A 56,754-nucleotide genomic window follows, 5' to 3' on the forward strand; every position below is an offset into this window, starting at 1 on the left:
AGGTGCTCGCGGCGGGCGGTGCCCCCGAGACGCTGGCCGAGCAGACCGCGGAGGTCCTGGGTGAGCGGGCCGCCGAGGCGCTGAGCGAGGACCCCTGGCTGCTGCTCCAGGTGCCCGGGGTCCGCCCCGAGCAGGCCGACGGTTTCGCGCGGGCGCTGCTCGGCCCCGCCTGTGGGCCGGGCGACGAACGGCGCGCACAGGCGCTGGTCGGCTGGCTGCTGGAACAGGCCGCGCTCGCGGGCCACTCCGCCCTGGAGGCCGCCGCCCTGCGCGCGGCCCTCGCCCAGCGCTCGGTGCCCGACCCTGATGACGCCCTTCAGGCGGCCATCGCGGACGGAGCGGTGCTGGTCTTCCAGGACGCGATCGGCGAGCCGGGCGGCCGGGCACGTCCGGCCACAGGTGACGAGGAGGAGGAACAGCCGGTCCGGATCCTGCTCGGCCTGGACCGGTTCGCGATGGCCGAGGAGAGCGTCGCCGACGGTCTGGCACGGCTGCTCAACACCTTTGAAGCGGTGGCGGAGCCGACCCGGGACACGGCGCCGGAGGAGGCCGACGGTGCCACGGCCGACGGGCCCACGGCGGACGAGACCACGGCCGACGGAGACGCGCAGGTCACCGACGGGGACACACTCGGAGAGAGCGCCCCCACCACGGCCCCCGCCACCGATACCCCCACCGACCACGACACGGCCCCCCACCCCGCCCGGCCCTCCGCCGCCGCCTGGGAGGCGGTGGCGGCTGCCGCGCCCTCGCCGTCGGCCGCCGAGCTCATCCGTGCCGCCGCGCACAGCGGCCTGGTGGCCCACACGGGTGCGGAGGCGGCCCGTGCCGAGCCGGCCGCACTGATCGCCGCGGCCCGCTCGCTGGGTCTGCGGGCCTTCGGCGCCACCCACACCGAGAACGGCCGCCGCCGCCTGGCCGCGCACCTCACCGGGAGCGCGCCCGACGCCACGGCCACCGGCTCCCCGGACCCCGCCACGGCAGCGGTGACCGTCTCCGGCCTGCTGTCCGGCCGAGAGGGGCCGGGACGGGACGCGGACGGCGCCCTCGCGCTCGATCTGCTGGTCGTGCTGGACGCCCCGCAGCTGGATCTGGAGACCGCCGCACTGCTCGTCGAGTCGCTGACCGACGGGACCCGGCTGGTGCTCAGCGGCGATCCGGGCGTGCTGTGGTCCGCCGGTCCCGGCCGGCTGTTCGCCGATCTGCTCGCGGCCCGTTTCTGTCCGCAGGTCGCCTCCCGTACCCCGGACTTCGGCCCGATCGGCGAGCTGGTGTCGGGCATCGGCATCGGCGAGCTGAGCCAGGTCGAGGCGCCCGGCAAGGAGGTGGTGATCGTCCCGGTGCGGGATGCCGGCGAGGCGGTGCACCGCACGGTCCAGCTGGTCGCCGACTCCGTGCCCCGGGCCTTCGGTGTCCCCGCGGACCACACCCAGGTCATCACGGTCGGCCACGGCGGCGCGGCCGGCACCCGCGCGCTCAACGCCGCCCTCAAGGAGCGGCTCAACCCCGGCCCCGGCCGGTTCGGCGGCTTCGACCCCGGCGACCGCGTGGCCTACGCCCCGGCTCCCGGCCGTACGGTGCCCGGCACGGTCACCGGTGCGGACGCGGCCGGGCTGCATCTCGACTGCGACGGCTCCGCGGTCGTGGTGGCGCGCGAGCAGGTCGGCACGGGGGCCGTACGGCACGGCTGGGCACTCACCGCCCATCAGGCGGCCGGCGCGCGCTGGCCCGCCGCGGTGGTCGTACTTCCCGGGGACGCGACCGGGGGGCTGACCCGCTCCTGGGTCTACACCGCCTTCAGCCGCGGTGAGCGGCATCTGTCGGTCGTCCAGGGCGCGGACCAGGCGCTGGCCCGCGCGGTCGCCGAGGTGCCCGTGAAGGAGCGCACGACCCGGCTGCGCAGCCTGCTCCAGCAGAGCGCGCAGAGCGGCGAGGAGCCGACGGCAGCCGACTGAGCCCGGGGGCTTCGGAGCCCTTCACTCAGCCCCTGTACGCCGCTGCCCCGGCCCGTCGCAGAACAAGCGGACGGGCCGGGGCAGCGGCGTCTACGGACCAGCGGGCGGCGCCGGTGCGGCACAAGGCCGCCCGGCGCCTCCCTCACCGTTCGCTGTCGAGCGGCTCCACCAGGTCGTCATCGCCCAGTTCCTCGTCGAAGACGGCGCTGACGTCGAAGCGGCACACCACCCGCTGGGGATCCGCCTGGTCGAACGGGGCGGACAGCCACTCCCCCGGCTCGGCCGGGTCGTCGGCGGCCGCCACCCACAGGGTGGAGTCGCCCTCCTCCAGGCCGAACTCCTTGTGCCGGGAGGCGATCTCATCCGGTTCGAACTCCCCGAAGAGCACACCGAGCGCCGCATGCACGCTGGTGCCGACGACCGCGGCGGCATCGGCGGCGCTGCCGGCCGCCTCGTCGGCGGCGTCCGGATCAAGATCGGCGATGCGCTGTGCCTGATGCAGCAGTCGCTGCGGGGCGGCGACGGTGTAGTCCCGGCGGATCAGCACGCTCAGCGCGCTCGGCTCTTCCGGGCCCGCGTATGCGGGCAGCGCCTCGTTTCCGGGGATCTCGAAGGGGGTGACCTCGTCGTAGGTGTCGTAGAGCAGCTCGTCATAGACCTCAGCAGCCGCGGCGAGCTCGTCGAACGCGGCATACACGGCCGGATCGTCCTGCCCCGAGCGGCGTTCGACCGCGTCGAGGTGACGGTCCAGTGCGGCTTTGACCGCCTCGGCGGCGGCACGTACCTCGGCGGCGGAAGGCTGCGCAGCATCAGACATAGTGCAGACGCTATCCGTACCGGGGCCGGTCCCGCACAATAGATGCGATGCCGGAATACGAATTCTGCGATGTGTATGTGCCCCGGGGAGTCTCCCGGAAGGCCACCACACGCCTGCTGACGGACCATGCCGAGTACGGACACTGGGAGTTGGACCGACTGCGTCTGAACCCCGACGGGAGCCGTAAGGTACGGCTGCGCCGCCGGATCATCCGCCAGCTCCGCGCGACGTGGTGAGCGCCACCGGGGGCTGAGCACAGCAGAGCGGGCCCCGTCGAGACGGGGCCCGCTCAGTGAGCTGCCGGTGGGCTAGCTGCTGCTGGTCACCGGCGGGCGGCGCGCGTCTTGCGGTAGAGCAGGACGCCACCGAGCAGCATTCCGGCGCTGGCCGGAACCGCGTAGCCGATCGACCCCGCACCGGTCTGGGCGAGGTGCCCGACGGGCTTGGCGGGCGTCGCCTGCTGGCTGTGCCCCCCGGTCTGCGGCTTCGTCCCCGGCTTGTGCGGGGTCTGCTGGCTCGGGTTACCCGGCTGGTGGGGCTTGCCCGGGTGGTGCGGCGTGCTCGGGTGGTGCGGCTTACCCGGCTCGTGCGGCTTACCCGGCTCATGCGGCTTGCCCGGGTGATGGGGCTTGCCGGGGTGGTGCGGGTTACCGGGGTGGTGCGGCCTGTCCGGGGTCGTCGAGGACCCATTGGCGCAGTGGTTGCCGAAGGCGGGGTTCAGCAGCCCGCCTCCCGAGACATGGTTGCCACAGGCGTTGACCGGTACGTCGACCGGAGCCTGGACATTGTTGCCCGACACGACCCCCGGCGAGTTCGCGGTGGTACCGGCGGCGCCGGCCCCCGTGTGCCCGCCCTGGTGGTGGTTCCCACCGTGGTGCCTGCCACCGCCGTCGTTGGCGCAGCGGTTGCCGAACGCGGGGTTCAGCAGCCCGACCACATTGACGGTGTTACCGCAGGCGTTCACCGGCACATGGACCGGTACCTGAACGTTGTTGCCGGATCCCACGCCCGGCGAATTCGCCGCCCCTCCGGCGGCTCCCGCGTCGGCCTGTGCGTAGCCGGCGGCCATGGCGAGTACGCCACTGGCGGCGGCCGCGGTGATCAGGCCCTTTCGTGCGACCTGTCTCATAGGTTGTTCCCCTGCCTAGTGCCTTACAGGAATACGGACGAGTGGCGGTCTTCGGAAAAGACCGCCCCGCCCGCCGAAATACTCAGCGGCTCCGGATTGCGCGGCACGCCTCCGAAGACCCGAGTCAGCCCCTTACGGGTGTAAATACAACGCCAAAGGACGTCAGAAGGTCACTTGTTGACGCAGCCGGCGCCAAAGTCGGAGTTCAACAGCCCGACCACGGAGATCGTGTTGTCGCAGACGTTCACCGGGACCTGGACCGGCACCTGAATGGTGTTGCCGGACACCACACCCGGAGAGTTCAGGGCCGCACCCTGGGCACCCGAGTCGGCAACGGCCAGGCCGGCACCGGCGATTACGACACCACCGGCGACTGCCGCAGCTGCGACGACCTTCTTGATCATTAGTCCTCCTTGTAGGCAATACGATCCCAGCCGCGGACCGCACTGACTGCAACGAGGAAAAGCCGTTGAAGCTACGAACACATCGGTGCGTTCACTCTTTCCAGCGACGCCGGCGCGAAAGGCAGGAAAATCGCGCCGAATTCAGCTCTGTTCGATGAACCGGTCGAGCACCCGCACTCCGAACTTCAGCCCGTCCACCGGCACTCGCTCGTCCACACCGTGGAACATCCCCGCGAAGTCCAGTTCCGGCGGCAGCTTCAGCGGGGCGAAGCCGAACCCGCGGATCCCGAGATCGTCGAAGGACTTGGCGTCCGTCCCCGCGGAGAGCATGTACGGCACCGCACGCGCGATCGGGTCCTCGGCCTGGAGCGCCGACTGCATCGCCTGTACCAGCGCACCGTCGAAGGTGGTCTCCAGCGCCTTGTCCGCGTGCACGTCCTCGCGCCTGACGCGCGGGCCCAGGAGCCGGTCCACGTCGGCCAGGAACTCCTCCTCGTAGCCCGGCAGGAACCGGCCGTCGACATGCGCGGTGGCCTGTCCCGGGATGACATTGACCTTGTAACCGGCGCCCAGCTGCGTGGGGTTGGCGGTGTTCTTGAGCGAGGCGCCGATCAGCTTGGCGATGCCGCCGAGCTTCGCCAGCGTGGCGTCCATGTCTTCCGGGTCGAGCTCGGTGCCCAGCGCGTCGCCGAGCTGATCGAGGAAGGACCGCAGGGTCTTCGTCACCCGCACCGGGAACTCGTGCCGGCCCAACCGTCCTACGGCTTCGGACAGTTCGGTGATGGCATTGTCCTTGTGGATCATCGAACCGTGTCCGGCGCTGCCGTCCACGGTCAGCTTCATCCAGTGCATGCCCTTCTGGGCCGTCTCGATGAGGTACAGCCGCACCTGCTCGTTGACGGTGAAGGAGAAGCCGCCGACCTCGCTGATCGCCTCCGTGACGCCCTCGAAGAGGTGCGGATGGTGGTCGACGAGGTAGCGCGCGCCGTAGGTGCCGCCCGCTTCCTCGTCCGCGAGGAAGGCCAGCACGATGTCGCGCGGCGGCTTGCGGCCGGTGCGCAGCCGGTCCCGGACGACGGCCAGCGTCATCGCGTCCATGTCCTTCATGTCGACCGCGCCACGGCCCCAGACGCATCCGTCGGCGATCTCGCCGGAGAAGGGGTGGTGGGTCCAGTCGTCGGCGTTGGCCGGGACGACGTCGGTGTGGCCGTGGATCAGCAGTGCGGGCCGCGAGCGGTCCTCGCCCTCGATCCGGGCGACGGTCGAGGCGCGGCCCTTGTGGGACTCGAAGATCTGTGGCTCCAGGCCGACCTCGGCGAGCTTCTCCGCGACGTACTCGGCGGCGGCCCGCTCGCCCGGCCCCGAGTGGTCGCCGTAGTTGCTGGTGTCGATCCTGATCAGATCCCGGCACAGGTCGACGACCTCGTCCTCACCGGTGACCCCACGGGCCGGCTGCGACGCACTCATGCCGAAACCTCGCTTCGCCCGGCCCCGCACTCGCGCGGCGCGCACCTCTCCATGGATCGCTCGCGCAGCTCGCTGAGCTCCCTCACAGTGCCTCCTCTGGCTTCACGGCCGCATCGCGCGCCCTGAGGAGCGCGGCCCGCGGCGGGTCCACTGCCATCCTCCACCCGTCGCCCGCTGGGCCCAAGGCCGCAATACTCCCGACATGCCCTGGTCACAGGCCCACATCCGGCCACCTGTGCGGGTGATCGACCACCCTCGAAGGTTTGCTATTGTTTTCCACGTCGGAACGGCCCAGGGCCGCAACGGCAGACACCTTGTCCGGGTGGCGGAATGGCAGACGCGCTAGCTTGAGGTGCTAGTGCCCTTTATCGGGCGTGGGGGTTCAAGTCCCCCCTCGGACACTCGCAGGATCAATGCCCGCACCGGCTTCGGCCGGGGCGGGCATTGATCGTTTCCACCTCCTGGGCGCGCGTGCGCCGCTCACACCGGGTCGGTGGCCGGTCGCCGCCCGTACCGACTTGAGACACCGGCCGGGCCGGTGTTCTCTTGCCGGGTGAGACGCAGATCCCCGGTTCCTCCGGCCCCTCTCCCCCAGCGTGACGGGATCGACCCCGTACGGGTGCGGCTGCCCGCCGACCCGGACGGGGTGTGGGGCACCGTCCGGGACCATCTCGTCGACCGGTTCCAGGGGGCGATCGGGGCCGGGCGGGTGGACGCCATGCTGGGTACGGGGCGGTTCGTCGGGGTGGACGGGGTGCTGAGCGGGGGCGAGGCGTATACGGCCGGACGGTATGTGTGGTTCCACCGGGACTTCGCGCCGGAGGTGCCGGTGCCGTTCGAGGTGGGGATCGTCCACCGGGACGAGCGGATCGTGATCGCCGACAAACCGCACTTTCTGGCCACCACGCCGCGCGGGCGGCACATCACCGAGACCGCGCTGGCGCGGCTGCGGCGGGATCTCGGGCTGCCCGCGCTTCAGCCCGCGCACCGGCTGGACCGGCTGACGGCGGGGCTGGCGCTGTTCGTCGTGCGGCCCGAGGACCGGGGCGCGTACCAGAACCTGTTCGGCGAGCGGCGGGTGCGCAAGGAGTACGAGGCGGTGGCGCCGTACGACGGGGCGGTGGCTCTGCCTGTGACCGTGCGCAGCCGGATCGTGAAGGAACGCGGGGTGATGGCCGCGCGCGAGGAGGCCGGTGCGCCGAACGCGGAGAGCCGGATCGAGCTGGTGGAGCGGCGGGACGGGCTCGGGCGGTACCGGCTGCTGCCCGCGACCGGCCGTACCCATCAGCTGCGGGTCCACATGAACGGCCTCGGGCTGCCGATCCGCCATGACCCGGTCTATCCGGTCGTCACGGACCCGGCCCCGGACGACTTCGGCGCGCCGCTCCAACTGCTCGCCAAGGTCCTGGAGTTCACCGATCCGGTGGACGGCCGGGTACGGCGGTACGAGAGCCGGCTGCGGCTGGCGGAGTGGGCGGACGGCCCGATCGCCTGATCCCGGGACCTGGGTGCGGGGCGCCGCTTATGCTGACCGCTCTGACGGGGTTCACGGACGGCGGCGGGGGCGGCGGTGCGCGTACGGATCGAGGCCGGGCGGGGCTCGGAGGCCGGGGGCGGCGGTAGTCGCGTGGCGCCGGTGGGCCGGGCCGGGCGGCGGGAGTAGTGCGGTGGCGGGGGCGCTGTCCGATCCGTCCCGCTCATGCGCCGTCCTGATCGGCACCCATGCCTATACGGAGCTGGACGATATTCCGGCGGTGGCGCGCAACGTCAGCCGGCTGCGGGAACTGTGCCGTGATCCGGCGGTCTGGGGGCTGGCCGACGAGCGGTGCCGGGTGCTGCGGCAGGCGTCGCGGAAGGCGATCCTGAGGACGGTGGAGAACGCCACCGCCGAGGCGACCGACACCGTGGTGGTGTATTACGCGGGGCACGGTCTGGTCGATCCGCGTTCGGGCGAGCTCCATCTCGCGCTGCCCCGGTCGCAGCCGGGCCCGTCGTACACGGCGCTGCGTTACGAGGATCTGCGGTCGGTCCTGCTCCACCCGTCGGGCGGACGGCCCACCGCCCCGCGGAAAGTGGTGATCCTGGACTGCTGCTGGAGCGGGCTGGCGCTGGACGGCCTGATGCAGGCCCCGGATGTCGCGCCCGCGGTGGCCGTCGAGGGGGCGTGTGTGCTCACCGCCACCGCCGCGACACGGCAGGCGCTGGCCCCGCCGGGAGAGACGTACACCGCGTTCACCGGGGAGCTGATCCGGCTCGTGGCGGGCGGGGTGCCGGGGCGGCCCGCCCTGCTGAGCATGGCGACGCTGTTCACGGAGCTGACGGCGGCGCTCACCGCGAAGTCCCGGCCGCTGCCCCAGCAGAGCACCCGCCAGACCGCCGGGGAGATCTGCCTGTTCCGCAACCGCGCCGGGGAGACGGTCGCACGGCCCGCGGCCGAGGAGGCGCCGCCGCGGGTTCCGGCGGGTGCGACGGCCGGGGGGACCGCTCCGTCGGGCGGTCGTGCGGTGTCCCCGGCGCGGGTGCGGGTGCCGTTCGACGGGCCGGAGCCCGACCTGCCACAGCTGGTCCCGGTGGCGCTCACGGAGACGCGGACGGTGTGGCTGGGCCGGTACCCGGTGACCCATGCGCAGTTCGGCGCCTTCCTCCGCGATCCGGCGAACGCGCGCTGGCACCCGGCGGCCGCGCGGGCGGCGGGCACGGACGTGGACGACAACTACCTGGCGGGCTGGAGCGGTGCGGACTTTCCGGCCGGGCGCGCGGATCACCCGGTGGTCGCGGTGAGCGCCCCCGCGGCCCGTGCGTATCTGGCCTGGGCGGGCCGCCTGCTGGGCGTACCGCTGCGGCTGCCGACCGCGGCGGAGTGGGAGCGGGCGGCGCGGGCCGGACGGAGCGGCGAGTGGTGGCGTGCGGAGATCGCGGCGGGCCGGGTGAACTTCCTGCGCAGCCATGGCGCGTTGACCCCGGTCGGGGAATTCCCACCGAACCCGTACAACATCGGCGATCTGCTCGGTAACGTCTGGGACATCTGCGTGGACGACACGGGGGCGCCGGTGTTGCGCGGCGGGGCCTATGACACCCCCGCGGCTCGGCTGCGGGAGCACATGTCGCCACGGTCACCGGCCGAGTGCCGCGGGAACGTCGGATTCCGGTGTGCCGGCGACATGTGACGACGAGAGGAGATCCATGCGGGGGGACGCCGTCGACGAGGTGCTGAGCCGGTTGCCGCACACCTGGACAGCCGACGAGGCCGAGCGGATCGTGCAGCGCTTCCGGGACAGCCGGCCGGCCGTGCCGAAGCGCCTGGTGAGCAGGTTGTGGCAGTACTGGCTCCAGCAGTGCCCGGACCAGCCGCTGTTCGGTGACACCGAGGACGATCTCGCGCTGGTGCTGCACGCCAGGGCGCTGGGGCTGCGGGTGCCCGCCGGTGATCCCGGGACCGGCGACGGGCCGGTCGCCCGGTGGGCCCGGCGGGCCCGGGAGGCCGCGGAGTGCGGCCCGCTGTTTCCCGCGCCGCTCGCCTGGGGCCCGAAGGCCGCGCTCGCACCGCAGGTGCGGGCCGCGCTCCCGTCGTCGCTGGTGCGGGCGTGGGTGGCGGGGGACGAACAGGGCCCGGTGGAAGTGCTGGTGGCCGGTGCGGGCCTTCCCGAGATCCGCCAGCAGGTGGTGCAGTCGGCGCTGACCACCTGTCTGCGGGTCAACGGTCTGGGCGACCCGGAGAGCGGCGACTTCGTCGGCGACCACATCGGCGTCGGGCTGATCCGTGTCACCGCCGGACTGTCCGGCGCCCAGGCCTCGCTGGACATCCCGTCGGTGTTCCACGCCCGGTCGGTGACGGTGGCGGATGCGGTGTCGTCGACGGCCCGGGGTGCGCTGCGCGACTTCGTCAGCCTGCTCCGGTCGCTGGCCCACGAGACCGGCCTGGTGGAGGTCGCGGACATCGCGTACGCGGACCTGGTGACGTACACCCAGGGGATGCGGGCGCTGGCGGACCGGGCGGCGGGTGAGAGGGAACGGGCCTTCCTGCGTGCGCCCCGCGCCGCGGAGGACGACGGTCTGGTGTCCCTTCAGCCGTATCTCCGTACGGTCAGGGGGCAAGGGGCGTCCGTGGGGCTGGAATTCAGCCCGGATCTGTTCACCACGGACGCCTATATGAGCGTCGAGCAGGCCCATCAGCGGGTGCTGTCGCAGCGGCTGACGATGGACGCCCGGCTGCGCCTGGACCAGCTGGAGACGGAGATCGAGCAGCTGACGGCCGATAAGCGGGCCTATGAGCAGGCGAGCGAGGAGGAGCGGCGGACGCTGTGGCCGGCGACGGTGCTGCTGGTGGTGCGGTTCGACGAGGCGACCGGGCGGACCATCCGGCTCACCGAGCCCGAGGAGGTGCCCACCGAGAAGTACTACGAGGTCAATGTTCCGCATCTGATCAAGATCCGGAAGGCCTGGGCCCGGCGTATGCGGGAGCTGGTCGAGCAGCTGGAGACGGCGGTGCACCGGCCGCACGCCCCCGCCCGGCAGGTGGCCGCGGGGCGGTTCCTCGATGCCGCCTTACGGGGCGTCGTCCCGGACGAGAGTCCCGCCACCGAACGGGCCTTTCGCGCCTGGTGCACGGAGGCCGCGCCGATGCTGTGGTTCGAGTGGCGGTGTGCGCTGCGCCGGGACGGCATCGCACCGGAGGATGTGTTCACCCCGCACACCGTGCTGATCAGCCGCTATCTGCCGCCGACCGCCGAGGACGCGGCGGTGCTCTTCAGCCACCCGTACACGCTGGTGGACACCGCCCGGTCCGCGGTCCTCGCCGATGCCGGGCGCGCCGTGCTGGTGGTGCGGGACGCCACGGACCACGCCGAGCCGGCCCCGGCCGACGCCAACGGCCCGTCCGCGCAGGAGCTCTGGGACGAGCTGGCCGCACTGGCCGAACAGCCGCAGGTCGAGGAGGAGTTCAGCCGCCGGTTCCTCGAAGCGCTGCGGGCGCGGCCGGACGGTATCGCCCGGCGGATGATCGAGGCGCTCCAGCCGTCCGGGCCGAGCGCCGCCGAGGAGGACCGGATCGAGGCGGCGCTGCGGACCGCGGAACGGCACACCTCGCTCGGTGAGGGGCTGGACCGGGCGCTGATGGCGATGCGCAACGAGGCGTTCCTCACCGCGCGGGAGTGCCTGGACGACATCCGTACGGAGACGCAGTGGCAGGCCCGGGTCTGGCTGCTGCGGGCGATCGTGGAGTGCCGGGCCGCCCGGCTGGAGTCCCGGGAGATCCCCGGTCTGCTCGGGCATCAGATGCCCGGACTTCCCGATGTAGCGCTGCGGGCCCTGGACGAAGCGGGCAGCGCGGACGAGGAGTTCACCCGGGACTGGCTGGAGAGCCTGCCGGAGGCCGGCCTGGACAAGGGCATCCGGCGACTGTTCCAGGGGCTGCCGCGGGCACGGGCGAGCTGCAAGGGCGATGCGCTGAACAAGGTGAGCCCCGAGCGGGAGTACGCGGTGTGGCTCTTCAGGAACGCGGTGGAGTACGCCCGGCTGGCCCGGCAGCTGGACGAGGCCGGTGAGGAGCTCGCCGAGCATCAGGAGGCCGTCGACGCGGCACTGGCGAAGCTCGGCCGGGCGCTGGAGGAGATTCTGGTGGGGCCGTATGCCGGGGGGTCGCGGGGTGCGGCCGAGGAGCTCTTCGAGGTCCTCACCGGGCAGGAACCCCCGCGCTACGGCCGGGTGGCGGGGAGGTAGGACATGGACAACGAGCTGTATGTCGTATGGATGGTGCGGAGCTCGGACCGTGCCAGGGCGGCGGCCGAGAAGGCGCTGGGCAACTTCGCCGCGCATGATCTCCTGCACCGGATCGGCCGGTTCAGCGAGGCCGAGGGCAAGCTGGCGGAGCTGGCGGCCCGGGTCCGGGCCGCCTTCACCCCGCCCGACCTGCCGGCCGTGTTCACCGGACGGCATCTGCATCTGCTGGTCGGCCCGGCCGCGCAGCCGCTGCTCGCGGAGCTTCTGGGGTGCCCGGAGTCCGAGGTGTTCGCGACCCTCTTCGACGGGCATCAGCTGGCCCAGGCGCTGCGGGAGACGGGGCACCACCAGGACGGCATCGATGACGCCGAGTTGCTGCTGCTGGCGTTGCTGGCCCGGCTGCCGAGGCTCGCCGCCCGGCACGGTCTGGAGTCCCGTGACTGGGGCGGCTTCGTCGAGGGCCGGGGCTGGCTGACCCCGTACGCACAGGACCGGCTCACCGACCTGGCCCGGCGGCGCGGGTGGCCCGCCGAGGCCGCCCCGACCCAGGTCCTGGCGGGGGTGCTCGAAGGCGTCGGCGGGCAGCAGACCGGCGACGAGGCGGCGCAGTTCGACGCGCTGGCGCTGATCGAGCTGCGCCGCCGGATCGGTCTGCTCACCGAGCAGATGCGCGACGACGCGCTGGAGCACGCGGAGACGGCCCGGCTGCTGGCGCCCGATCTCACCAGCGTCAGCCGGCTGCCCGCCTGGCTGGAGCTGTACGAGCGCAACGCCGTGGCCGTGGGGCTGCGGCGGCTGTTCACCGGCTGCGTGACGATCGGCGAACAGCTCCACGGGCTGTACAGCCAGCCACCCGGGGAGACGGGCCGGCCGAAGCCGGACGCGAATCTGGAGGTGATCAACGAGGTCCGTTACGGCTTCCTGAAGCGGCGGATGTCGTTCGACATCACCTGTGAGGTGGAGGTCGACGGGAAAACGCTCAGTCCGGTCGTGCTGCGCTGCCGCGGGGTGCTGCCGGAGCAGTACCCGGCCATCCGTGACACCGTCCGTCAGCTGCACGGTGCCGAGCTCGCCGGGCAGGGCGAGAGCGTGGGCGAGCGGCTGCTCAACACCGCGGTGCCACAACGTCTGGGGCTGCCGGGCCGGTTGCGGACCGCGCTGCGTGACCACAGTGCCGAGGCGGTCCAGTGTGTGGTGCTGACCGGTATCCGCCAGCCGATCGCCGTGCCCGCGCCCTGGCGCGATCATCTGGGGACGGCGTTGCCGTATGCCTCCCCGTCCGCCGGGGACACCGTGTTTCCCGCGGTGCCGGAGGTGACGCGGGCGTTGCGGGCGAGCGTGCCGGAGTCGCGGCAGGTCGTCGAGGTGGACTGAGGCATTCCCCGTTTTCGCCAACTATGCTGTGACAACACGGAGTTGTTCACTTCTCTCGATCCTCCGGGAGGGCCGGTGCCCACGACGAGCAACCCTGCGATCCGCAATCTGCTGACGCTGGACGGTGCGGTGTCACCGGCCGGTCCGGTCAGGTCGGGCGAGGCGTCGCCGGCGGTCGCCGCGGACCGTCCGATCACGCTCGACGACATCACCGTCAAGACCCTGGCGGTGTTCGCCGTCCTGGTGGCGAGCGCCTTCCTCACCGTCTTCCTGGAACTCGGGTACCTCGCCCTGCCCGCCCTGTTCGCCGGGATGGGCCTCGGGATCTTCCTCGCCCTCCGGCCCCGGCCCGGTGCCGCACCGGCCCTGCTGTTCGCGGCGTTCGAGGGGGTCGTGCTCGGTGAGGCGACGCAGTTCTTCGACGCGCTGCATCCGGGGGCCGGGACCCAGGCCGTCCTCGGCACCGGCTGCGTCTTCGCCGGCATGCTGGCGGCGTATCGCACCCGGAAGGTGCGGATCAGTGCGAAGGTGACGCGCTGGGCGGTCGGGGCGGCGCTCGGGCTGCTGGTGCTGCTCCTGGCGGAGCTGGTCGCATGGTGGGGGTTCGGCGCGGACCTGGGGCTGCGGGACGGCGGTGTCCTGGCCTTCGGGGTGAGTGTGCTGATGGTCGCCGCCGCGTCCTTCTTCCTGCTGCTGGACTTCGAGGCCGCCAACCGCCTGCTGCGGTCCGGTGCCTCCCACCGGTGGGCCTGGTATGTCGCGTTCGGGCTGACGATGACCCTGGTCTGGCTCTACTTGGAGCTGCTGCGGCTGCTGTCGTACCTCCGGTGGTGGTGAGTCACCGGGCCGGCACCTCCCTCCCCACCGAATATCCGGTGCGGTCGGCCGCCGGGCCTGCGTAGGGTGCGCAGGCCGGTGAAGTGGGAGAAGGGCTGACGGACGAATGCTGATCTTCGATGCGGATGACACGTTGTGGGAGAACAACGTGATCTTCGAGCGGGTCATCGACGAGTTCCTGGAGTGGATGACCCACCCCGAGCTCGACCGGGCCGGGGTGCGGGCCGTGCTCGACGGGATCGAGGCGGCGAACGCGCTGACGCTCGGATACGGCAGCAAGGTCTTTCTGCACAGCCTCGGGGAGTGTGTGGCGCGGCTGCGCGGACGGGCCGCCACGGCCGAGGAGTCGGCGCGGATCGCCGGGTGGGCGACGGCCTTCGCCGGGGACCGGGTGGAGCTGATGCCCGGGGTGGCCGAGACCCTGGCCGAGCTGGCCCGGCGGCACGAGTTGCTGCTGCTGACCAAGGGCGACACCGAGGAGCAGCAGCGGAAGGTGACGGCTTCGGGGCTGACCCGGCACTTCCGGGAGGTGCACATCGTGGCGGAGAAGAACGTCGCCACGTACGAGGAGCTGGTGCGGGCCTACGACCTGGTGCCCGACTCGACCTGGATGATCGGGAACTCCCCGAAGTCGGACATCCTGCCGGCGCGTTCGGCAGGCCTCAACGCGGTGTTCATCCCCCATGACCACACCTGGGTCCTGGAGCACGATGAGCTCGACCCGGCCGACGAGAAGGTGCTGCGGCTGCCCGCGTTCGGCGAGCTGCTGCACCACTTCTGAGCGGACCGAGGGGAGTGGAAGGGGAGATGACAACGGTGGAACCCAAGGTGTCCTGTGTCTTCGTGTGCCATGACGGCGCCGGGCGGGTGCTGCTGGCGCGGCGCGGCGCCGGGGCCCGGGACGAGCCGGGGACCTGGGACTGCGGCGCGGGGGCGCTGGAGTTCGGGGAGTCCTTCGAGACGGCCGTGGCCCGGGAGGTGCAGGAGGAGTACGGGGTGCGGCCGCTCGGCATCGAGCAGATCGGGGTGCGCAATGTGCTGCGCGGCGATCCGGTCGACTCGCACTGGGTCGCGGTGGTCTTCGCCGTACGGGTGGCCCCGGACGGGGTGAAGATCGGCGAACCGCACAAGTTCGACGCGCTCGACTGGTTCGCCCCGGACGCGCTGCCAAGGCCGCTGCACTCGCAATGCGGGGAGACGCTGCGGCTGTTCGCGGCGGGCGCCCGGGGGCACGGGGGCCGGTAAGCCCTTCGCGGCGGCGGGCTGTCCGGCGGATCGTGGCAGGTCCGCCGGACACCACACCTAGGGCGTGTCGTTGAGGGCGCTGACCGTCCGCCGGGCGGCTTCGAGGAGTTGTTCGTCGGCGTTCATATCGGCGTCCTCGGAACCGGCGTGCAGCGGGAGCCGGGTGCGTCGGCCGATGAGTGCGCGCAGGGGCGGCAGGGCCGGGCGGGCGTGCTCCCCCATGGCTGCGAGGGTGGCCATGGCGGCGGGGCCGAAGAGATCGTCGTCGAGGTACTGCGGGAGGACGGCGAGCAGGTCAGCGGCGACCGCCGGGCCCTCGTGGCGCCACAGGGCCCGCGATCCGAAGACCTGCATACCGCCGGGCCGGCTGAGGACGAGGTCCCGCAGCTGACGGGACTGGTCCGGTGTCAGGCCGCCGTGGTCGAGCAGCCAGTCGAAGAGCGCGGAGCGGTCGGACACATACCGCCGCAGCCGGGACGGGGCGCGCAGCGCGGCCTCGGCGTAGCGGCGCTCCCCGGTGATCCGGGAGAGGGCGAGCTCCCGGTGGCCGGCCCGCTGCCGGGAGTCGCGGCTGAGTCCTTCGAGCAGCGGCACCGCGGCCCCGGCGGCGGGGCCGATCCGGCCGAGCGCGGTGACCAGGCGCGATTCGCGCCGGCCGGCCCACTCGGCGCCCCTGGTATCGCCCACGGCGCACTCGGCGCGGAGCGCCTCGATGAGGTCGGGGACGCAGGCCGCCGCCGCGGGGCCGAGGTCCTCGCTCAACGCGATGGCGGTCGGCACCGCGAGCGGATCGTCGGAGCGGAGCAACCTCCGTATGACGGGGACGAGATGTTCCGGGTCGGCGGTCCCGGAGCGCAGCAGACCGCGGACGGCGGCGACCGCACCGGCCGGTGGCGCCCCCGATGCCAGACGGGCGTATACGTACGGGGCGGCGCGCGGGTCGTCGACCGTGGCGAGGGCGTAGGCGATCTTCCAGGCCGTGGCGGAGCGGGGGTTGCGGGTGGCGGGCAGCAGGGCCGTCAGGTCGTCGGCGGCCAGGCGGGTGGCGGTGCGGGAGGCGCAAAGCGCGTCCACGGCGAGGTCGCGCAGGGCGTCCGGTGCGGTGCGGAGCAGACCGGTGAGGTGCGGGGTCAGGGTGGCGGGGGCGGCCCGCCACGACTGGAGGGCCCGCCGGGCGAGGTCCACCCCGACGCGTTGGCCGTAGGGGCCCGCGGCGCCGGTCAGCAGCCGGGCGGCGGCGGTGTAGCAGTGCTGCTCCCGGTCCTGCCGGAACAGGGCGTCGCCCCAGCGGAGGCCGAGGGGCCAACTGCCGTCCGCGTCATGGGCGGACAGTGCGCCGACCTCCGCCATCGTCTGGGCGTCCAGGGCGGGCCACTCCTCCTCCGGCGCCGTGCGCAGCTCCTCGATACAGGCGAGCAGGCGGATGTCGGGGAGCGGGTCGGTGCGCAGCGGTCCGGGCGGGCACGGGGTGTGGCGCGCGTGCAGCAGCAGTGCGTCGGCCAGCGCGATACGGGTGGCGGGGTCGGGGTGGCTGTCGAGGGCCGTGCGGGCGCGGTCGGTGCCGCCGGCGCGCACGAGGAGGCGGGCGGCGGTCCGGCGGGCTTCGGGGTCGGGGTCGTGGAGCCGGGCCGCCGCCGCCTCGATGGGGCCCTGCCAGGGCTGGGGACCACTGAAGGCCAGCTCGGTGAGCAGGGTGAGCGCGGTGCGGCGTACGGCGGGGCGCCGGTGGTGGGTGAGTCCGGCCAGCTCTTGGGCGACCGGGCCGTCCGGGTCGGCGCGTACCGCGTCGAAGACGGCGGTACGGACGGTGGCGCCGGGGGTGAGGGCGGATCCGTCGAGGACCGCCGCGGTCACGTCGGCGGGGCGGTCGGGATCGGTGGCTGACGGGGCGGGGACCGGGTCCTGGCCCGGGGTCCGCGCGGTCATCGGGTGGGGCGGTGGCCGCCCTTCCTGTAGGTCATGAGGAGGATCGTGGCCCACGGGAAGGGGTGCGGCAACCGGTTTTCGGGGGCGGGCGGGGCAGTGGGCCCGCCCCGCCCGCCCCGCCCCTTCTACAGCGGTGCGATGTCGGTCAGTTCACCGCCTTCCGTCGACAGCCAGCGGGTGATGCCGAGGTCGCGGAGGAACGTCAGGTCGTGGCTGACGACGAGGAGCGCGCCCTCGTAGGACTCCAGGGCGGTGACCAGCCGGCGGACCGAGGCGAGGTCGAGGTTGTTCGTCGGCTCGTCGAGCAGCAGCAGCTGCGGGGCCGGTTCGGCCAGCATCAGCGCGGCGAGCGAGGCGCGGAAGCGTTCGCCGCCGGAGAGCGTGCCGGCCGGCTGGTCGGCGCGGGCTCCCTTGAACAGGAAGCGGGCGAGCCGGGCCCGGATGCGGTTGTTGGTGGCGTCCGGGGCGTAGCGGGCGACGTTCTCGGCGACGGTCAGCGTCGGGTCGAGCACCTCCAGCCGCTGGGGCAGGAAGCGGTAGGGGACATGGGTCTCGGCCGTACCGGACTCCGGCGGGATCAGACCGGCGACGGTCCGCAGCAGCGTGGTCTTGCCGGAGCCGTTGTGGCCGGTCAGCGCGATCCGTTCGGGGCCGCGCACCTCCAGATTCGCGTGGACGCCGTAACGGGCTTGCAGCGCGCGCAGGGTGAGCACGGTGCGGCCCGGCGGCACGGCGGTGTGCGGCAGATCGATGCGGATCTCGTCATCGTCCCGGACCGCTTCGGTGGCCTCGTCGAGCCGGTCCCTGGCCTCCTTGAGGCGTTCGGTGTGCATGATGCGGTGCTTGCCCGCGGATACCTGGGCCTCCCTCTTGCGTTCGTTCATGACGATCTTCGGCTCACGCTTCTGGGCGCTCATCTTGTTGCCGTAGCGGACCCGGCGGGCCAACTTGACGTGGGCGTCGGCCAGTTCGCGCTTCTGGCGCTGCACATCGGCCTCGGCGACCCGCAGCATCCGCTCGGCCGCCTCCTGTTCGACGGCCAGGGCCCGTTCGTAGGCGCTGAAGTTGCCGCCGTACCAGTGGACCTCGCCGTCGCGGAGGTCGGCGATCCGGTCGACGCGTTCGAGGAGTTCGCGGTCGTGGCTGACCACGACGAGCACGCCGGACCAGCCGGCGACCGCGGTGTACAGCCGCTCCCGGGCAGCCCGGTCGAGGTTGTTGGTGGGTTCGTCGAGCAGCAGGACATCCGGCCGGCGCAGCAGCAGGGCCGCCAGCCGCAGCAGGACGGACTCGCCGCCGGACACCTCGCCGATGGTGCGGTCGAGGTCGATACCGGGCAGCCCGAGCTGGTCGAGGGTGGCGCGGGCGCGCTCCTCGACGTCCCAGTCGTCACCGATGGCGGTGAAGTGCTCCTCGCTCGCGTCGCCGCCCTCGATGGCGTGCAGCGCAGCGCGCGCGGTGGCGATACCGAGTGCCTGATCGACCCGCAGGGCGGTGTCGAGCGGGGCGTGCTGCGGGAGGTAGCCGACCTCGCCGGCGACCTTGACGCTGCCCGCCGTCGGGATGAGTTCGCCCGCGATCAGCTTCAACAGAGTTGATTTTCCGGCCCCGTTGAGGCCGATCAGGCCCGTGCGGCCGGGGCCGACGGCCAGCGGGAAGTCCTCCAGGACGGGACTGCCGTCGGGCCAGGTGAAGCCGAGGCCGGTGCAGACGATGGAGGCGGCGGACGGGGAGGTGGCGGACATGGACATACGGGTCTCCTGGGCGCGGGTGGGGTGCATGCGGACTGCGCTGGGAGACACCGCGTCGGAACGCCGGTGTGCGCCGGGGTACGCCGTGCGGGTACGCCGAGGTCGCGGACGGGCCGCATGAGGCATGATCCGCCGCTCCGGATACCGGAAGCGCAGGGCGGATCACCGCTCACGGGCGCGGTGTCTCATGACCTCAGACGAGCAACGGCCTTCTCCGATCGGCGGCAACAGGAACGATGTTGACGGTACGGGGAACGCCACCGAAAAGCAAACGCTATTTTCGTTGCGTTTACTCTTCCTCCGGATGGCGTCCCCGGGCGCTACTCCCCCGCCCCGGCGCGCGGGCGCAGCCGTACCCGCGCCGGACCGGTCGCCTGGAGGGTGATTCCGGCCGAGACCGGCACCTCCTCGTCCACGGCGTCGAGTTCGTACGCGCGCAGCAGCACGGCCAGCGCCAGCACGGACTCCAGCATCGAGAAGTGCTGTCCGATACAGGCACGCGGCCCGCCGCCGAACGGGAACCAGGCATAGCGGTGCCGCGCCGCCTCCGGCTCCGGGTCGAAACGCCGCGGGTCGAAGCGCTCCGGGTCCGGCCACAGCTCCGGGTTGCGGTGGGTGACCCAGGGGGCGACGACCACATCGGCACCGGCCGGGATGCGGAATCCGCCGATCTCGGCGGCCGCCACGGCCCGGCGGCTGATCACCGGCGCCGCCGGATACAGCCGCATCGACTCCTTGAGCGCCTGTGTCAGACAGGGCAGCCGGTCCAGGTCGGCGGCCGTGGGAGTGCGGTCGCCCAGGACGCGGTCGAGCTCGTCGCGGACCCGCGTCTGTTCCTCCGGGTGCCGGGCGAGGAGGTGGAGGGTGAAGGCGAGGGAGGTCGCGGTGGTCTCGTGCCCGGCCAGCAGGAAGATCAGGACCTGTTCGCGGACCTCGGTCGCGTCCAGCGAACCGTCCTCGTCATTGCCGGCCGCGGCGAGCAGGGACAGCAGATCCTCGCCCGCGCCGTCCGCGTCGCCGGCGGTTTCGCGCGACGCCCGCCGGTCCGCCACGATCCGGTCGCACAGCGCGTTCAGCTCATCGGTGGCGGCCCGCGCCCGCTGGTTCCCGGGGGTGGGCCACTCGCGGGGGATCTTCACGGGGACGTAGGCGCGCCGGACGACATACGCGTTGATGACCGGGGCGCAGCGGTGGATGGCATCCACCGCCGCCTCCGCGTCCAGGCCGAACAGGATCCGGGAGACGGTGCGCAGCGCCAGCCGGTTCATCTCGGGGACCAGGTCGACGGTGCCGCCGTCCGCGGTCCGCCAGCGGTCGGCGAGACCGGCGGCCTCGGTGGTCACCGCCGAGGCATAGCCGTCGACGCGGCGCTTGGTGAACAGCGGCTGCACCAGCCGGCGCTGTCTGAGGTAGTCGGCGTCCTGGCTGGTCAGCAGGCCGTTGCCGAAGGCCTGCCGGACCTCCTCGTAAAGCGGGTGGTCCTTACGGAAGTTGGCGGCCCGGGAGGCGAGGATCTGCTGTACGCCCTCGGGCGCGAAGACCGCGTGGAAGACACTGCGCAGGCCGGGCGGCCCGGCTTCCAGACGGACCACATCGCCGTGCTCCCGCTGGGCTCGTAAGAACGTGCTGAGCGAGTCGCGCCGGAGGTCGAGCATCGAGCCGAGCACGGGAAGTCCGGCCGGGCCGGGTATCGCGCGCTCCGGGGCGGAACCGGGCTGAGAGGGAAGGGATTCGGTCAGGGGCATGCCGGATGTCTATCCCGGAGAGCCCGCTGTCTATCCCGGTGAGCCCGCCGGGTTTCCCTTCCGGTGGGCCGGATTCCTCCCCCTGGGAGCCGGGTTCCTCTCCCGGCGTCGGGCGCCGTCAACGGCCCACGTAGCATGAATCGGTGAGCAATAAGCCTGCCGGACGGACCGCCACCGCAGCCCCGTGCCGGGTCACCGTATGCCGCGGCTGCTGCTGCGGCGACGCGGCCAAGATCCCGGGTGTCGACCACACCGGGCAGATACCCCGCCTGCGCGCGGCGCTCGACGGCGCGGCGCCGGTGCGCGCCTCGGAGTGCCTGGACGTCTGCGACCAGGCGAACGTGGTCGTGGTCCAGCCGTCGGCCGCGGGCCGGGCGGCCGGCGGACGCCCCGTCTGGCTGGGGCTGGTCAACGACGACGAGGCGCTGGCGGACATCGCGGCGTGGATCCGCGCAGGCGGACCGGGGCTGGCCGAGCCGCCCGGCGTGCTGGACCTGTACGCCTTCACGGTGTCGCGGCGGGTGCGCGAGGCGCTGGAGAACTGAGGGGCCAGGCGCACCGGCGGTACGCCCCGGCCCACCCCTCCCGGCACCCCGCCCCGGTACTGATTACCGGAGCCTTACGGAACCCGTCCGCGGCGCGCGCGACGGGCGCTCACCCGGGTTTTCTGGGGGCATGAAGATCTCGCTGACCCGCCGCACCGTCATCCCGGCCCTGCTGGTCCTCGCTCTGGTCGCAGCGTTCGCGCTCTACCTCTTCCAGCCGTGGCGGGCGTTCACGACCACCACCGTGAACGAGTCACTGCCCTCGGCCGGGCCCGCAGCCTCCGCCCCCGCCGCCAAGACGGGCGCCGGCGACAAGGAGCTGGCCCGTGGCCGCTTCGTCTCCCACGAGCACGACACCAGCGGCACGGCCCGCACCCTGGGGCTCGCCGACGGCTCGCGGGTGCTGCGGCTGGAGGGCCTCAAGACCTCCGAGGGCCCGGACGTACGCGTCTATCTGTCGACCCGCAGCGCCGCCGGGGCCGAGAAGGGGCTCGGGGACGGGGCCGTGGAGCTGGGCAGGCTCAAGGGCAACCAGGGCAATCAGAACTACGCCGTCGCCTCCGGTACCGACCTGTCCCGGTTCCACAGCGCCGTGGTGTGGTGCAAGCGGTTCTCCGTCTCCTTCGGTGCCGCGGACCTCGACGCGATGGCACGCTGATCCCGTGCACCGAACCACGCCCCACCCGCCGTCCCCGTCCGCAGCGCCCCGCCGCGTCCTGGTCGTCGAGGACGATCCGACCGTCGCCGAGGTCGTCACCGGCTATCTCTCCCGGGCCGGATACGCGACCGACCACGCCGCCGACGGCTTCGCCGCCCTGGACCGCGCCGCGTCCTTCCGCCCGCATCTGATCGTGCTGGACCTGATGCTGCCGGGGCTGGACGGTCTGGAGGTGTGCCGCAGGCTGCGCCGCCATGAGGAGGGGCCTTCGGTGCCGGTGGTGATGCTCACCGCGCGCGGCGAGGAGGCGGACCGTATCGCCGGACTGGAGATGGGCGCCGACGACTATGTCACCAAGCCCTTCAGCCCGCGTGAGCTGGTGCTGCGCATCGGGTCCGTACTGCGCAGGGCCGAGGCCCCGCCGCCGGCCGCCGCCCCGGCGCAGATTCTGCGGGCCGGCGACCTGAGCGCGGACCCGGGCGGCCGGCGCGCGATCCGGGCGGGCCGTGAACTCACCCTGACGGCACGGGAGTTCGATCTGTTGCTGCACTTCATGCGCCACCCCGGGCGAGTCTTCTCCCGGGAGGAGTTGCTGCACCGGGTCTGGGGCTGGGAGTTCGGCGATCTGTCGACGGTGACCGTGCACGTACGGCGGCTGCGCGAGAAGATCGAGGCGGATCCGGCGGCGCCACGGCTGGTGACGACGGTCTGGGGCGCCGGTTACCGCTTCGACCCCGCGGACGAGCCGCCGCCGGAGGACGGGCCACTGCCGGGAGGGGACCTGCGCCCATGACGGACTTCCTGGTCATCGTGGCGCTGGCGGCGCTCGGCGCGGCGCTGGCGGGGCTGCTCGCCGCGCCCGCGGTACGGGCGTTGCGGCGGCGCTCGGTCGCACTGTCGCTGTTCGCGGTGGCGGCGCTGGCGGTGGCCGCGATGGCGGCGGGGACGGTCGCGGTCGCCCAGGCGATGTTTCTGTCCGGGCACGACCTGGGTGTGGTGATGGCCGTGGTGGCCGTCTCCGGGGTGGTGTCGCTGGCGGCGGCGCTGCTCTTCGGGCGGCGGATCGCGGCGGGCAGCCGGGAGCTGGCGCGCTCGGCCCGTACGGTCGGCAGCGAGGGCGGCTTCGTGGCGCCCGCCGAACCGCCCACGGCCGAACTGGCCGCGCTGTCACGCGCGTTGGAGGAGACCAGCGGGCGGCTCGCCGAGGCGCGGGAGCGGGAACGGGCGCTGGATGCCTCCCGGCGCGAGCTGATCGCCGGGATCTCGCACGATCTGCGCACTCCGCTCGCCGGGCTGCGGGCGATGGCCGAGGCGCTGGAGGACGGGGTCGCCGAGGACACCGCGCGCTATCACGCACGGATGCGGATCGAGGTGGACCGGCTGGCCGCGATGGTGGACGACCTCTTCGAACTGTCCCGTATCCAGGCCGGGGCGCTGGCCCTGACACTGTCGCGGGTGTCGGTGTACGACCTGGTGGACGAGGCCCTCGCCGGGGCCGGGCCGCTGGCGCGGGCGAGCGGGGTGCGGCTGGTGGACGGCGGCGTGGTACCGCTGCCGGTGCGGGTGGACGCCCAGCAGATCACCCGGGTCCTGGGCAATCTGCTGGTCAACGCGATCCGCGCCACGCCCGCCGACGGCACCGTCGCGGTCAGCGCCCGGCACGAGGAGGGCCGGGTGGTGCTCGCGGTCGAGGACGGCTGTGGCGGCATCCCGCCGGAGGATCTGCCGCGGGTCTTCGACACCGGCTGGCGCGGCAGTACGGCCCGCACCCCACGGGCGGACGGCAAGGGCGGCGCCGGGCTGGGCCTGGCCATCGTCCGCGGCATCGTGGCGGCCCATGAGGGCCGGGCGACGGTACGGAACACCGGGGCGGGCTGCCGCTTCGAGGTCGAACTGCCGGCGGCGGAGGCACCGGCGGAGCCGCCCGCGGCATGAGCGTACGGCGCCCCGGCGCCGCCTCAGCGGTGCGCCGGCGCCCCGTCCCGCTCCGCCGCCCCGGGGCCGGGCCCGCCGGGCTCCTGCTCCGCCGGGCGCACCGGCAGGTCGCGGACCGTCCGGACCGGCGAGAAGAGCAGGATCAGGGCAGCCAGCGGCACCCCGGCGGTCATGATCCACATCGCGGTGCGAACGCCCAGGGCGGAGCCGAGCGCGCCGCCGAGCAGCGCACCCAGGGGCAGGGTGCCGTAGTTGAGGAACGCACTGCTGGCGACCAGCCGGCCGAGCAGCGGCGGCGGACAGTAGCTCTGCTGGAAGCTCACCTTGAGGATGTTGCCGGCCACCACTCCCGCGCAGACGCCGAAGCCGCCCGCCACGTAGAGCAGCGCCCCGGCGCCCGGGGAGGTGAGCGGGATGAGCAACGCCGCGCTGGGGACGCCGAGTTCGCACAGCAGCATGGCGCGGGCGGTGCCGAGCCGGCCGGCGGTGCGGCGCACCACGAAGGCGCCCGCGATACCGCCCGTACTCGCCAGCGCCAGCAGCCCGCCGACCGCGCCGGGCGGCAGCCCGACCTCGCGGACCAGGAAGACCGCCGTGAGGGACTGATATCCCATCAGTGCGAGGTTGGAGGCGGCGCCGAAGAGCGTGAGCGTACGGAACCACGGGTCACCGGCGACCAGCCGCAGCCCCTCGGCGACCTCCCCGGTCAGCGACCGCGGCGCGCCCTCCCGGCCCGTCGGGCGGGGTTCGCGGTACCGGATGCCGAGCAGGCACAGCAGCGCGACGAGGAAGGTGGCGGCATGGGCGAACAACCCGTTGACGGCGCCCGCCAGTTGGGCGATGAGGCCGCCCGCCCCCTGCCCGGCGATCTGGGCCGCGGAGGCACTGCCGTGCAGCTTGGCGTTGCCCTCGGCCTGGTCGGCCGGGGCGAGCAGGGTGGGGAGGTAGGCGCTGTACGCGGTCTGGAACAGCACCGCCGAGCCGCCGGTCAGCAGGGCCACGGCGATCAGCAGACCGAGCGTGAGCCCGCCGGTCCGGGCCAGGACCGGTACGGCGGCGAAGAGCACCATCGAGCTCCCCGCGGCGGCCAGCATCAGCGGGCGGCGGCGCAGCCGGTCCACCCACACCCCGACCGGGAGGCCGATCAGCAGCCAGGGCAGCCAGCCGCAGGCGCCGATCAGTGCGACCTCGAAGGTGGTGGCGTGCAGGGTGGCGACGGCCACCAGCGGCATCGACACCGCACTGACCGCCGCTCCGAATTTGCCCGCCGTCTCCCCGCACCACAGCAGCCGGAAGTCACGGTGGCGGCGCAGCAGACCGCTCATCGCTCGTCCCGCTCTTTCCGGGGGAAGGACTGGAGCTGGACGATCACGGGCCGGGCCTCCCCCGCATCCGGCGCCGCCTCGTCCCGGGCCGCCCCGCCGCCGGCCGCCGCCTCCCGGTGCCGGACGACCACGGCCTCCAACTCCGCGTTCAGTGCCGCCAGTTGGCTGGGCGTCAGACGCAGGTCCGGCCAGCGGGAGAGGGTCCCGGCGTCGCGCCACTCCGCGCCCCATTCCTCGGCGAGGTAGGTGGTGACCTGGCCGAAGTCCCGGTGGACGGTTTCGTGCAGATAGACCGAGAGGGCGCCCTGACTGTCCGGGTCGTCGCGGAAGTCGTTGGTGTCGAGGCGGCGGGCCACCCGCACCGCCCGCCACCAGCGCTCGCGACGGGTGCCGCGGCCGGTCTCCTCCTCGATGAAGCCGTGATCGGCGAGGTGGCGCAGATGCCAGCTGACCGTGCCGGTGTTCTCGCCGAGGCGGCGGCCGAGTCCGGTGGCGGTGTCCGGGCCGTCGAGGGCCAGCAGGTCCAGGATGCGCATCCGCAGGGGATGCGCCAGACCGCGCAGACTGCGGGCGTCCATCCGGCGCACGGGAGGGGTGGCGGACGGCGGCTGCGGCCGGTTCGGCTCAGGGGCGTCGCTCATGGGCCGACAGCCTAGAGTTGCAGAGACTCCTCTGCACAGGGTTCTCTGCGAAGAGTTCTCTGCAACTCGCCGCGCTCTACCGCGTGTTGTCCTCGTGCTCCCACAACGGATGCTCGCGCCGGGCCCATTGGGCATCGACCGACCCGGTGCGCAGCCCGCGGCGGGACTCGGGGTCGCCGAAGGCCTTCCAGACGTGTCCGGCGATCACCAGGACCACGGCGAGCGCGAGCCAGTCATGGACGAAGGTGGCGCCGGTCCGCCACACCAAGGGGGCGAGTTCCGTGAACCACATCAACAGGCCGGTCCCGAGCATCACGAGGATCGCGCCGGCGATCCAGGCGGCGTAGAGCTTCTGGCCGGCGTTGAACTTTCCGGCCGGCCGGCCGTCCCGGCGGCGGAGTGCGGCGCGCAACCACTGGCGGTCGTGCGGACCGTAGCGGTTGAGGCGGGTGAGGTCGGCGCGCAGCGCACGGGAGCCGAGGCCCAGCAGCAGGGGGACGGGCAGCAGGATGCCGGACCACTCGTGGACGGTCACCATCAGGGCGCGGCGCCCGACGAGTTCGGCCAGGAAGGGGAGGTAGAGACAGCCTGCGGTGAGGACGCAGAGGGCCATCAGGGTGGCGGTGGCCCGGTGCACCCGGTGTTCCGCGGGGGTGAAGCGGGGGACGCGGGGGCGCTCGGTGACCGGCTCCGAGGGGTCGTCAGGTCGTGGGGGCATCGTCGCGTCCGTTCGACCGGCCGACCCAGGCGTCGACGTCATATCCGCGGTCCTCCCAGTATCCGGGCTCGACCCGGTCGGTGACGGTGATCCCGGAGAGCCACTTCGCCGACTTGTAGAAGTACATGGGCGCGACATAGAGGCGTACCGGACCGCCGTGCGCATGGGCGAGTGGTTGGTCCTGCATCCGCAGGGCGACCAGGACGTCGTCGCGGCGGGCCTGTTCGAGGGTGAGCGACTCGCTGTAGGCGCCGTCGAAGCAGGTGAAGCGGACGGCCCTGGCCTCGGGACGGACCCCCGCGGCGTCGAGCAGGGCCGAGAGGCGAACCCCTTCGAAGGGGGTGCCGGGCACCCGCCAGCCGGTGACGCACTGGACATCGCGCACGAGCCGGGTCTGCGGCATCCGCCGCAGGTCGGCCAGGCGGTAGCCGGCACGGTGGCGCACCAGGCCGTCGACCGTCAGCCGGTAGCTGTGCGCGTCCTTCTCCGGTACGGAGCCGGTCACCGAGTAGTAGCGGAAGCCGCCGCCGCCCGGGAGCAGACCGGTCAGGCCGGTGGGGTCCTTCTGCGCGGCGCCGCCGAGGGCGCTGTCGTAGGCACGCTGGAGGAAGGGGGCCGTGGCCACTCCGGCGGCGCCGGCCGCGAGCATGCCGAGCACCACCCGACGGCCCACGGGGGCGCCCTGCCCGTCCCTGCCGCCGCCCGCCGCGCGGTCCGGCCTGTCGTCCCTGGTCATGCTTCGATTCGAACACCGGGCGGGCGCCGGGGCCAGACCCCGGGCCCCGGCGTCAGACTTTCGTCATCGGCGTCCCCGGGGGCACGGCACGGTGATGTCCCCGGCCCGGCGCAGGGCGGTGTCCCGGGCGGCCCGGAACGCGGCGTCGGCGTCGCGGCCCGCGTACGACCACGGGGCCCGGGTGGGGTGCGGGCCGATGCGCTGGAAGAGGGCGGCGGCCTCGGCCATCCACCCCTCGTGGAAGGTGGCATGGGCGAGGAAGTTGAGATCGACCTTGCCGCGGGGATGGTCCTCTCCGCCCCATTCCAGCCACCAGTCGAAGGCGTCCCGCAGGATCTGGTGGGCGCGCCGGGTGGACCAGTGGCCCCGGTCCGGGCGGGGCGCCGGGCCCGCGGCGGCCAGCACGCGGTAGCGCTCGGTGTGGGCCACGAGGGGCAGGAGGGCGAGCGGCGAGTCGGCGGGGGCGCGGGCCGCGGCGCGGGCCGCGAAGGCATGGGCCGGGTGCCGGGGGTCCTCGCGGGCGCCGGGATGCTCCTCGGCCAGGGCGGCCGTCATCAGGTGATGCGCGTGATGGTGGTCGCGGTGGCGGGCGCGGATCTGCTGGAAGGCGTGGGCCCGGGCCTCCGGAGTGCCGGTGCGGCGGGCGAGGATGAGCGCGCCGAGCCAGGGCGTGGGGTCCTCGGGCAGCATCCGGGCGGCGGTGGCACAGGCGTCGGCGGCGGCCTCGGCGCTGCTCTCGCCGTGCAGCGCGAGCCGGACGGTGGCGAGGGCCAGGAGGGTGGCGGCGTCACCGCTGTCCGGTTCGGCGAGCCGCCAGTCACCGGCCCAGGCGGCGCTGCCGGGTGAGGTGGCCAGGACAGTTAATCGGTGGCCGCGCAGATCCCAGTCCTCGCCGGTCTCGGCGAGCAGGCTGCGCACCCGGGCCCACTGGCCGAGCGCCAGGGCGTCGGCGGCGAGGGACAGTTGGGCGTCGTCCAGGGCCGGGGCGAGCACCGGGCCGCCCGGGCAGCGGGCGGGTGCGAGCTGCGGCGGTGGGGATGGGGAAATGGAAATCACGGGTCAGGGGCTCCATGACGCGCCGCACCGGCCCCGAACAACCCCCTGAGTCGCCCTCAGTGGGGAGGGACCGGATCCGTACGCGCCTCTACAGAGGGTGATGGCTTGGTCCGCACCAGTCATCACGCAAAGCAAAGCGCTACGCAGAGCTCCGCGTCAAGGCGGGAAGGGGAATGGCTGGATCCGCCAACCCCCTTTCCGTATCACGGTATTGAGCGGACCGCCAACGGAAGGCCGACGGACCGCGCACCGCGTCCGGCGCCGCCGCCCGTCTCCGCGTCCCCGTCCCCGCGTCCCCGATCCCGTCTCCCGCCTTCCGTTCCTCGTCAGGCCACCGCCCGCGCCGCCGCCCGCCCCGCCGTACGTCCGGAGAAGAGGCAGCCGCCGAGGAAGGTGCCCTCCAGCGAGCGGTAGCCGTGCACCCCGCCGCCGCCGAACCCGGCCGCCTCCCCCGCCGCGTACACGCCCGGCAGGGGTGCGCCGCCGTCGGCCAGCACCCGCGAGGAGAGGTCGGTCTCCAGGCCGCCGAGCGTCTTGCGGGTGAGGATGTTCAGCCGTACGGCGATCAGCGGGCCCGCCTTGGGGTCGAGCAGCCGGTGCGGGGCGGCGGTGCGGATCAGCCGGTCGCCGAGGTACTTGCGGGCCCCGCGTATCGCCGTCACCTGGAGGTCCTTGGTGAAGGGGTGGGCGATCTCGCGGTCACGCGCGACGATCTCGCCGCGCAGCGCGTCCTCCGCGATCAGCGGCTCTTCGGTCAGCTCGTTCATCCGCCGCACCAGGTCCGTCAGCGACCGCTCGACGATGAAGTCCGCACCGTGGTCCATGAAGGCCCGCACCGGGCCCGGCGCACCGGCCCTCGCCCGGCCCAGCACGTCCCGGATGCTCTTTCCGGTCAGATCCGGGTTCTGCTCGGAGCCGGAGAGGGTGAACTCCTTCTCGATGATCTTCTGGGTGAGCACGAACCAGGTGTGGTCGTGGCCGGTCCGCATGATGTGCGCCAGCGTCCCGAGGGTGTCGAAGCCGGGGAACAGCGGCACCGGCAGCCGTTTGCCGCGGGCGTCCAGCCACAGCGGGGACGGGCCGGACAGGATCCGGATGCCGTGCAGCGGCCAGATGGGGTTCCAGTTGTCGATGCCTTCGGTGTAGTGCCACATCCGGTCACGGTTGATGATCCGGCCGCCGGCCGCCTCGGCGATGCCCAGCATCTTGCCGTCGACATGCGCCGGGACCCCGGACAGCATCCGCTTCGGGGGCCTGCCGAGCCGCTTCGGCCAGTGGGCACGCACCAGCTCGTGATTGCCGCCGATACCGCCCGAGGTGACGATCACGGCCTGCGCCCGCAGCTCGAAGGCACCGGCCACCTCGCGGCTGCTGGGCCGGCCGCGCTCGACGGCCGACGGCTCCAGAATCTCGCCGCTGACGGTGTCCACGCTCCCCGCGCTCTGCGACAGCCCGGTCACCCGGTGGCGGAAGCGCAGCTCCACCAGGCCACGGGCCACCCCGGCCCGTACCCGGCGCTCGAACGGGGCGACCAGACCGGGCCCGGTGCCCCAGGTGATGTGGAAGCGGGGGACGGAGTTGCCGTGCCCGGTCGCGTCGTAGCCGCCGCGCTCGGCCCAGCCGACGACGGGGAACAGCCGTACGCCCTGCCGGTGCAGCCAGGAGCGTTTCTCCCCGGCCGCGAAGTCGACATAGGCCTCGGCCCATTTGCGCGGCCAGTGATCCTCGGGCCGGTCGAAGCCGGCCGTGCCCAGCCAGTCCTGCCAGGCCAGCGCGTGGCTGTCGCGGATCCGCAGCCGGCGCTGCTCGGGCGAGTCGACCAGGAAGAGACCGCCGAAGGACCAGTGGGCCTGTCCGCCGAGGGACTGCTCGGGCTCCTGGTCGAGCAGGATCACCTTGCGTCCCGCGTCCACCAGCTCCGCGGTGGCCGCCAGGCCCGCGAGCCCCGCTCCGATCACGATCACATCAGCGTCGTACGCCATCTCTGCTCTCCTCAACGGGGCACGCCGGGCGCCCCGGCCGCAACGGTGGAACGATCCTCAGCGCACCCGACTGCCGCGTCAACCATGGAGTTACCGGGTGGTACACCGGGGCACGCGGGAGAATGGGGGTGACGAGGGCCACCCCACGCCCGACGCCGGATGACTATCCTCAGGCGCATCCCCCCACCCCGCGCGATACGAGGTGCGACGTGACGGTGATATTGCTCGCCCTTGGCGCGGCCTGCTGCCTGGGACTCGGTTTCGTGTTTCAGCAGGCCGCGGCGCAACACGCCCCGATGAAGGACTTCCTCTCCTTCCGTCTGCTGCTGGACCTGGTGCGGATGCCGCTGTGGGTGGCCGGTATCGGTCTGATGGTGGCCGGGATGGCGCTCGGCGCGGTGGCGCTGGGGATGGGCGACATCACCCTCGTGGAGCCCCTGCTCGCGACCAATCTGCTGTTCGCGATGGCGCTGTCCCGACGGCTGACCCGGCAGCGGCTCGGCCGCAGCGGCTGGGCCGGGCTGTGGCTGCTGGCGGGCGGGGTGACGGCCTTCATCGTGGCCGGGCGCCCCCAGGGCGGGCGCAGCAACGCCGACCCGATGTGGCAGTGGCTGATCATGGGCATGGTGCTGGGCGCCGCCCTGCTGCTGGCGGCGATCGCCAAGCGGGAGCGGGTGCATGTGAGCCTGGAGGCCGCACTCCTGGGCATCGCCGCGGGACTGCTCTACGGACTCCAGGACGCGCTGACCCGGATCAGCGGTGAGCGCTTCGGGGCCGGCGGCTGGTCGGGGCTGCTCACCAGCTGGCAGCCGTACGCCATCATCGTGCTCGGGGTGCTGGCGCTGGTGTTCGTGCAGAGCGCCTTCGAGTCGGCGCCGCTGCGGCTGTCGCTGCCGGCGCTGACCGCCGCCCAGCCGCTGGCCGGAATTCTCTGCGGGGTGGGGTTCCTCGGCGACCAGCTGCGGGTGACGCCCGGGGCGCTGGCCACGGAGGTGATCGGGATCATGGCCGTCGTCGCGGGCATCGTGCTGATCGGCAGCCACCCGGCGATGCCGCCGGGCGCCGGGCAGCGGGAGAACGCCCGGGAGCTCCAGCCGCACTGACCCGCCCCTTCGCGCCGCGCGCGGCCCCCGGCCGTCGTGTCGCGCCTCCCGCCGCCACTCCCCCGTCCGGCCCTGTGTGACTCCCTCGTACGGGCCTTCCTCGCGTCCCGCTCCCCCCGGCCGGGCCCGCCGTTCGCGCCCGGCCCCGGCGGGTGCGGCCCCCTCCCCTGGTGATTGCATGGCTCCATGACCGATCAGCAACCGCTCAACGCGGACGAGATCCTCGACGTCGTCGACGAGAACGATCAGGTCGTGGGGCAGGCCCCCCGCGGTGAGACCTACGCCCGCAGGATGCGCACCCGCTCCGCCTTCGTCCTGGTCCGGGACGCCGAGGACCGGATCTTCGTGCACCGCCGCACTCCGCAGAAGCTCGTCTTCCCGGCGCACTACGACATGTTCGTGGGCGGGGTGGTCGGCGCCGGCGAGACCTATGACCAGGCGGCGCTGCGGGAGGCCGAGGAGGAGCTGGGCGTGCGGGGGCTGGCGCAGCCCGAGCCGCTGTTCAAGTTCCTCTACGAGACGGCCGAGCACACCTGGTGGTCCGCGGTCTACCAGGTGCGCTGCACCCTGCCGGTCGCCCCGCAGGAGTCGGAGATCGACTGGTCCGCGTTCCTGACCGAGGAGGAGCTGAGCCGGCGGCTCGACGAGTGGCCGTGGACGCCGGACGGGATGGCCGCGTACCGGCAGGTGCTCGCCCGGCGGGAGGCGGGGGAGATCTGATGCCCCCGGTGTACGGGACGGGCCGCGGGCCGGGGTGCCGGCCATGATCCTCACCGACGGGCTGCGGTCGCTCCGCGCGGCCGTACGGCTGTGGGTCTCGCCCGCGCGGGTCCACGAGGAGGGGGCGACCCCCGACTACCGCTTCTCGCTCGCCAATGAGCGCACCTTTCTCGCCTGGCTGCGGACCGGTCTGGCGCTGGTCGGCGGCGGGTTCGCGGTGGACCAGTTCCTGCCCCGGCTGCACGAGGGGCTACGGCTGATTTTCACCGTCGTCCTGCTGGTGGGCGGTGCGCTGTGTGCGCTGCGGGCGGTCAACCACTGGGTGCGCTGTGAGCGCGCGATGCGGCGCGGTGAGGATCTGCCGGTCACCCGCTTCCCCAGCGCGCTGGCACTGGGCGTCGGCGTGCTGGCGGTGGCGATGGTCGTGCTGGTGCTGCTGGGCCGGACCGACTAGGCGATGGCGAGCGGACAGCCGCCGGACGCGGGGTCGCCGCGCCCGGCTCCCGACCGGGACCCCGGGCTCCAGCCGGAGCGGACCCGGCTGGCCTGGCGGCGCACCACGCTGTCGGCCACCGCGATGGCGGTACTGGCCGGCCGCCAGCTGCTGCGGAGCGATGCCCCGGGAGCGGTCGAGGTGATGCTGGCGGTGCTGATGGGGCTGCTGTGGGTGGCCTTCATGGCCCTGGCCCACCGCCGGATGCGGGCGATGGCCACGGGCCGCCCGCCGGGCCTGCCCCCGCGGACCGCGCTGCTGCTGGTCGGCTGCACCCTGGCGCTGGCGCTGTGCGGCGGGGTGATCCTGGTGCGGCCGGGGCACTGACACGGGGTACCGCAGGCCCGCCGGCCGGGACGGCGGTACCGTGACACGACCTCGCGCGCACCGAGCGGGCCCCGGCTCGGCAGCGTGGCGTGACGGGTCATCGGACGAAGGGCACACCCGCATGGACGACGCGACGGCACGGCGCACGGCGGCACGGAACCCGGCAGCACCGCCCACCGGCCCCGGCATCAGCGGACCGAACGCCACGGAGCCGCCCGGCGCCGGGACCCCCGCGGGCCCGCCGCCCGCCGACGGGTCCCCCGTCCCCGAGCCCTACCTCACCGAACTGGCCGCCGGGGTCCATGCGTTCATCCAGCCGGACGGCGGGTGGTGCCTGAACAACGCGGGCTTCGTCACCGACGGGGACGCCACGCTGGTCGTGGACACCGCCGCCACCGAGCGCCGGGCGCGCCTGCTGCGCCGGCGGATCGCCGAGAGCGGCGCACCGGCTCCCCGCACCGTGGTCAACACCCACCACCACGGCGACCACACCTACGGCAACGGTGTCTTCGCACCCGAGGCGACGATCGTCGGCCATGCCTCCTGCCGCCGCGAACTGCTGGCCGCCGGACATCAACTGCATACCGTCTGGCCGGAGGTGGCGTACGGCGACATCCGCCTCACCCCGCCCGAGGTCACCTACACCGACGAGCTGACCCTGCACGTCGGTGACACCGAGGTGCGGCTGATCCACCCGGGCGTCGCGCACACCACCGGCGACACGATCGTCTGGCTGCCCCGGGAGCGCATCGTCTTCGCCGGCGATCTGGTCTTCCACGGCGGCACCCCGTTCCTCTTCATGGGGTCGCTGGCCGGCTCGCTGCGCGCCCTGCGGACGCTGCGGGCCCTGGACGCGGTCACCGTCGTCCCCGGGCACGGTCCGGTGACCGGCCCCGAGGTCTACGACGGGATCGAGCGCTATCTGCGGTTCGTCGGCCGGCTCGCGGAGGAAGGCCGGGCGGCCGGGCGCACCCCGCTGGAGACCGCCCAGGAGGCGGATCTCGGCCCGTTCGCCGAGCTGGCCGAGAGCGAGCGGCTGGTGGCGAATCTGCACCGGGCCTACGCGGAACTGGGCGGCGCCGCCCCGGGCGTCCCGCTCGACCCGATCGCCGGCTTCAGCGATATGGCGGTGCTGAACGGCGGGGTCCCGATGGCCTGTCACGCATGAGCCGGGCCCGCGGGCCTCGGGAGACCTCGGGCCCGTGCTCATGAGGGGCAGGGGACGGACGGGGCGGCAGATACGGCGGAAAAGCCTCGCGTGACGGACGCCCCATGCTCCGGCACTGGACTCCATACCGACTAGTCGGCATGATCGTGCCAGCGACCGATGGACCGTCCACTCCGTACGGAGGAGCACGATGAGCAAGGGCACCCCTCCCCCGCAGGCCCAGGACCGGGAGGACCCTCCCGGCCTCGACCTGACACGATTGCGTGCGCATCTGGACCGGGAGCGGCCGGGGCTGGCCGGCGGCCCGCTGCGCGCGCAGCTGATCGAGGGCGGGCGGTCCAACCTCACCTACCGCGTCACCGACGGCGCCGGCTCCTGGGTCGTCCGCCGGCCGCCGCTCGGCCATGTGCTGGCCACCGCGCACGACATGCAGCGCGAGCACCGGGTGATCAGCGCGCTGCACCGGACGCCGGTGCCGGTGCCCGAGACGCTGCTGCTGTGCACGGACGACTCGGTCATCGGGGCGCCCTTCTATGTGATGGAGCTGGTCGAGGGGACCCCGTACCGCACCGCCGCGCAGCTCGCCCCGCTCGGCCCGGAGCGCACCCGCGCCGTGGTCCTGTCCCTGGTCGACACGCTCGTGGAGCTGCACGCGGTGGACCCGGAGGCGGTCGGACTCGGCGACTTCGGCCGCCCCGACGGCTTCCTGGAGCGCCAACTGCGGCGCTGGGGCAAGCAGTTGACCGCGTCGAAGAACCGTGAACTGCCGGGCATCGACGAGCTGCACGAGGCATTGGGCCGGGCACTGCCCGCCTCGCCCGCCCCGGTCGTCGTGCACGGCGACTACCGCCTCGACAACGTGCTGATGGGTGCCGACGACACCCTCAAGGCCGTACTGGACTGGGAGATGTCCACGCTCGGCGACCCGCTGACCGACCTCGGCCTGCTGGTGATGTACAGCTCGGACCTGGGCCTGCCGGAGTCGCCGGTGAGCACCACCAGCGGCGCTCCGGGGCACCCGTCCCCGGCCGAGCTGATCGAGCGCTACGCCGCCCGGTCCGGCCGGGACACCTCCGCGATCGCCTGGTACACGGCGTTCGCCTGGTTCAAGCTCGCCGTGATCCTCGAAGGCATCCACTACCGCTTCACACTCGGCCAGACCGTCGGCGCCGGGTTCGACCGGATCGGCGAGCTCGTCCCCGTCTTCATCGACCGCGGACTCACCACCCTCAAGGAAGGCTGAGGCACCATGGACTTCGCATTCGACGCCCGGACGGAGGAGCTCCGCGAGAAGCTCCTGACCTTCATGGACGAGCATGTCCATCCGGCCGAGCAGACCGCCCATGAGCAGCGGGCCGCACTGGCCTCCCCGTGGGAGACCCCGGCGATCGTCGACGAGCTCAAGGCCGAGGCCCGCAAGCAGGGACTGTGGAACCTCTTCTTTGTGGACGAGCACAGCCTTCCCGATGCGGAGTACGGCGCCGGGCTGACCAATCTCCAGTACGCGCCGCTGGCCGAGATCACCGGCCGCAGCCCGCAGTTGGCGCCCACCGCGCTGAACTGCGCGGCGCCGGACACCGGCAACATGGAGGTGCTGGCGCAGTTCGGCTCCGAGGCGCAGAAGAAGCAGTGGCTGGAGCCGCTGCTGGCGGGCGAGATCCGGTCGGCGTTCGCGATGACCGAACCGGAGGTGGCCTCGTCGGACGCCACCAACATCGAGACGCATATCGTCAGGGATGGCGACGACTACGTCATCAACGGGCGTAAGTGGTACATCTCCGGGGCGATGAACCCGCTGTGCCAGATCTTCATCGTGATGGGCAAGACCGACCCGGACGGCCCGGACATCCGCCGCCAGCAGTCGATGATCCTGGTCCCGCGCGACACCCCGGGCCTGGAGGTCAAGCGCGCCATGCAGGTCTACGGCTTCGAGGACCACTGGCACGGCGGCCATGCCGAGGTGCTCTTCCATGACGTACGGGTGCCGGCCGGCAACCTGATCGGCGAGGAGGGCGGCGGCTTCGGTATCGCCCAGGCCCGGCTCGGCCCCGGCCGGATCCACCACTGCATGCGGCTGATCGGGATGGCCGAGCGCGCCATCGAGCTGATGTGCCGCCGCGCGGTGAGCCGTACGGCCTTCGGCAAGCCGCTGGCCCAGCAGGGCGTGGTCCAGGAGTGGATCGCGGACGCCCGGGTGGCGGTGGAGCAGCTGCGGCTGCTGGTGCTGAAGACCGCCTGGCTGATGGACACGGTCGGCAACAAGGGCGCGCACACCGAGATCCAGGCCATCAAGATCGCCACCCCGCGCACGGTCGTGGACATCCTCGACAAGGCGGTGCAGCTGCACGGCGCGGGCGGTGTCAGCCAGGACTTCCCGCTGGCCGAGCTGTGGGCCGGGGCCCGTACGCTCCAGCTGGCGGACGGTCCGGACGAGGTGCACCAACGGTCGCTGGCGCGCCGGGAGTTGAAGCGCTACCTGTAGCGCGGGGCCGGCGGACGGACCCCGGGCGGGACCCGGTCGGCCGCCGTCGACGGAGTCCGGGCGCCGGCACCCGGATCAGGGGTGCCGGCGCTCGGCGTCGTCCGGGCGATGCCGTGATGCCTGTCCGACATCGCCCGGGGGAACGTTCTGCGGGTGGGTGGGGCGCGGCGTCAGGCCGGGTGAGCGGGGGCGCTGACCGGTGCCAGGTGGTGCACCCGGGCCGGTGGCAGGTTGCCCAGCACCAGTTCCGTACGGAAGGTGTGCCGCTCCAATATCCGGCGCAGGGTGTTCTGCCCGTCGAGGACGTGTTCGCGCCCCGCCCTCCCGGTGAAGGTGCGGCGCATGCGCGCCCCTCCGACGTAGCCGAAGAAGGACAGGGTGCCGCCGGGCCGCAGGGCGCCCAGCAGCCGGTCGAAGATGTCCGCGGTCGTCGGGGCGTCGAAGTTCGCGAACGGCAGGCCGCAGACGATGGTGTCGTAGCTGCCCAGCTCATGGTCCTGCACCAGGCCGGTACGGAACTGGAGCCGCGGGTCGTTGCCGTAGGCACCTTGCAGCAGGTCGACGAAGCGCGGGTTGGCCTCGACCAGGTCGAGGGTGTCGAGCCGGCCGAGCGAACCGGCGATATGGCGGGTCACCGCCCCGGTACCGGGCCCCACCTCAAGGACCGCGCGGGCACTGCCGGGGCTGGGGATCACATAGCGGGTGAGGGCCCTGCCGAGCCGGGGGCCGCTGGGAGCGATCGCCCCCACCTCCCGGCTCGTCCGTGCGTACTCCCGGAGAAAAAGTGTCACTTCAGGCAAAGGGCACCCACTCGATAGATAGCAGTACTATCCATACCTTAGGTTACGGGTGCGGGATGAGGACAGCCCCGGCCCGTGACCGCCCCTTGAGTCTCATGGCCCCGGGGCGTATGCCCACTGGTCTTGCGCGCAATCCAACAAATTCCAGGGGACGCGGTCAAGGCCCGCTGCGCGATCAGGTGCACCTGTGTGAGCAGCGCCGCACTCCGGCGCCGTGGCTCACGGCCGCAGCGCCCGCAGCAGCAGATCGGCGAGGTGGTCGGCGACCTGCTGCGGACTGAGCGGCCCGTCCTCGCGGTACCAGGTGCCCAGGTGGTGCACCGAGCCGAAGTGGTAGTCGACGACGAGGTCGGCGGGGATGTCGGCGGCGAACACGCCGGTGCGCTGGCCCTCCTCGATCAGGGCCCGGAACCGCTCGTGGTAGCGCCGCCGCTCGGCGCGTACCTGCTTGTCCTTCTCCGGACTCAGCTGGTGCATCGAGCGGAAGAAGATCTTGGTGTCGTCGAGGTTCTCGATGGTGGTGACGACGACATCGGCGGCGGCGTCCCGCAGCCGCTGTTCCACCGGCGCGTCGGCGTCCGCGAAGTGGTCGAGCCGCTCCTGCTGGAGCCGCAGCACCCGGCCGTAGACCTCGTGCAGCAGATCGTCCTTGGAGCCGAAGTAGTGGTAGAGGGCGCCCTTGGTCACACCCGCCGCATCGACGATCTCCTGGACGGAGGTGCGGTCGTAGCCCTGCTCCGCGAAAAGCCTGGTGGCGGTGGCCAGCAGCCGCTGGGCCACCGGCTTCGCACCGTCGTTGCCGTTGCCGTCCTTCGTGCCGGCCATCGCCCTCACCTGTCCTTCGTGCTCAGTCATGCGCGGTGGCGCAGCTCCCGTCGGAGGATCTTGCCACTCGTGGTCTTCGGAAGCTCGGCCAGGATCTCCACCGCACGGGGATATTTGTACGCGGCCAGCCGTTCCTTGCAGTAGGCGGTCAGCTCGGCGGGCTCCGTTGCGGTGCCGGGGCGCAGGCTGACATACGCCTTCACCGACTCGCCGCGGTAGGCGTCGGGCACCCCGACCACAGCCGCCTCGCGCACCGCTGGATGGCTGTAGAGCACGTCCTCGACCTCGCGCGGCCACACCTTGAAACCGGAGGCGTTGATCATGTCCTTCTTGCGGTCGACGACATAGAGCCAGCCGTCGCGGTCCATGAAGCCGATGTCGCCGGTCCGCAGCTCACCGTCCGGGAGGGCCTCGGCGGTGGCGTCGGGGCGGCGCCAGTAGCCGGGGACGACCTGCGGGCCGCGCACCGCGATCTCGCCCGGCTCGCCGAACGGCAGGTCCCGGCCGTCCTCGCCGATGATCCGGACGACGGTGTCGGGGCCGGGGACACCGACGGCGAGCGTGCCGGACACCTTGTCGACCGGCGCCTCCCGGCCCGGCGGGACGCTGGCGCAGGGCGCGGTGCACTCGGTCAGGCCGTAGCCGTTGTGGACGTACGGCCCGAAACCGGTACGGAACTTCTCGACGAGGGCGGGCGGCAGCGGCGCACCGCCGGAGGACATGGTCCGGAAGGACGCGAAGTGGTCGCGGGTGACCTCGGGGTGGGCCATCAGCGCCATATAGGCGGTCGAGGGGCCGACCGTGTAGGCGGGGCGGTGCTCCAGGAAGGCATCCAGGACGACGCCCGCCTCGAAGCGGTAGGCGAGCACCAGGGTTCCCTGGTTGGCGATACAGGCCGCCAGTTCGCAGACCATGCCGGTGATGTGGAAGAGCGGGGCGAGCGCGAAGTAGGTGGCTCCCGCGGGCAGGCCCAGACCGGTGCGCTGGCGTTCGGCGTTATAGGTGATGTTGCCGTGGGTGTTGGTCGCGCCCTTGGGGGTGCCGCTGGTGCCCGAGGTGTAGCTGATCAGCGCGAGGTCGCCGACGGTGAGCTCGGGGTCGTCGGGCGCCACCCGTATCCTCCCGGTCGTGCGGGCGACGGTCAGCAGATCGTCGGCGTCCTGCTGCGGCCCGAGCCGCTCGCCGTGCAGCACCCGCTGGTCGTCGCGGGTCTGGAGATCCCGTTCGTGGGCGGTGAGCACGATCCGTACGGACGGCGCCCCGGCGGCGGTGACCCGCAGAAAGCCGTCCCAGGTGCGGTCGGCGCAGATGACGGCGGTGACCTCGGCGTCGTCCAGGATGTGCCGCATCTCGGCGGACTTGTACATGGGGTTGACGGGCACCACCACCCCGCCCGCCTTCCACACGCCGAGCAGGGCGAGCACGAAGTGCGGGGTGTTCTGGAGCATGACCGCGGCCCGGTCGCCGCGCCGGAAGCCGCGCTCGGCGAGGTGGGCGGCGATGCCGTCGGAGAGCGCGTCGGTCTCGGCGTAGGACAGCCGGCCGTCGAAGTAGGCGAGCGCCGTTCGGTCGGGGACGCTGCCCACCGCGGCCCGGAAGGCGTGCAGCGTCGAGGGAGGCGGCTGCACGGGGGCGCGCTGGGCGTCGGTGAGCTGTGCCAGCCACGGCTTGTCCTGGTAGGAGGTCATCGAGGTGCGGCCCTTTCTTCCTGATCGCCCGATCATCCCTGCGGGGAAACGGCTGGGGTGAGGTGGGGTGGCGGACCCGGCCCGCCACCCCGCGCCCTAGGAGCGGCCCTCGGCCTGCTCCAGCTTCTGCTGGAGGTGATTCATCCCGCCGATCCAGCGGTCGGGTTCGGCGGCGCGCGCGGTGTAGTAGTCCGCGACCTCGGGGTGCGGCAGGACCAGGAAGCGGCCCTCCGCCATGGCCGCGAAGAGCGCCTCGGCGACGTCCTCGGGCTCCACGGCGGTCGGGGTGAGCACGAGGTCCCCGGCGGTCCCGGTGGCGGCCAGCATGTCGGTGCGGACGCCCTGGGGGCAGATGGCGTGGACGTCGATACCGCGGTGCCGATAGGTGAGCGAGAGCCACTCGGCGAAGGCGTAGGCACCGTGCTTGGTGACGCTGTACGGGGCGGCGGCGACCATGGTGAGCAGGCCGGCGGCGGACACCGTGGAGATGAAGCGGCCACTGCCGCGCTCCAGCCACTCCGGAACCAGCTCACGGGCGGCCCGGACATGCGCCATGACATTGACGTCCCAGGCCAGCGCCCAGTCCTCCTCCGGCGCTTCGGGCCCGCCGCCGGTGCCGACCCCGGCGTTGGCGCAGAAGATGTCGATACCGCCGCCGAGCGCCTCGCGGGCGGCCGGGACCACGGCGGAGGCGTCACCGGCGACCGCGATCGCCCCGATCTCGTCGGCGGTCCGCTTCGCCTTGGCCTCGTCCAGATCGTTGACCACGACCCGGGCGCCCTCGGCGGCGAACCGGCGGGCCAGCGCGGCGCCGATCCCCCCGCCCGCCCCGGTCACGACCACGGTCTTGTCCCGTACGGCTGCCACGCTGGATCTCCCTCGGTCACGTCGGTTCGGCTGACGGCAGACTAACCAGTCGGTATGTCCTGACGGAAGAGTCCTTTCCGCCTCGGCCCGCCCTGTTCCGGGATGCCCCGGGCCGGGCTAGGGTCCAGGCCTCAGCGTGCGCACGACAGGTACCCGGTGGATTTCTGATCACGGAGGTGTGCGGATGGCTCTGTCGAGACGCCTATTGCTCGGGCGGCTGGCGGCGACGGGTGCGGCCGGGGCGGCCCTGGCCGCGGGGGCCGGGCCCGCGCGGGCCGCGGAGCCGGCGCACGGCGGCGGGCGGGGGGTGCGCACCGGCTTCGACCGGCTGGCCGCCGACGGCTACCGCCTGCTGGACGGCCACCGGGTCGGCATCGTCACCAACCCCACCGGCGTCACACCGGATCTGCGGCACATCGTGGATGTGATGCACGCCGACGACCGGGTGCGGCTGACCGCCGTCTTCGGCCCCGAGCACGGCTTCCGGGGCACCGCACAGGCCGGTGGCTCCGAGGGCCGTTACGACGATCCGGCCACCGGACTGCCGGTCTACGACACCTACAACAAGAGCGGCCGGGCACTCGCCGACATCTTCACCGCCTCCGGTGTGGACACCGTCGTCTTCGACATCCAGGACGTCGGCGCCCGCTTCTACACCTACATCTGGACGCTGTACGACTGCATGGTGGCCGCGGTCCTGGCCGGCAAGCGCTTCCTGGTCCTCGACCGCCCGAACCCGGTCACCGGCCGCGCGGCCACCGGCCCGGTGCTGGACAAGGCCTATGCCTCGTTCATCGGCCGGGAGCCGATCGCGCAGGCGCACGGGATGACCGTGGCGGAGCTGGCGCTGCTGTTCAACGGCGAGTTCGTGCCGCAGGCCGCCGGGCGCCCGGTGGAGCTGGAGACGGTCCGGATGACGGGCTGGCGGCGCGGCGACTTCTACGACACGACCCGGCTGCCCTGGGTCCCCCCGAGCCCCAACATGCCCACCCCCGACACCGCCCTGGTCTACGCCGGCACCTGTCTCTTCGAGGGCACCAACCTCTCCGAGGGACGCGGCACCACCCGCCCCTTCGAACTGCTGGGCGCCGACGGCATCGACCGGCGCTGGGCCGCGGCCGCCACCGAACTCGCCCTGCCCGGCGTGCACTTCAGGGAGGCCTACTTCGCCCCCACGTTCTCCAAGTTCCAGGGCAAGACGATCGGCGGCGTACAACTGCACGTCCACGACCGCGCGGCCTTCGACCCGGTGCGCACCGGCATCGGCCTCCTGGTGACCGCGAAGCGGGTCTGGTCCGGCTTCGCCTGGCGGCCGGACCACGGCATCGACCGCCTGACCGGCTCCGCGCTGGTCCGGACGATGATCGACGCGGGCGCCGGACCGGACGAGATCGTGGCCGCCTGGCAGCAGGACCTGGAACGCTTCCGTACGGTGCGGCGGCGGTATCTGCGCTACCCGTAAGGGTGTTGGGCCGGTGCCGTCGCGGGCCGGCCCCCGGTCTCAGGAACCGGGACGGGGCCTTTCGCCTCTTGACCGGTGCCTCCACCGGGCCGGAAAGTGCGCGGGTGAGCAAAGACGCGACAGCAGCGCAGACACCGGACGACGCTCCGGCGAAGACGAACGGGGCGGCCGCCGGCGGCGAGAGCCTGCGCCGGGTGGCGGTGGCCTCGTTCATCGGGACGGCCATCGAGTTCTACGACTTCTACATCTACGGGACGGCCGCCGCGCTCGTCCTCAACCAGGCGTTCTTCCCGACGCTCGATCCGGTCAACGCCACCCTCGCGTCGTTCTCCACCTATGCGGTGGCGTTCGCCGCGCGGCCGCTCGGCTCGGTGGTCTTCGGCCACTTCGGCGACCGGGTGGGCCGTAAGTCCGTCCTGGTCGCGTCGCTGCTGCTGATGGGGCTGTCGACGGCGTGCGTCGGACTGCTCCCGGGATACGGCACCTGGGGCATCTGGGCGCCGCTGCTGCTGATCGCGCTGCGCTTCCTCCAGGGCATCGGGCTGGGCGGGGAGTGGGGCGGGGCCGCGCTGCTCGCGGTCGAGCATGCGCCGCGCACCCGCCGGGGGCTGTATGCGGCGTTCCCGCAACTCGGCCCGTCCGTGGGGTTCTTCGCGGCGACCGGGGTGTTCTGGCTGCTGTCGTCCGCACTCGACGACGCGGCGTTCCGCTCGTGGGGCTGGCGGGTGCCGTTCCTGCTGTCGTTCCTGCTGGTCGGCGTCGGACTGTTCGTACGGCTGAAGATCAGCGAGACACCGGTCTTCACCAAGGTGCTGGACGCCCAGGAGGCGAGCAAGGTCCCCGCCGTCGAGGTGCTGCGCCGCCATCCGCGCGAACTGCTGCTGAGCGCGGGCGGGATGATCGTGGCGTACGGCCTCTTCTACACGGCAACGACCTACTGCCTCTCCTACGCCACCGGCACCCTCGGCATCTCCCGCAACACCATGCTGGGGCTCTCCCTCGTCGCCTGCCTCTTCCTGGCGGCCGGCACCTGGCTCGCCGCCACCCGCTCCGACGGCGCCGGCCGCCGCAGGCTGATCCTCGCCGGCAGCGTCCTCGCGGCGGTGTGGGGGCTGGTGCTCTTCCCGCTGCTGGACACCGGCCGGCCGGTGCTGATCGCCCTCGGTATCGGTGGCGCGCTGTTCTGCATGGGTGTGGTGTACGGCCCGATGGGCGCCTATCTGCCGGAGCTGTTCAGCGCACGGGTGCGGTACTCGGGCGCCTCGCTGGCCTACAACCTCGGCGGCGTCCTGGGCGGCGCCGTGGCTCCCCTGGTCGCCACCCGGCTCCAGTCGGCGTACGGCTCGGCGTCGGTGGGCTGGTACGTCAGCGCGATGGCGGCCGTCTCGCTGCTGTGCGTGCTGGCACTGCCGGAGACCCGGGAGCGGGAACTCGTCTGAGGCGACCGCCCCGCGCGCTCACGAGCTCAGCCACCACCGGCCGCTCTCCCGGGACAGCGCCTCCCACAGGAGGTTGAGGGGGTGGCCGGGGGCGTAGGAGTCCCGCTCGCCGCGGCGGGTGAAGACGCCGACCAGTACCTCCGTTCTGGGGCCCACCTCTCCGACGAGTTCCAGGGTGCGCAGTCCGCCGGCCTCCGGGAGGCGGCCGTCCGCCGCCGCCTCCCCGATGCCCCGGGTGACCAGCATCGCGCCGCTCACGACCCCGGACCGCAACAGCTCGAAGCCGTAGTGCGCGGCCTCGATCTCGGCCGCGATGGAGAGCCGCTGGCGGTAGTCGGGGCCGTACCAGGCGGTCAGGAAGCGGCCGATCAGCCCGCGCGCCGAGACGACCAGCGGCAGCCCGGGCAGGTCCCGGGCCGCGAAGGAGGTGCCGGGGAGCCGCTCCGGCGGCAGATTCGTCAGCAGGGACAGCCCGCTGCGCCGCCACTCCATCACCTCGTACGGAGCCAGCAGTTCCGCTTCATCCCGCTCAGTGACCACGACGCTGCCGCAGACCAGATCGAGCTCCTTGGAGCGCAATTTGGTGAAGAGGTCGCCGGTGCGGACATGGGTGACCTTCAGATCGACATCGTCGCGCTCATAGTCCTCGGTGACCCGTTCCACCGCGTCCAGGAGAAAGCCGAGCGTATAGCGGGTGGTGCCGACGGAGAGCGTCCGGCCGAGCCGGCGGCGGGCGTCGTGCACACCGTCCGTCCACTCCCCCAGCGTGCGGCGCGCCAGCTCGACCAGCGCCTCCCCGGTCGCGGTGAACAGGGCGTCCCGGCCCCGCCCCTGCTTGAGGACCAGTTCCTCGCCGCACAGCGCGGCGAAGGTGCGGTTCATGGTGTCCAGTTGCTTCTGCACGCTGGACTGTTCGCGGCCCAGCCGCCGGGCGGCACCCAGCGCGGTACCCGCCTCGTGGACGACGATCAGTGTGCGCAGCTGGTCCATGGTGGTATCCAGCAGCTCCGTCGGGTACTGCTGCGGACCTGACAAGGCCATGCCTCGCTTTCCCCTCCCCTGAAGTTCAGAACCCTGAAGCATAACCCCAAGGGAAGGCCGCCCCGAGGGCAGTCGGCGTTCCTGGAACGGGAGTTGGGCCCGCCGAGGCACCCGGCGGGCGTGCACGAAGGCCCCGGGGTCACCCGCCCCGGGGCCTCGCCGGTGCCGCCTCCCGTCTACCGGTGGGCGGGGAACTCCACCACCTGCTGATAGGTCGGCCGGTTCTGCCAGCTGATGGTGGCGTGGGTCAGACCGCCCACCGTGCGGTGGATGATGGCGTCCGCGCACCACTGGTCGCCTGCCTTGCAGCTGTCATCGCCGGGGTAGACCTGCTCGGCCGTCTTCCCGGCCGCCTGCTGGAGCGTGGCGAGCAGGGTGTCGCGGCAGGCGGAGAGCTCACCACCGCCGCAGAACTGACGGCCCAGCGGCCCCGCCACCTTGTCGCCGAGCACCCCCCGCAGATCCTTGTCCACGTAGCTCCACCAGCCGTATTGGAAGGCCGATCCGGCGTGCGCCCCGGTCGGGCCGTGGCCGGCCGACGGTGACTCGTCGATCCCGAGGTTGGCCCGCAGCGCATCGTAGAGGTCGCCGCCGAGGCCCGGCTTGAAGACGGCCTCCGTCATCAGCGGCCACCAGGCGTCCATCAGGCGTACCGCGTCGGGGTGGGTGTAGGCGTGCGAGCCCGCGGCGGTCTCCCGGCGCTGGGCGCCGTCCTTGCGCCAGGCCTCCAGCTGCTGGACCGCGGTCTTCAGCTTCGGGTCGGTGACCGGCTTGCTGTTGAGGACCCGCAGGAGTTCGGGCAGCACGTCCTCACCGCGCAGGTCGGTGACCGCGGCCTCCCCCATGGCACGGGTCAGCGACGCCCGGGTCACCCCGCCGTCCTTCGTCAGCGCGCGCACCCGGTCGTCCAGCAGATTGCCGCGGTGCACGGAGCCGTTGCCGTAGCCCGCCGAGTCGTAGTCCTTGGCCTGCTTGTTGTTCCAGGAGATGTAGTAGTCCTGGTTGACGGACTGCGGGTGCTGGGCGGCCGGGGTGTACTCGGTGGTGTTGGTCGCGGGGTCGTAGCCCTTCCACTCGTAGGCGTCGTCCGCCTTGACGGGCAGCGCCGGATCGACCTCGGGGTTGCGGACCGGGTTGAGGCCGCTGTTGTAGTACGCGATGTCGCGGGAGTCGGCGTAGAACCAGTTGAAGGCGTAACCGATGTGCTGGGCGGCCTGCTGGAACGTCTTGGCGTCTTGCACGTAGGACGGGTCGTTGAACATCTGGAAGCCGATGATCGAGTCGGCCTCGTGGCGGTAGGTGGAGCGCTGCGCGGTGTAGGCGACGGGCTTGCCGTCGACGGTGGCGCGGTGGGTGACGGTCCCGTACTTGGTCCGGAAGACCTGCATCCGGTAGGAGCCGGCCGCCGTGGGGTCGGCGATGGTGGGCTTCCAGGAGTTGGTGCGCTCCAGCTTCTCCATGGGGACGCACGCACCGCGGTAGCGGTAGGAGGTGGAGTCCTTGGTGGGCGCGGAGCCGTCCGCGTTGCACAGCTCGACCGCGAAGGTGTCGGTGATGTCCTGGCCGGCCGAGGTGGCGCTCCAGGAGTAGTCCTGGCCGCGGCCGAGCTGGACGTACATCCCGACGCCCGCGAAGGAGGCGCCGCGGGCGCTGATGCCGGGCCCCTGGATCTCCTGGAGCATCAGCAGCTGGGGCGCGAAGTAGCCGGTCTGCGGGCCGAACACGGCGACCGGGTGGCCGCTCGCGGAGTGTTTGCCGGACACCAGCAGGGCGTTGGACATCCCGCGGCGCCGGGTGGGATCGAAGCTCCCCTCGGGCAGCACCCCGTCCTTGAAGAGGCCTTCCAGCTTCTTGTACTTCCTGGGGGCCTTGACCGGGTCCCGGGGCGGCGTCCCGCTCTTGGTGGTGGCCGCGCCGGTGCGGTCGAAGACCAGCGGCTCGGGGGTGACCGAGCCGCGGTCCGGCAGCGCCGTGCCCTTGGCCTTGGCGGGCTTCACGGCGTACGGGAAGCTGCTGCCGTCGTGCAGGGTCTTGGCGGCCTCGGGGTCGTTGCGCTCCCGGAAGGACTCCCAGACCTCGGTGCCCTTCTCGACGCCGTACTTCTGCTGGGCGGAGAGCAGCGCAAGGGCCGAGGGGACCTCGCCGCCACCGCCGTTGCCGAAGAGACCGCCGACGACGGAGGCCAGGGCTATCAGGTCGGTGAGCTTGAAGGGCTGGATCTCACCGGCGTTGGTGATGGCGTCGACATGTCCGGTGAGCACGTACTCGCCGGGGAAGTAGCGGCCGTTCTTGGACTGTTCGCGGTAGGCGTTGATCCCGTCGACATAGGCCTGGGCGTCCTGCATGGCCAGCTTCCCGCGCTCGCCATTGGTGTCCCGGATGCGCTCGACCTGGGCCTGGAGATCGTCCTCGGTGTACGGCGCCTGCGGCCAGAACTGCTGCTCCAGGCCCTGGTTGGCGAGCGCGCCGCCGGCGAAGGAGGTCAGTTCGCCGCGGCCGATGTGGCGGAAGAGATCCATCAGCCAGAGCCGGTCCTGGCCCGCGGCGTAGCCGGCGCCGAATTCGGTGCCGTAGCGGGTGGTGCCCTTGATGTGCGGGACGCCGGTCTTCTTGTCGCGGGTGATGGTCACGTCGTCGCGGGGCGTGCTGACCTTGCCGACCTGGTCCGTGGGGACGCCGAACGAGGCATCGTTGAAGAAGTTGCCGAGGGTGTCGTCGGTGAGCGACTGATAGCCGCTCGCCAGCGCGCCGTACGGGGCGACTTGGTCGGTGGAGTGCTCGGGGTGGGTGCCGAACAGCTTGTTTCCGAGGATCTCCACCAGGGTGGCGTTGCCGGTGGCGCCGGGCGGCAGGATGTCGCCGCACTGGCCCCGGCAGTAGTCCTGGGCGTCCGGGGGCGCGGCGGCCGCGGTGGGGGGCGGTGCCAAGAGCGTGGCACCCAAGGCGAACAGGGCTGCCGCGGCGGCAGTCCTGAACCTTCCGGTACGTCGTCGCATTGCAGCTCCTCGATGGGGGTCCCCTTGGGGAGGGCGGGCGGGACGTTACCGGCGGTTATCCCCGGCCGGAAGATGAACAACAGTCAACTTTTGCCCTGCCACCCGAAGACCGGGCCGGCGCCGCGGCGACACCTCGGAACATCGCCAACAAAGCCGCAAAAAAGTTCGATGGATCCAAGTGGGGGCAGGCTACGTCTCATCCCTGTCCAGTCGGATCCTCCCCACGGAGGTGGGAAGAATGGCCGGTTTCAGAGCCCTCGCAGAGCAGGTCCGCAATCCACGTCTCGTCGCGACCCAGCGACGCACCGCGCTGCGCAAGTGCCTTGAACGCTTCGCCCCTTACGGGCACCGGGCGACCTGGCACCATCTGTGCACCCGGGCCGGTATCGCGACCCAGGACCGCGATCCCGATCCGGAGCGGCTGATGGCCGCGCTCGCCGAGCTGGAGGAGGCCCGTGCTCTCTGGCTCGCGTACGAGGAAGAGTGCGCCGCCCGGCGCCGCAAGGAGAAACACCACGGCATCCGCCAGCCCGGCGCGCTCGACGAGTGGCACCGGCGGACCTGGGGCGGCTGCGACATCGTGCCGTGCGAGTCACCGCAACGGCACCCCGCGGCCCGTCTCGCGGTGGTACTGCGCCGCATGATCGCCGCGATGGAGGCCGGCCGGCCCCGCCGCGACTGCCCGGTGTGCGGCAGCACCCACTTCGCCTGGCCCCCGGACTCCACCGCGACCGGCCCGGCCTGCCGCCAGTGCGGCGTCCTGGCCCCGGTCTCCGTACTGACCCCTGAGGCCCTCACCGCCGCGGGCCGGCTCCACGGGGCGGACGCCTTCGCGGCGGCCTGACCGTCCTCGCACGACACCGGGCGCCTCCGCGTGACGGGGGCGTCCGGGTCGGTGTGCGGACGGGGCACGTGGCCTCCGCCCGGAGCCCGCGCGCCCGCGACCTCCACAGCGCGCGGGGCAACGGGCGCAGGTCGCCCACCGTCGGGCATCCCGTTCATATAGGGGCCTTTACGAATCGACCCGCGAACTGAAACAACTGTCCACGGGCCGACCACCCGCACCGGCAGCGCGCCCGGGGGGCGTCGGTCCTCCTGCCCGGGCGGCACCAGGGTCGCGCGGGCGTCGGTAGGAGAGGGTGGACGTCCATGGCCGAACTGCACGATCTGACCGCGCTGGAGCAGGCCCGGAAAATCCGGTCCGGGGAGCTCTCCCCCGTGGAACTGACCGAGCACTATCTCGCGCGGATCGAGCGGCTCGACGACACACTCGGCGCCTTCCTCACCCGCACCCCCGACATCGCCCGCAAACAGGCCGCGGACGCCGAGAGCGAGGCCGCCGCGGCCCGCCGCGAGGGCCGTGAACTGCCGCCGCTGCACGGCGTTCCCGTGCCGGTGAAGGACCTCAACCAGGTCGCGGGGGTGCGCTGCACGATGGGCTCCCGGGCGCTGGCCGAGCATGTGCCCACCGTCGACGACCATGTGGTCGGCAAGCTGCGGGCGGGCGGCACGATCCTGCTCGGCAAGACCAACACCCCCGAATTCGGGCTGCCCTGCTACACCGAGAACGGCCTCGCCCCGCCCGCCCGCACCCCGTGGGACCTGGCGCGCTCGGCGGGCGGTTCCAGCGGTGGGTCCGCCGCGGCCGTGGCGGGAGGCCTGGCGCCCGTCGCGCACGCCAGCGACGGCGGCGGCTCGGTCCGGATACCGGCCTCGGTCTGCGGGCTCTTCGGCATCAAGCCCAGCCGTGGCCGGATCAGCGGCGGCCCGCTGCTGCACGATGTCTCGGGCCTGGCCACCTCGGGCCCGCTGGCCCGTACGGTCGCCGATGCGGCCACCCTGCTGGACGTCCTGGCGGGGGCGATGCCCGGCGACCCGTTCGCGGCGCCGTCGCTGCCGCCCGGGGAGACCTTCGCCGACCACGCCCTCCGCGACCCGGGACGGCTGCGGATCGCCTGCCTCACCGAGGCGCCCGTCCCCGGCATCGAGGTGCACCCCGACTGCCGTACCGCCACCACCGAGACCGCCGCCCTGCTGACCGGACTCGGCCATGAGGTCGAGGAGTTGACGCTGCCCGCCGACGAGAGCGTCCTGCTCGCCTTCACCCGCGTCTGGTCGGTGCTGGCCGCGAGCCGCCCCGTACCGCCCGGGCGCGAGGAGTTGCTGATGCCGCTCACCCGCTATCTGCGCGACCGCGGCGCCGAGGTCTCCGGCACGGACTTCACCCGCTCGCTGTACGCCTTCCGGATGCTCGCCCAGTCCCTGGCCGACGGTCTGATGCCGCCGGGTGGCTATGACGTGATCCTCTCGCCGACCCTGGCCGCGCCGCCGGCCGAGGTCGGCGCACTGCGCAACGACGCCGACCCGCAGGCCGAGTTCGACGCCCTCGGGGCGTTCACCCCGTTCACCGCGCTCTACAACGCCACCGGCCAGCCCGCGGTGAACGTCCCGTTGCAGTGGAACGCCGAAGGGCTGCCGATCGGGGTGATGCTGGCCGGCCGGTACGGCGACGAGGCCACCCTGATCGCGCTGTCGGCGCAGCTGGAGCAGGCCCGCCCATGGGCGGGACGCACCCCGCCCGTGTGGTGACGCACACCGGAGTGCGCGCGCCCGTCCCGCCCCGGGACGGGCGCGCCCGCGCTCAGCTCTCGCCCGTGCAGCACTCCTGCTCGTCCGGCTGCGCCGGGCCGGTCCCCGGCTCGCCGCCGGCGCGCCGCTGTGCCCCCTCCGGGTCCTTGGCGCTCCGGTCGACCCGCAGCCGCCGCGCGCCGGGCCCCCGCTCTCCGAGGTTGTCGTACGGATTGGACAGCGCGCACTTCTCCAGCGAGAGGCAGCCGCAGCCGATGCAGTCGGTCAACCGGTCGCGCAGCTCCACGAGTTGGCTGATCCGCTCGTCCAGTTCGGAGCGCCAGACCTCGGAGAGCCGGGCCCAGTCGGCGCGATTGGGGGTGCGCTCGTCGGGCAGCTCCGCCAGTGCGTCGCGGATCACCGCGAGCGGGATGCCGACCCGCTGTGCCGCCCGCACGAAGGCGACCCGGCGCAGTGCGTCACGGGTGTAGCGGCGCTGGTTGCCCGCCGTCCGGGTGCTGCTGATCAGCCCCTTGGACTCGTAGAAGTGCAGCGCGGACACCGCGGCGCCACTGCGCGCGGAGAGCTGGCCGACGGAGAGTTCATGAACCTTGTACGGAAGCTGGGGCACGGTTCAACCCTAGTCGTCCGGCCATTGACAGCGGGGGCTCGTACTCCGCATTCTGAGCAAGCGCTTAGTAAGCGTCGGCCGATGCGCGCCAACGGCGGACGGACCCCGAGGAGGCAGACGAGAGATGGCAGAGCCCCGAGTGTTTGGATCGCTCGACGAACTGCGGGCCGCGGTCGGTGAGGAGCTGGGTACCAGCGACTGGCTGGAGATCGACCAGAAGCGGATCGATCTGTTCGCCGAGGCCACCGGCGATCACCAGTGGATCCATGTGGACCAGGAGAAGGCCGCGGCCGGCCCGTTCGGCACCACCATCGCGCACGGCTATCTGACGCTGTCGCTGCTGCCCGCCCTCGTCCCGCAGCTGATGCGGGTCGACAACGTGAAGATGGGCATCAACTACGGCACCAACAAGGTCCGCTTCCCCGCCACCGTGCCGGTCGGCTCGCGGCTGCGCGCCACGGCCAGGATCGCGGACGTGACCGAGGTGTCCGGCGGCGTCCAGCTGGCCACGGTCGTGACGATCGAACGCGAGGGCGGCGACAAGCCGGTCTGCGTCGCGGAGACGGTCAGCCGCTTCTATCTGTGACCGGCGGGCCGCCCCGGCCCGGTGGCCGGGGTGCCGTCCCCGGCCGGCGCCGGGTGCCTCGCGGCGGCGCGCCCTAGGCGACCGGTGCACCCACCATGCGCAGGACGAGGTCGGCGTACAGCGTGCCGACCTCGTCGGGGGTACGCGGGCCGTCCGCGGTGAACCAGCGGGCGACGTCCACACACAGCGACAGCACCGCGAGGGTGGTGCCCGGCACGTCGTCGGCCCGGAACTCGCCGCTGTCCGCGCCGTCCTGGATGATCTGCCGCAGCAACCGGTCGGTCCGGCGGCGCAGTCCGGCGATCTCGGTGTAGTGCTCGGGGCTCAGCGCCTGGAGTTCGTACTGGATGACCCGGGCGGTGGTGTGGTGCTCCGCGTGCCAGCGGGCGAAGGTGCGGACGGCGTCGCGGAGCCGCTCGGCGGCACTGCCCTGGGCCTCGGCGGCGGCGCCCATGATGCGCAGCGCCTTCTCGTGGCCGATGCCGCTGATGCGGTAGAGCAGCTCTTCCTTGGTCTTGTAGTGGATGTAGAGGGCGGCCGGGCTCATCCCGGCGCGGCCGGCGATGTCACGGGTGGTGGTGGCGTGGTAGCCGCGTTCGGCGAAGGCCTCGACGGCGGCGCTGACCAGCCGTCGCGCGGCGTCCGGGGTCACCCCGGCCCATTCCTCGTTCTCCTCTTTGGCCCGCTCCGCCGCCGCACCCATCGCGCACCCCGCTCCTCGACCCGCCAGGGACCCTCCTCTGACGGATCGAACACCATATCGCGCCGCTGAGCAAGCGCTTAGGGCGCGGCGGGCGGGCCGGCGGCCCCGTGGCCATGCGGGCCGGACGGCTTCAGAAGGCCGAGACCCCCGTCAGCGCCCGCCCGATGACCAGCTTCTGTATCTGGCTGGTGCCCTCGTACAGCGTCATCACCCGCGCGTCCCGCAGCAGCTTGCCGACCGGGTACTCGTCGATATAGCCATAGCCGCCGAACACCTGGAGGGCGTTGTTGGCGGCGCGCACCGCGGCCTCGGAGGCGAAGAGCTTGGCCTGGGACGCCTCGGTGCCGAACGGCTCGCCGCGGTCGATCAGATCGGCGACCCGCCAGGTCAGCAGCCGCGCGGCCGCCACGTCCACGGAGATATCGCTGATCAGCTCCTGCACCAGCTGGTGCCGGGCGATCGGCTTGCCGAACTGCTCGCGCTCGCCCGCGTAGCCGAGCGCGGCGTCCAGGGCGGCCTGGGCGATGCCCACGCAGCCGGCGGCGACCGACATCCGGCCCTTGGCCAGCGCGGACATCGCGACCGAGAACCCCTTGCCCTCGGGGCCCAGCATGGCGGTGGCGGGGACCCGTACGCCGTTCAGGGCCAGCTCCGCGGTGGCCTGGCCGCGCAGCCCCAGCTTCCCGTGGATCTCCCGGCGCTCCAGACCGGGGCTGTCGGCCGGGACGAGGAAGGCGCTGATGCCCTGGTGGCCGGGGGCGCCGCCGGTGCGGGCGAAGAGCAGCACCACATCGGCCCAGGTCCCATTGGTGATGAACATCTTGCTGCCGTCGATGACATAGGAGTCCCCGTCACGGACCGCGCGGGTGGCGAGGTTCGCGGCGTCGGATCCGGTGCCCGGCTCCGTCAGGCCGAAGCAGCCGACGGCCTCGCCGGAGGTGAGCCGCGGCAGCCATGCCCGCTTCTGTTCCTCGTCGCCCCATGCCGCGATGGTCTTGGCCACCAGCCCGAGGGAGACCGAGACGATGCCGCGCACCGAGGAGTCCCCGCGGCCCAGTTCCTCGGTGACCAGGACGTAGGAGAGGTGGTCGCCGCCCGAGCCGCCGTACTCCTCGGGGACGGTGAGCCCGAGGAAGCCGAGGCCGCCGAGCTTCTTCACGATGCCGCGGTCGACCTGTTCGGTGCGGTCCCAGGCGGTGACGTACGGGGTGATCTCGCGGTCGGTGAAGTCCTTGGCGAGCTGCCGTACCGCGGTCTGCTCCGCGCTGAGCTCCAGGTTCATCTCGGGCCCCTTGTGGACGAGAACAGTTAATTAGCACTGCTAGTTTTTGGCGGGCAGCCTCTACTATGTGCGGCATGGCCCGACCCCGCAAGCCCCTTCTGAGCCGCGAGCGCATCGTCTCCACGGCGCTGGCGCTCATCGACGCCGAGGGGCTGCCGGCGCTCTCCACCCGGCGGCTGGCGGCGGAGCTGGGCGTGAGCGGGCCGTCGCTCTACAACCACTTCACGACCAAGGACGAGATCCTCGACGCGGTGGCCGACACGGTCATCGCCAAGGTCGATGTGTCGGCGTTCGAGACGGGCACGGACTGGCGCGCCGGGCTGCTCGACTGGGCCCGCTCCTACCGCGCGGCGCTCGCCGCCCATCCGCACATCGTGCCGTTCCTGGCCCAGGGCCCCGGCCGCCGCCCCGCCGGCCTGAAGATGGCCGACGCGGCGTTCGGCGGGATGGTCGAGGCGGGCTGGCCGCCCGCCCAGGCCACCAGGGTCTGCGCCATGGTCCGCTACTTCGTGGCCGGCTCCGCCCTGGGCTCCTTCGCCCGCGGCTTCGTCGACGACCCGAGCGCCTACGACCCCGCCGACTACCCCCACCTGGGCCAGGCGCATCTGCTGGCCGAGCATCAACGCCAGGTGGACGAGGGCGCGTTCGAGACGGGGCTACGGGCCCTGGTGGACGGCCTGGCGCTCCAGCACCCGGACCTCGTGCCGCCGGAGGGGAGCTGACCGTACGGCGGGGCGGGCCGCCTCGACACCCTCAGGGTGCAGGCTTCCCCAACGGCTCGATCGCAGCCGACACTTCAGCCAGAAGCGTCTCGACTTCCGCTCCCCAGCGCGAGCTGACCACCAGGTCCCGTGCGGGGTCGACCCAGAGCAGGTGTCCGCCCCCGTTGCCGCGGGCGCAGCGCCCGGTGGACGGGGCCTTGGGCCAGACCGTTCGATGGTCGTTGAGCCACCATGACAGCCCGTAGTGGGGCTTGACCGGGCAGGGCCGCCACATTTCCTCGACCCATCGGCCGGACAGCAGCCGGTGCCCGCCCCATTGTCCGCGCCGCAGGCAGAGTTGTCCGATCCGGGCGAGGTCGAGGGCACTGATCCACAGTCCGCCGCCCCAGTGCGCGCCGCCCGACACCACGGGGAGGCGCCGGCCGCCGACCTCGACCGCGGAGTCGGCATAGCCGTGCCAGGACCAGCCGGACGACGCCCCGATCGGTTCCATGATCCGCTCGTGCAGCGCCTCGGGCAGGGGGCGGCGGAGCAGCACGGTGAGCGCGAGGGCGGTCAGATTCACCCGGACGTCGTTGTAGGCCCAGCCGGCTCCGGGAGGGCCGCCGGCCGACTCGGTTCCCTCGCGGGTGCTCTGGGCGTCGACCGAGGTGGGCTTGCCCCACAGTTCGCCCTCCCACTGGCTGGACTGGTCCAGAAGGTGCCGCCAGGTGATCTCCTGACCGTGCGCGTCGCCGAATTGGGGCAGATCGATCGACCGGCACACCGGTTCGTCCAAGCGCAGCAGCCCGTCGTCGAAGGCCAGTCCGGCTACCAGCGACAGGACACTCTTGGTGGCACTGAAGGCCATTTCCTCCCGCTCGGGGTCTCCCCAGGCCGCAAGGACCGTTCCCCGCCGCACGACGACCCCGCTCGCCCCCTGCCCGTCGAGCAGGGGGCCCACCACTTCCCGATGTGAGACATCGGAGACCTGGGAAGCCAGGTAGGACCGCATGTCCTGGATCCCCGGTATCGCGCGCTCCGCCTGCTCGCTTGCGGCACGTGCCAGACGGCTGGCATCCACCCCCGACCACGGGTCGTCGCCGTGCCCGCCCGCGTCCAGGCACGCGCCCACGCTTTCCATCAATCCGCCCCCTACGCCTCTATGGACCGTCCGGTGACCCCTGCGCCATGAGCCACCCGGCCGTCTCCGACACAGCGATCTGCCGGGTCCGTGCGCCGCCTACTGGCGCACCCACCTGACCCCTGCGCCAACTCGCACCGCTCTTCCGCCAGGGCCGGCGCCGCGGAAACCGTCGGACAGACCACCACGGTCGCCGACGGCGGCTCTCCGGGCACCGGCCTCGTCATTCTGCACCGCGCCGTCCGGCCGGCGACGAACCGTGCGCGGGGAAGCGGTGCACCACCGCTCCCCCAGGCCGGTCCGCGCCCTGCGGGACACCCCTTAGAGCCGGCGCCCCGGCTCGGCCCCACCGCCCGGTGCAGGCGCCGTCCCGGCACGCCGGATCAGCAGCCAGATGGACGCCAGCGCGATGACGGACAGCGCCATGATGTAGCCGGCCACCGCCATCGAGGTGCCGGTCGCCTCCAGGAGCAGCACCATCACGAACGGGGCGAGTCCGCCGCCCAGGATCGCGCTGATCTGATAGCCGAGCGAGGCGCCGGTGTAGCGCATCTCGGCGGTGAACAGCTCGGCGAACAGTGCGGCCTGCGGGCCGTACATGACGCTCAGGAAGCAGCTGCCGACAAAGGTGCCGACGGCCAGCCACACCAGCGACGCGGTGTCGATGAGCAGGAACATCGGCACCGCCCAGAGCAACAGCCCGACGGCGCCCGCGGCATAGACCCGCAGCCGGCCGATCCGGTCGGAGAGCGCCGCGGCGGCCGGGATCAGCGCGAGTTGGGTGAGGCTGACCAGCAGCGACACGGCCAGTACGGAGGTGCGCCGCATCTCCAGCTCGCGGGTGGCGTAGTCCAGGACGCCGGTGATGAGGATGTAGAACGTGGCGGTGTTGACCGCGAACGAGCCGCCGGCCAGCAGGACGGTGCGCAGATGGTGCCGCAGGATCTCGCGCAGCGGAGAACGGCGCGCCGCGGCGGCCTGCTCGGTCGCCGCCAGCTTCGCTTCCGCGGCCCGGAACGCGGGGGTCTCCTCGACGTGGGTGTGGATATAGCGGGCGAGCAGGAGCACCAGGACGCCGACGAGGAACGGCAGCCGCCAGCCCCAGGTGCCGAAGGACCGCTCGTCGGTGACCGCGCCGGCCAGCAGGAAAACGGAGTTGGCGGTCATCACGCCGAGGGGGACGCCGAGTTGCACCAGCGAGCCGTAGAGCCCGCGCTTCCCCTCGGGGGCGTATTCGGTGGCCATCAGCATCGCGCCGCCCCACTGGGCACCGACCGCGATGCCTTGCAGCAGCCGCAGCACGACCAGCAGGACCGGTGCGGCCAGCCCGATGGTGGCGTAGGAGGGGAGCAGGCCGATGGCGGTGGTGGCCAGCCCCATGACGGTCAGTGCGAGCACCAGCATGGGCTTACGGCCGTGCCGGTCCCCGAGCTGACCGGCGATCACCCCGCCGACGGGACGGGCCAGGAAGCCCACCGCGAAGGTCGCGAACGAGGCGAGGACACCGGCGGCCGGACTGTCCGAGGGGAAGTAGGCCGGGCCGAGGACGAGCGCGGCGGCGATACCGAAGACGAAGTAGTCGTACCACTCGACGGCGGAGGCGAGGGCGGCCGCGGTGGCGACCCTGCGGCGGCTGCGGGCGGAGGGCGGGGTGCCGGTGTTGCCGTGTGGCGCGGAGGGGGCCGTATCCATGCGTGCACACTCCGAGGGGTGCGGGGAGGGAGGGGGGCGGCGCCGTGATGTCGGGCGACCGTACCGACCGGC

The 56,754-nt window shown here is 72.7% G+C and carries 50 protein-coding genes and 1 tRNA gene (1 of these 51 only partly in view); 27 read left to right on the forward strand and 24 right to left on the reverse strand.

Annotated elements, in window-relative coordinates:
- On the forward strand, positions 1–1,955 hold the 3' portion of the coding sequence (locus TU31_RS21690; RefSeq protein WP_042157207.1) for a helix-hairpin-helix domain-containing protein. 802 nt of this gene lie to the left of the window's left edge; 1,955 of the gene's 2,757 nt are visible here — the last part of the coding sequence; its start codon lies off the left edge, out of view; its stop codon occupies positions 1,953–1,955.
- Positions 1,956–2,097: 142 nt separating this feature from the next.
- Here the strand turns inward: TU31_RS21690 and TU31_RS21695 are convergent, their stop codons facing one another.
- Complete coding sequence (locus TU31_RS21695; protein WP_042157209.1) at positions 2,098–2,772, reverse strand: hypothetical protein; 675 nt, start codon at positions 2,770–2,772, stop codon at positions 2,098–2,100.
- Positions 2,773–2,819: 47 nt separating this feature from the next.
- Here TU31_RS21695 and TU31_RS21700 point away from each other — a divergent pair, with 47 nt between their 5' ends.
- Positions 2,820–3,008 (forward strand): DUF5703 family protein, encoded by a 189-nt coding sequence (locus tag TU31_RS21700; protein WP_030416245.1) that lies wholly within the window; start codon positions 2,820–2,822, stop codon positions 3,006–3,008.
- Positions 3,009–3,094: 86 nt separating this feature from the next.
- Here TU31_RS21700 and TU31_RS21705 read toward each other — a convergent pair whose 3' ends face one another.
- From TU31_RS21705 to TU31_RS21715, 3 genes are all read right to left on the reverse strand, one after another.
- The gene (locus TU31_RS21705) at positions 3,095–3,901 is read right to left on the reverse strand and encodes a chaplin (RefSeq protein ID WP_042157214.1); all 807 of its coding nucleotides are present in this window, start codon (positions 3,899–3,901) and stop codon (positions 3,095–3,097) included.
- A gap of 170 nt (positions 3,902–4,071) precedes the next feature.
- Positions 4,072–4,305, reverse strand: a complete 234-nt coding sequence (locus TU31_RS21710; protein ID WP_042157216.1) for a chaplin — start codon at positions 4,303–4,305, stop codon at positions 4,072–4,074.
- A gap of 141 nt (positions 4,306–4,446) precedes the next feature.
- Entirely contained in the window at positions 4,447–5,772 is a 1,326-nt protein-coding gene (locus TU31_RS21715; RefSeq protein WP_042157218.1) for a M20/M25/M40 family metallo-hydrolase, read from the reverse strand.
- A 316-nt stretch (positions 5,773–6,088) separates the two neighbouring features.
- Between TU31_RS21715 and TU31_RS21720 the strand changes: the two genes are divergently transcribed.
- The 8 genes from TU31_RS21720 (at position 6,089) to TU31_RS21755 (ending at position 14,946) form a co-directional block, all read left to right on the forward strand.
- Positions 6,089–6,173, forward strand: a tRNA-Leu gene (locus TU31_RS21720).
- A gap of 152 nt (positions 6,174–6,325) precedes the next feature.
- Positions 6,326–7,267 (forward strand): pseudouridine synthase, encoded by a 942-nt coding sequence (locus tag TU31_RS21725; RefSeq protein WP_042157220.1) that lies wholly within the window; start codon positions 6,326–6,328, stop codon positions 7,265–7,267.
- Between the two features lie 172 nt (positions 7,268–7,439).
- Positions 7,440–8,939: a caspase, EACC1-associated type gene (locus TU31_RS36000; RefSeq protein WP_052718995.1), complete on the forward strand. Its 1,500-nt coding sequence runs from the start codon at positions 7,440–7,442 to the stop codon at positions 8,937–8,939.
- 16 nt (positions 8,940–8,955) lie between these two features.
- The gene (locus tag TU31_RS21735; protein ID WP_042157221.1) at positions 8,956–11,490 is read left to right on the forward strand and encodes a hypothetical protein; all 2,535 of its coding nucleotides are present in this window, start codon (positions 8,956–8,958) and stop codon (positions 11,488–11,490) included.
- Between the two features lie 3 nt (positions 11,491–11,493).
- Positions 11,494–12,864, forward strand: coding sequence for a hypothetical protein (locus tag TU31_RS38735; protein WP_042157224.1), 1,371 nt, complete (start codon positions 11,494–11,496; stop codon positions 12,862–12,864).
- A gap of 75 nt (positions 12,865–12,939) precedes the next feature.
- Positions 12,940–13,701, forward strand: a complete 762-nt coding sequence (locus tag TU31_RS21745; protein ID WP_042157226.1) for a Bax inhibitor-1/YccA family membrane protein — start codon at positions 12,940–12,942, stop codon at positions 13,699–13,701.
- 106 nt (positions 13,702–13,807) lie between these two features.
- Positions 13,808–14,482 (forward strand): HAD family hydrolase, encoded by a 675-nt coding sequence (locus tag TU31_RS21750; protein WP_042157229.1) that lies wholly within the window; start codon positions 13,808–13,810, stop codon positions 14,480–14,482.
- Between the two features lie 26 nt (positions 14,483–14,508).
- Complete coding sequence (locus TU31_RS21755; protein WP_042157232.1) at positions 14,509–14,946, forward strand: NUDIX domain-containing protein; 438 nt, start codon at positions 14,509–14,511, stop codon at positions 14,944–14,946.
- A gap of 57 nt (positions 14,947–15,003) precedes the next feature.
- Here TU31_RS21755 and TU31_RS21760 read toward each other — a convergent pair whose 3' ends face one another.
- The 3 genes from TU31_RS21760 to TU31_RS21770 all read right to left on the reverse strand — a co-directional run bounded on the left by TU31_RS21760 (position 15,004) and on the right by TU31_RS21770 (position 20,368).
- Positions 15,004–16,872 (reverse strand): hypothetical protein, encoded by a 1,869-nt coding sequence (locus TU31_RS21760; RefSeq protein ID WP_042157234.1) that lies wholly within the window; start codon positions 16,870–16,872, stop codon positions 15,004–15,006.
- A 125-nt stretch (positions 16,873–16,997) separates the two neighbouring features.
- Positions 16,998–18,623, reverse strand: coding sequence for an ABC-F family ATP-binding cassette domain-containing protein (locus TU31_RS21765; RefSeq protein WP_042157236.1), 1,626 nt, complete (start codon positions 18,621–18,623; stop codon positions 16,998–17,000).
- Positions 18,624–18,943: 320 nt separating this feature from the next.
- Positions 18,944–20,368, reverse strand: coding sequence for a cytochrome P450 (locus TU31_RS21770; RefSeq protein WP_042157238.1), 1,425 nt, complete (start codon positions 20,366–20,368; stop codon positions 18,944–18,946).
- Between the two features lie 143 nt (positions 20,369–20,511).
- Between TU31_RS21770 and TU31_RS21775 the strand changes: the two genes are divergently transcribed.
- The 4 genes from TU31_RS21775 to TU31_RS21790 all read left to right on the forward strand — a co-directional run bounded on the left by TU31_RS21775 (position 20,512) and on the right by TU31_RS21790 (position 23,506).
- A complete protein-coding gene (locus TU31_RS21775) occupies positions 20,512–20,913 on the forward strand; it encodes a hypothetical protein (RefSeq protein WP_042157239.1) in 402 nt (133 codons plus the stop codon).
- A gap of 130 nt (positions 20,914–21,043) precedes the next feature.
- On the forward strand, positions 21,044–21,571 hold the full coding sequence (locus TU31_RS21780; RefSeq protein ID WP_042157241.1) for a DM13 domain-containing protein: 528 nt from the start codon (positions 21,044–21,046) through the stop codon (positions 21,569–21,571).
- 4 nt (positions 21,572–21,575) lie between these two features.
- Positions 21,576–22,364: a response regulator transcription factor gene (locus tag TU31_RS21785; RefSeq protein WP_042157243.1), complete on the forward strand. Its 789-nt coding sequence runs from the start codon at positions 21,576–21,578 to the stop codon at positions 22,362–22,364.
- A complete protein-coding gene (locus TU31_RS21790; protein ID WP_042157245.1) occupies positions 22,361–23,506 on the forward strand; it encodes a sensor histidine kinase in 1,146 nt (381 codons plus the stop codon). Before TU31_RS21785 ends, TU31_RS21790 begins: the two co-directional genes overlap by 4 nt.
- Positions 23,507–23,529: 23 nt before the next feature.
- On the opposite strand, the gene TU31_RS21795 is transcribed toward TU31_RS21790, so the two are convergent.
- From TU31_RS21795 to TU31_RS21820, 6 genes are all read right to left on the reverse strand, one after another.
- Complete coding sequence (locus TU31_RS21795; protein WP_042157247.1) at positions 23,530–24,831, reverse strand: MFS transporter; 1,302 nt, start codon at positions 24,829–24,831, stop codon at positions 23,530–23,532.
- Positions 24,828–25,409, reverse strand: a complete 582-nt coding sequence (locus TU31_RS21800) for a winged helix-turn-helix domain-containing protein (protein ID WP_245698633.1) — start codon at positions 25,407–25,409, stop codon at positions 24,828–24,830. The genes TU31_RS21795 and TU31_RS21800 overlap by 4 nt, the downstream gene beginning before the upstream one ends.
- Before the next feature lie 139 nt (positions 25,410–25,548).
- Positions 25,549–26,190 (reverse strand): cytochrome b/b6 domain-containing protein, encoded by a 642-nt coding sequence (locus TU31_RS21805; protein ID WP_042157251.1) that lies wholly within the window; start codon positions 26,188–26,190, stop codon positions 25,549–25,551.
- Positions 26,174–26,926, reverse strand: a complete 753-nt coding sequence (locus TU31_RS21810) for a molybdopterin-dependent oxidoreductase (protein ID WP_042157254.1) — start codon at positions 26,924–26,926, stop codon at positions 26,174–26,176. Before TU31_RS21810 ends, TU31_RS21805 begins: the two co-directional genes overlap by 17 nt.
- 63 nt (positions 26,927–26,989) lie before the next feature.
- Positions 26,990–27,973 carry a hypothetical protein gene (locus TU31_RS21815; protein WP_063770817.1) on the reverse strand — a complete coding sequence of 328 codons (984 nt, stop codon included), beginning with the start codon at positions 27,971–27,973 and terminating at the stop codon, positions 26,990–26,992.
- A 335-nt stretch (positions 27,974–28,308) separates the two neighbouring features.
- Positions 28,309–29,964 carry an FAD-binding dehydrogenase gene (locus tag TU31_RS21820; protein ID WP_042157256.1) on the reverse strand — a complete coding sequence of 552 codons (1,656 nt, stop codon included), beginning with the start codon at positions 29,962–29,964 and terminating at the stop codon, positions 28,309–28,311.
- A 209-nt stretch (positions 29,965–30,173) separates the two neighbouring features.
- Between TU31_RS21820 and TU31_RS21825 the strand changes: the two genes are divergently transcribed.
- The 7 genes from TU31_RS21825 (at position 30,174) to TU31_RS21855 (ending at position 36,257) form a co-directional block, all read left to right on the forward strand.
- Complete coding sequence (locus TU31_RS21825) at positions 30,174–31,067, forward strand: DMT family transporter (RefSeq protein ID WP_042157259.1); 894 nt, start codon at positions 30,174–30,176, stop codon at positions 31,065–31,067.
- A 186-nt stretch (positions 31,068–31,253) separates the two neighbouring features.
- Positions 31,254–31,787, forward strand: a complete 534-nt coding sequence (locus TU31_RS21830; RefSeq protein ID WP_042157262.1) for an NUDIX hydrolase — start codon at positions 31,254–31,256, stop codon at positions 31,785–31,787.
- A 43-nt stretch (positions 31,788–31,830) separates the two neighbouring features.
- Complete coding sequence (locus TU31_RS21835) at positions 31,831–32,241, forward strand: YidH family protein (RefSeq protein ID WP_042157265.1); 411 nt, start codon at positions 31,831–31,833, stop codon at positions 32,239–32,241.
- A 3-nt stretch (positions 32,242–32,244) separates the two neighbouring features.
- The gene (locus TU31_RS21840) at positions 32,245–32,607 is read left to right on the forward strand and encodes a DUF202 domain-containing protein (RefSeq protein ID WP_042157267.1); all 363 of its coding nucleotides are present in this window, start codon (positions 32,245–32,247) and stop codon (positions 32,605–32,607) included.
- A 121-nt stretch (positions 32,608–32,728) separates the two neighbouring features.
- Positions 32,729–33,775, forward strand: coding sequence for an MBL fold metallo-hydrolase (locus TU31_RS21845; RefSeq protein WP_042157269.1), 1,047 nt, complete (start codon positions 32,729–32,731; stop codon positions 33,773–33,775).
- A 190-nt stretch (positions 33,776–33,965) separates the two neighbouring features.
- Positions 33,966–35,018 carry a phosphotransferase family protein gene (locus TU31_RS21850; protein WP_042157272.1) on the forward strand — a complete coding sequence of 351 codons (1,053 nt, stop codon included), beginning with the start codon at positions 33,966–33,968 and terminating at the stop codon, positions 35,016–35,018.
- 6 nt (positions 35,019–35,024) lie between these two features.
- Positions 35,025–36,257 carry an acyl-CoA dehydrogenase family protein gene (locus TU31_RS21855; protein ID WP_042157274.1) on the forward strand — a complete coding sequence of 411 codons (1,233 nt, stop codon included), beginning with the start codon at positions 35,025–35,027 and terminating at the stop codon, positions 36,255–36,257.
- 170 nt (positions 36,258–36,427) lie between these two features.
- Here TU31_RS21855 and TU31_RS21860 read toward each other — a convergent pair whose 3' ends face one another.
- The 4 genes from TU31_RS21860 to TU31_RS21875 form a co-directional block, all read right to left on the reverse strand.
- Positions 36,428–37,006 (reverse strand): class I SAM-dependent methyltransferase, encoded by a 579-nt coding sequence (locus TU31_RS21860; RefSeq protein WP_245698624.1) that lies wholly within the window; start codon positions 37,004–37,006, stop codon positions 36,428–36,430.
- A 270-nt stretch (positions 37,007–37,276) separates the two neighbouring features.
- On the reverse strand, positions 37,277–37,882 hold the full coding sequence (locus TU31_RS21865) for a TetR/AcrR family transcriptional regulator (protein ID WP_042157278.1): 606 nt from the start codon (positions 37,880–37,882) through the stop codon (positions 37,277–37,279).
- A 26-nt stretch (positions 37,883–37,908) separates the two neighbouring features.
- On the reverse strand, positions 37,909–39,570 hold the full coding sequence (locus tag TU31_RS21870; RefSeq protein WP_042157281.1) for a class I adenylate-forming enzyme family protein: 1,662 nt from the start codon (positions 39,568–39,570) through the stop codon (positions 37,909–37,911).
- Positions 39,571–39,666: 96 nt separating this feature from the next.
- Positions 39,667–40,437, reverse strand: a complete 771-nt coding sequence (locus TU31_RS21875) for an SDR family oxidoreductase (RefSeq protein WP_042157284.1) — start codon at positions 40,435–40,437, stop codon at positions 39,667–39,669.
- Positions 40,438–40,621: 184 nt separating this feature from the next.
- Between TU31_RS21875 and TU31_RS21880 the strand changes: the two genes are divergently transcribed.
- Entirely contained in the window at positions 40,622–41,899 is a 1,278-nt protein-coding gene (locus tag TU31_RS21880; RefSeq protein WP_042157287.1) for an exo-beta-N-acetylmuramidase NamZ family protein, read from the forward strand.
- 104 nt (positions 41,900–42,003) lie between these two features.
- Entirely contained in the window at positions 42,004–43,338 is a 1,335-nt protein-coding gene (locus TU31_RS21885; RefSeq protein ID WP_042157588.1) for an MFS transporter, read from the forward strand.
- Between the two features lie 18 nt (positions 43,339–43,356).
- Here TU31_RS21885 and TU31_RS21890 read toward each other — a convergent pair whose 3' ends face one another.
- Positions 43,357–44,379, reverse strand: a complete 1,023-nt coding sequence (locus tag TU31_RS21890) for a LysR family transcriptional regulator (protein ID WP_042157290.1) — start codon at positions 44,377–44,379, stop codon at positions 43,357–43,359.
- Between the two features lie 176 nt (positions 44,380–44,555).
- Positions 44,556–47,375 (reverse strand): penicillin acylase family protein, encoded by a 2,820-nt coding sequence (locus TU31_RS21895; RefSeq protein WP_042157292.1) that lies wholly within the window; start codon positions 47,373–47,375, stop codon positions 44,556–44,558.
- 238 nt (positions 47,376–47,613) lie between these two features.
- On the opposite strand from TU31_RS21895, the gene TU31_RS21900 reads away from it, so the two are divergent.
- Together TU31_RS21900 and TU31_RS21905 are read left to right on the forward strand one after the other, a co-directional pair.
- Entirely contained in the window at positions 47,614–48,219 is a 606-nt protein-coding gene (locus TU31_RS21900; RefSeq protein ID WP_042157296.1) for a hypothetical protein, read from the forward strand.
- Positions 48,220–48,524: 305 nt separating this feature from the next.
- Positions 48,525–49,964 carry an amidase gene (locus tag TU31_RS21905; protein ID WP_042157299.1) on the forward strand — a complete coding sequence of 480 codons (1,440 nt, stop codon included), beginning with the start codon at positions 48,525–48,527 and terminating at the stop codon, positions 49,962–49,964.
- 52 nt (positions 49,965–50,016) lie between these two features.
- Here the strand turns inward: TU31_RS21905 and soxR are convergent, their stop codons facing one another.
- The gene (soxR, locus tag TU31_RS21910) at positions 50,017–50,574 is read right to left on the reverse strand and encodes a redox-sensitive transcriptional activator SoxR (RefSeq protein WP_042157301.1); all 558 of its coding nucleotides are present in this window, start codon (positions 50,572–50,574) and stop codon (positions 50,017–50,019) included.
- A 124-nt stretch (positions 50,575–50,698) separates the two neighbouring features.
- On the opposite strand from soxR, the gene TU31_RS21915 reads away from it, so the two are divergent.
- Positions 50,699–51,160: a MaoC family dehydratase gene (locus tag TU31_RS21915; protein WP_026169316.1), complete on the forward strand. Its 462-nt coding sequence runs from the start codon at positions 50,699–50,701 to the stop codon at positions 51,158–51,160.
- 73 nt (positions 51,161–51,233) lie between these two features.
- On the opposite strand, the gene TU31_RS21920 is transcribed toward TU31_RS21915, so the two are convergent.
- Complete coding sequence (locus TU31_RS21920; RefSeq protein ID WP_042157304.1) at positions 51,234–51,863, reverse strand: TetR/AcrR family transcriptional regulator; 630 nt, start codon at positions 51,861–51,863, stop codon at positions 51,234–51,236.
- A 130-nt stretch (positions 51,864–51,993) separates the two neighbouring features.
- On the reverse strand, positions 51,994–53,145 hold the full coding sequence (locus TU31_RS21925) for an acyl-CoA dehydrogenase family protein (protein ID WP_042157306.1): 1,152 nt from the start codon (positions 53,143–53,145) through the stop codon (positions 51,994–51,996).
- 74 nt (positions 53,146–53,219) lie between these two features.
- On the opposite strand from TU31_RS21925, the gene TU31_RS21930 reads away from it, so the two are divergent.
- Positions 53,220–53,867: a TetR/AcrR family transcriptional regulator gene (locus tag TU31_RS21930; protein WP_042157308.1), complete on the forward strand. Its 648-nt coding sequence runs from the start codon at positions 53,220–53,222 to the stop codon at positions 53,865–53,867.
- A 31-nt stretch (positions 53,868–53,898) separates the two neighbouring features.
- Here the strand turns inward: TU31_RS21930 and TU31_RS21935 are convergent, their stop codons facing one another.
- Together TU31_RS21935 and TU31_RS21940 are read right to left on the reverse strand one after the other, a co-directional pair.
- On the reverse strand, positions 53,899–54,990 hold the full coding sequence (locus TU31_RS21935) for a serine hydrolase domain-containing protein (protein WP_042157311.1): 1,092 nt from the start codon (positions 54,988–54,990) through the stop codon (positions 53,899–53,901).
- A gap of 321 nt (positions 54,991–55,311) precedes the next feature.
- Positions 55,312–56,682 (reverse strand): MFS transporter, encoded by a 1,371-nt coding sequence (locus TU31_RS21940; protein WP_042157314.1) that lies wholly within the window; start codon positions 56,680–56,682, stop codon positions 55,312–55,314.
- Positions 56,683–56,754: the final 72 nt, after the last annotated feature.

Source organism: Streptomyces lydicamycinicus (assembly GCF_000829715.2).
Lineage (GTDB): Bacteria > Actinomycetota > Actinomycetes > Streptomycetales > Streptomycetaceae > Streptomyces > Streptomyces lydicamycinicus.

Bases quoted from the DNA above. Each gene is read 5' to 3' on its own strand.
- TU31_RS21695 (WP_042157209.1), bottom strand. From the start codon at position 2,772: ATGTCTGATGCTGCGCAGCCTTCCGCCGCCGAGGTACGTGCCGCCGCC.
- TU31_RS21700 (WP_030416245.1), top strand. From the start codon at position 2,820: ATGCCGGAATACGAATTCTGCGATGTGTATGTGCCCCGGGGAGTCTCC.
- TU31_RS21705 (WP_042157214.1), bottom strand. From the start codon at position 3,901: ATGAGACAGGTCGCACGAAAGGGCCTGATCACCGCGGCCGCCGCCAGT.
- TU31_RS21710 (WP_042157216.1), bottom strand. From the start codon at position 4,305: ATGATCAAGAAGGTCGTCGCAGCTGCGGCAGTCGCCGGTGGTGTCGTA.
- TU31_RS21715 (WP_042157218.1), bottom strand. From the start codon at position 5,772: ATGAGTGCGTCGCAGCCGGCCCGTGGGGTCACCGGTGAGGACGAGGTC.
- TU31_RS21735 (WP_042157221.1), top strand. From the start codon at position 8,956: ATGCGGGGGGACGCCGTCGACGAGGTGCTGAGCCGGTTGCCGCACACC.
- TU31_RS38735 (WP_042157224.1), top strand. From the start codon at position 11,494: ATGGACAACGAGCTGTATGTCGTATGGATGGTGCGGAGCTCGGACCGT.
- TU31_RS21750 (WP_042157229.1), top strand. From the start codon at position 13,808: ATGCTGATCTTCGATGCGGATGACACGTTGTGGGAGAACAACGTGATC.
- TU31_RS21755 (WP_042157232.1), top strand. From the start codon at position 14,509: ATGACAACGGTGGAACCCAAGGTGTCCTGTGTCTTCGTGTGCCATGAC.
- TU31_RS21760 (WP_042157234.1), bottom strand. From the start codon at position 16,872: ATGACCGCGCGGACCCCGGGCCAGGACCCGGTCCCCGCCCCGTCAGCC.
- TU31_RS21765 (WP_042157236.1), bottom strand. From the start codon at position 18,623: ATGTCCATGTCCGCCACCTCCCCGTCCGCCGCCTCCATCGTCTGCACC.
- TU31_RS21770 (WP_042157238.1), bottom strand. From the start codon at position 20,368: ATGCCCCTGACCGAATCCCTTCCCTCTCAGCCCGGTTCCGCCCCGGAG.
- TU31_RS21780 (WP_042157241.1), top strand. From the start codon at position 21,044: ATGAAGATCTCGCTGACCCGCCGCACCGTCATCCCGGCCCTGCTGGTC.
- TU31_RS21790 (WP_042157245.1), top strand. From the start codon at position 22,361: ATGACGGACTTCCTGGTCATCGTGGCGCTGGCGGCGCTCGGCGCGGCG.
- TU31_RS21795 (WP_042157247.1), bottom strand. From the start codon at position 24,831: ATGAGCGGTCTGCTGCGCCGCCACCGTGACTTCCGGCTGCTGTGGTGC.
- TU31_RS21800 (WP_245698633.1), bottom strand. From the start codon at position 25,409: ATGGACGCCCGCAGTCTGCGCGGTCTGGCGCATCCCCTGCGGATGCGC.
- TU31_RS21805 (WP_042157251.1), bottom strand. From the start codon at position 26,190: ATGCCCCCACGACCTGACGACCCCTCGGAGCCGGTCACCGAGCGCCCC.
- TU31_RS21810 (WP_042157254.1), bottom strand. From the start codon at position 26,926: ATGACCAGGGACGACAGGCCGGACCGCGCGGCGGGCGGCGGCAGGGAC.
- TU31_RS21820 (WP_042157256.1), bottom strand. From the start codon at position 29,964: ATGGCGTACGACGCTGATGTGATCGTGATCGGAGCGGGGCTCGCGGGC.
- TU31_RS21830 (WP_042157262.1), top strand. From the start codon at position 31,254: ATGACCGATCAGCAACCGCTCAACGCGGACGAGATCCTCGACGTCGTC.
- TU31_RS21835 (WP_042157265.1), top strand. From the start codon at position 31,831: ATGATCCTCACCGACGGGCTGCGGTCGCTCCGCGCGGCCGTACGGCTG.
- TU31_RS21840 (WP_042157267.1), top strand. From the start codon at position 32,245: ATGGCGAGCGGACAGCCGCCGGACGCGGGGTCGCCGCGCCCGGCTCCC.
- TU31_RS21845 (WP_042157269.1), top strand. From the start codon at position 32,729: ATGGACGACGCGACGGCACGGCGCACGGCGGCACGGAACCCGGCAGCA.
- TU31_RS21850 (WP_042157272.1), top strand. From the start codon at position 33,966: ATGAGCAAGGGCACCCCTCCCCCGCAGGCCCAGGACCGGGAGGACCCT.
- TU31_RS21855 (WP_042157274.1), top strand. From the start codon at position 35,025: ATGGACTTCGCATTCGACGCCCGGACGGAGGAGCTCCGCGAGAAGCTC.
- TU31_RS21865 (WP_042157278.1), bottom strand. From the start codon at position 37,882: ATGGCCGGCACGAAGGACGGCAACGGCAACGACGGTGCGAAGCCGGTG.
- TU31_RS21870 (WP_042157281.1), bottom strand. From the start codon at position 39,570: ATGACCTCCTACCAGGACAAGCCGTGGCTGGCACAGCTCACCGACGCC.
- TU31_RS21880 (WP_042157287.1), top strand. From the start codon at position 40,622: ATGGCTCTGTCGAGACGCCTATTGCTCGGGCGGCTGGCGGCGACGGGT.
- TU31_RS21890 (WP_042157290.1), bottom strand. From the start codon at position 44,379: ATGGCCTTGTCAGGTCCGCAGCAGTACCCGACGGAGCTGCTGGATACC.
- TU31_RS21895 (WP_042157292.1), bottom strand. From the start codon at position 47,375: ATGCGACGACGTACCGGAAGGTTCAGGACTGCCGCCGCGGCAGCCCTG.
- TU31_RS21900 (WP_042157296.1), top strand. From the start codon at position 47,614: ATGGCCGGTTTCAGAGCCCTCGCAGAGCAGGTCCGCAATCCACGTCTC.
- TU31_RS21905 (WP_042157299.1), top strand. From the start codon at position 48,525: ATGGCCGAACTGCACGATCTGACCGCGCTGGAGCAGGCCCGGAAAATC.
- TU31_RS21915 (WP_026169316.1), top strand. From the start codon at position 50,699: ATGGCAGAGCCCCGAGTGTTTGGATCGCTCGACGAACTGCGGGCCGCG.
- TU31_RS21920 (WP_042157304.1), bottom strand. From the start codon at position 51,863: ATGGGTGCGGCGGCGGAGCGGGCCAAAGAGGAGAACGAGGAATGGGCC.
- TU31_RS21925 (WP_042157306.1), bottom strand. From the start codon at position 53,145: ATGAACCTGGAGCTCAGCGCGGAGCAGACCGCGGTACGGCAGCTCGCC.
- TU31_RS21930 (WP_042157308.1), top strand. From the start codon at position 53,220: ATGGCCCGACCCCGCAAGCCCCTTCTGAGCCGCGAGCGCATCGTCTCC.
- TU31_RS21935 (WP_042157311.1), bottom strand. From the start codon at position 54,990: ATGGAAAGCGTGGGCGCGTGCCTGGACGCGGGCGGGCACGGCGACGAC.
- TU31_RS21940 (WP_042157314.1), bottom strand. From the start codon at position 56,682: ATGGATACGGCCCCCTCCGCGCCACACGGCAACACCGGCACCCCGCCC.